42 protein-coding genes (1 of these 42 cut by a window edge) are annotated in these 57,671 nt (G+C 63.4%); 21 read left to right on the top strand and 21 right to left on the bottom strand.

Annotated elements, in window-relative coordinates; genetic code table 11:
• Nucleotides 1-615, top strand: the 3' portion of a protein-coding gene (locus COLINT_RS00220; RefSeq protein WP_006722252.1) for a coiled-coil domain-containing protein. Its footprint begins 792 nt before the window's first position; only the last 615 of its 1,407 coding nucleotides appear in the window; its start codon lies off the left edge, out of view; its stop codon occupies nt 613-615.
• Between the two features lie 517 nt (nt 616-1,132).
• On the opposite strand, the gene queA is transcribed toward COLINT_RS00220, so the two are convergent.
• The 3 genes from queA to COLINT_RS00205 form a co-directional block, all read right to left on the bottom strand.
• Nucleotides 1,133-2,359 carry a tRNA preQ1(34) S-adenosylmethionine ribosyltransferase-isomerase QueA gene (gene queA / locus COLINT_RS00215; protein WP_039910176.1) on the bottom strand — a complete coding sequence of 409 codons (1,227 nt, stop codon included), beginning with the start codon at nt 2,357-2,359 and terminating at the stop codon, nt 1,133-1,135.
• Between the two features lie 61 nt (nt 2,360-2,420).
• Nucleotides 2,421-3,017, bottom strand: a complete 597-nt coding sequence (locus COLINT_RS00210; protein WP_006722248.1) for an epoxyqueuosine reductase QueH — start codon at nt 3,015-3,017, stop codon at nt 2,421-2,423.
• On the bottom strand, nt 3,014-3,814 hold the full coding sequence (locus COLINT_RS00205; protein ID WP_006722247.1) for a DUF3267 domain-containing protein: 801 nt from the start codon (nt 3,812-3,814) through the stop codon (nt 3,014-3,016). The genes COLINT_RS00210 and COLINT_RS00205 overlap by 4 nt, the downstream gene beginning before the upstream one ends.
• Nucleotides 3,815-3,965: 151 nt before the next feature.
• Between COLINT_RS00205 and COLINT_RS00200 the strand changes: the two genes are divergently transcribed.
• From COLINT_RS00200 to COLINT_RS00190, 3 genes are all read left to right on the top strand, one after another.
• Nucleotides 3,966-6,122 carry a class I tRNA ligase family protein gene (locus tag COLINT_RS00200; protein ID WP_006722246.1) on the top strand — a complete coding sequence of 719 codons (2,157 nt, stop codon included), beginning with the start codon at nt 3,966-3,968 and terminating at the stop codon, nt 6,120-6,122.
• A 191-nt stretch (nt 6,123-6,313) separates the two neighbouring features.
• Nucleotides 6,314-6,850, top strand: a complete 537-nt coding sequence (locus COLINT_RS00195) for a GNAT family N-acetyltransferase (RefSeq protein ID WP_006722245.1) — start codon at nt 6,314-6,316, stop codon at nt 6,848-6,850.
• A 3-nt stretch (nt 6,851-6,853) separates the two neighbouring features.
• On the top strand, nt 6,854-7,771 hold the full coding sequence (locus COLINT_RS00190; protein ID WP_006722244.1) for a methyltransferase domain-containing protein: 918 nt from the start codon (nt 6,854-6,856) through the stop codon (nt 7,769-7,771).
• Here the strand turns inward: COLINT_RS00190 and COLINT_RS00185 are convergent.
• The 5 genes from COLINT_RS00185 to COLINT_RS00165 all read right to left on the bottom strand — a co-directional run bounded on the left by COLINT_RS00185 (nt 7,683) and on the right by COLINT_RS00165 (nt 14,514).
• Nucleotides 7,683-9,482 (bottom strand): ABC1 kinase family protein, encoded by a 1,800-nt coding sequence (locus tag COLINT_RS00185; protein WP_006722243.1) that lies wholly within the window; start codon nt 9,480-9,482, stop codon nt 7,683-7,685. The two genes, COLINT_RS00190 and COLINT_RS00185, sit on opposite strands and share 89 nt — an antisense overlap.
• A 6-nt stretch (nt 9,483-9,488) precedes the next feature.
• Nucleotides 9,489-9,971 (bottom strand): hypothetical protein, encoded by a 483-nt coding sequence (locus COLINT_RS00180; protein ID WP_006722242.1) that lies wholly within the window; start codon nt 9,969-9,971, stop codon nt 9,489-9,491.
• 145 nt (nt 9,972-10,116) lie between these two features.
• On the bottom strand, nt 10,117-11,769 hold the full coding sequence (locus tag COLINT_RS00175; RefSeq protein ID WP_006722241.1) for a C69 family dipeptidase: 1,653 nt from the start codon (nt 11,767-11,769) through the stop codon (nt 10,117-10,119).
• A gap of 196 nt (nt 11,770-11,965) precedes the next feature.
• On the bottom strand, nt 11,966-12,838 hold the full coding sequence (gene folD, locus COLINT_RS00170; RefSeq protein ID WP_006722240.1) for a bifunctional methylenetetrahydrofolate dehydrogenase/methenyltetrahydrofolate cyclohydrolase FolD: 873 nt from the start codon (nt 12,836-12,838) through the stop codon (nt 11,966-11,968).
• A gap of 8 nt (nt 12,839-12,846) precedes the next feature.
• Nucleotides 12,847-14,514, bottom strand: a complete 1,668-nt coding sequence (locus COLINT_RS00165) for a formate--tetrahydrofolate ligase (RefSeq protein WP_006722239.1) — start codon at nt 14,512-14,514, stop codon at nt 12,847-12,849.
• A gap of 384 nt (nt 14,515-14,898) precedes the next feature.
• On the opposite strand from COLINT_RS00165, the gene COLINT_RS00160 reads away from it, so the two are divergent.
• Genes COLINT_RS00160 through COLINT_RS00135 form a run of 6 tightly spaced genes read left to right on the top strand, consistent with a single transcriptional unit; the run spans nt 14,899 to nt 23,306 of the window.
• The gene (locus COLINT_RS00160; RefSeq protein ID WP_233418291.1) at nt 14,899-15,525 is read left to right on the top strand and encodes a DUF1819 family protein; all 627 of its coding nucleotides are present in this window, start codon (nt 14,899-14,901) and stop codon (nt 15,523-15,525) included.
• 12 nt (nt 15,526-15,537) lie between these two features.
• The gene (locus COLINT_RS00155; RefSeq protein WP_006722237.1) at nt 15,538-16,140 is read left to right on the top strand and encodes a DUF1788 domain-containing protein; all 603 of its coding nucleotides are present in this window, start codon (nt 15,538-15,540) and stop codon (nt 16,138-16,140) included.
• 54 nt (nt 16,141-16,194) lie between these two features.
• Nucleotides 16,195-19,749 carry a BREX system P-loop protein BrxC gene (gene brxC / locus COLINT_RS00150; RefSeq protein WP_006722236.1) on the top strand — a complete coding sequence of 1,185 codons (3,555 nt, stop codon included), beginning with the start codon at nt 16,195-16,197 and terminating at the stop codon, nt 19,747-19,749.
• 10 nt (nt 19,750-19,759) lie between these two features.
• Nucleotides 19,760-22,315 (top strand): BREX-1 system adenine-specific DNA-methyltransferase PglX, encoded by a 2,556-nt coding sequence (pglX, locus tag COLINT_RS00145; protein ID WP_006722235.1) that lies wholly within the window; start codon nt 19,760-19,762, stop codon nt 22,313-22,315.
• Between the two features lie 20 nt (nt 22,316-22,335).
• On the top strand, nt 22,336-22,857 hold the full coding sequence (locus tag COLINT_RS00140; protein ID WP_006722234.1) for a hypothetical protein: 522 nt from the start codon (nt 22,336-22,338) through the stop codon (nt 22,855-22,857).
• A 29-nt stretch (nt 22,858-22,886) separates the two neighbouring features.
• Entirely contained in the window at nt 22,887-23,306 is a 420-nt protein-coding gene (locus COLINT_RS00135; protein ID WP_006722233.1) for a hypothetical protein, read from the top strand.
• 336 nt (nt 23,307-23,642) lie between these two features.
• On the opposite strand, the gene COLINT_RS00130 is transcribed toward COLINT_RS00135, so the two are convergent.
• Entirely contained in the window at nt 23,643-24,407 is a 765-nt protein-coding gene (locus COLINT_RS00130) for a DUF3800 domain-containing protein (RefSeq protein WP_156780278.1), read from the bottom strand.
• Nucleotides 24,408-24,516: 109 nt separating this feature from the next.
• Here COLINT_RS00130 and COLINT_RS00125 point away from each other — a divergent pair, with 109 nt between their 5' ends.
• From COLINT_RS00125 to brxL, 3 genes are read left to right on the top strand one after another with little or no spacing between them, the layout of a single operon-like run.
• On the top strand, nt 24,517-25,491 hold the full coding sequence (locus COLINT_RS00125; RefSeq protein ID WP_006722230.1) for a BREX-1 system adenine-specific DNA-methyltransferase PglX: 975 nt from the start codon (nt 24,517-24,519) through the stop codon (nt 25,489-25,491).
• Nucleotides 25,492-25,535: 44 nt separating this feature from the next.
• Complete coding sequence (pglZ, locus tag COLINT_RS00120; RefSeq protein WP_006722229.1) at nt 25,536-28,130, top strand: BREX-1 system phosphatase PglZ type A; 2,595 nt, start codon at nt 25,536-25,538, stop codon at nt 28,128-28,130.
• A 3-nt stretch (nt 28,131-28,133) separates the two neighbouring features.
• Nucleotides 28,134-30,317: a protease Lon-related BREX system protein BrxL gene (gene brxL / locus COLINT_RS00115; RefSeq protein WP_006722228.1), complete on the top strand. Its 2,184-nt coding sequence runs from the start codon at nt 28,134-28,136 to the stop codon at nt 30,315-30,317.
• A gap of 3 nt (nt 30,318-30,320) precedes the next feature.
• On the opposite strand, the gene ruvB is transcribed toward brxL, so the two are convergent.
• The 6 genes from ruvB to dnaE all read right to left on the bottom strand — a co-directional run bounded on the left by ruvB (nt 30,321) and on the right by dnaE (nt 39,049).
• Nucleotides 30,321-31,388, bottom strand: coding sequence for a Holliday junction branch migration DNA helicase RuvB (gene ruvB / locus COLINT_RS00110; RefSeq protein WP_006722227.1), 1,068 nt, complete (start codon nt 31,386-31,388; stop codon nt 30,321-30,323).
• The gene (gene ruvA / locus COLINT_RS00105; protein WP_006722226.1) at nt 31,388-32,011 is read right to left on the bottom strand and encodes a Holliday junction branch migration protein RuvA; all 624 of its coding nucleotides are present in this window, start codon (nt 32,009-32,011) and stop codon (nt 31,388-31,390) included. The genes ruvB and ruvA overlap by 1 nt, the downstream gene beginning before the upstream one ends.
• Nucleotides 32,008-32,532 (bottom strand): crossover junction endodeoxyribonuclease RuvC, encoded by a 525-nt coding sequence (gene ruvC, locus COLINT_RS00100; protein ID WP_006722225.1) that lies wholly within the window; start codon nt 32,530-32,532, stop codon nt 32,008-32,010. Before ruvC ends, ruvA begins: the two co-directional genes overlap by 4 nt.
• A 68-nt stretch (nt 32,533-32,600) precedes the next feature.
• Nucleotides 32,601-34,598 carry a hypothetical protein gene (locus tag COLINT_RS00095; protein ID WP_006722224.1) on the bottom strand — a complete coding sequence of 666 codons (1,998 nt, stop codon included), beginning with the start codon at nt 34,596-34,598 and terminating at the stop codon, nt 32,601-32,603.
• A 159-nt stretch (nt 34,599-34,757) separates the two neighbouring features.
• Nucleotides 34,758-35,123 (bottom strand): desulfoferrodoxin family protein, encoded by a 366-nt coding sequence (locus tag COLINT_RS00090; protein ID WP_006722223.1) that lies wholly within the window; start codon nt 35,121-35,123, stop codon nt 34,758-34,760.
• Nucleotides 35,124-35,245: 122 nt separating this feature from the next.
• Nucleotides 35,246-39,049 (bottom strand): DNA polymerase III subunit alpha, encoded by a 3,804-nt coding sequence (gene dnaE, locus COLINT_RS00085; RefSeq protein ID WP_039910174.1) that lies wholly within the window; start codon nt 39,047-39,049, stop codon nt 35,246-35,248.
• A gap of 489 nt (nt 39,050-39,538) precedes the next feature.
• Between dnaE and COLINT_RS00080 the strand changes: the two genes are divergently transcribed.
• Genes COLINT_RS00080 through COLINT_RS00070 form a run of 3 tightly spaced genes read left to right on the top strand, consistent with a single transcriptional unit; the run spans nt 39,539 to nt 41,133 of the window.
• Nucleotides 39,539-39,754 (top strand): hypothetical protein, encoded by a 216-nt coding sequence (locus COLINT_RS00080; RefSeq protein ID WP_006722219.1) that lies wholly within the window; start codon nt 39,539-39,541, stop codon nt 39,752-39,754.
• A 4-nt stretch (nt 39,755-39,758) separates the two neighbouring features.
• Entirely contained in the window at nt 39,759-40,886 is a 1,128-nt protein-coding gene (locus tag COLINT_RS00075; protein WP_006722218.1) for a hypothetical protein, read from the top strand.
• Nucleotides 40,887-40,890: 4 nt separating this feature from the next.
• Entirely contained in the window at nt 40,891-41,133 is a 243-nt protein-coding gene (locus COLINT_RS00070; protein ID WP_006722217.1) for a DUF1413 domain-containing protein, read from the top strand.
• A gap of 341 nt (nt 41,134-41,474) precedes the next feature.
• On the opposite strand, the gene COLINT_RS00065 is transcribed toward COLINT_RS00070, so the two are convergent.
• From COLINT_RS00065 to COLINT_RS00050, 4 genes are all read right to left on the bottom strand, one after another.
• On the bottom strand, nt 41,475-45,014 hold the full coding sequence (locus COLINT_RS00065) for a UvrD-helicase domain-containing protein (protein ID WP_006722216.1): 3,540 nt from the start codon (nt 45,012-45,014) through the stop codon (nt 41,475-41,477).
• A 3-nt stretch (nt 45,015-45,017) separates the two neighbouring features.
• Complete coding sequence (locus COLINT_RS00060; protein ID WP_233418290.1) at nt 45,018-48,020, bottom strand: PD-(D/E)XK nuclease family protein; 3,003 nt, start codon at nt 48,018-48,020, stop codon at nt 45,018-45,020.
• A 188-nt stretch (nt 48,021-48,208) separates the two neighbouring features.
• Complete coding sequence (locus COLINT_RS00055; RefSeq protein WP_039910428.1) at nt 48,209-48,505, bottom strand: YerC/YecD family TrpR-related protein; 297 nt, start codon at nt 48,503-48,505, stop codon at nt 48,209-48,211.
• A 177-nt stretch (nt 48,506-48,682) separates the two neighbouring features.
• Nucleotides 48,683-49,744 carry an FAD:protein FMN transferase gene (locus COLINT_RS00050; RefSeq protein ID WP_006722213.1) on the bottom strand — a complete coding sequence of 354 codons (1,062 nt, stop codon included), beginning with the start codon at nt 49,742-49,744 and terminating at the stop codon, nt 48,683-48,685.
• A gap of 160 nt (nt 49,745-49,904) precedes the next feature.
• On the opposite strand from COLINT_RS00050, the gene COLINT_RS00045 reads away from it, so the two are divergent.
• Nucleotides 49,905-50,270 (top strand): phage holin family protein, encoded by a 366-nt coding sequence (locus tag COLINT_RS00045; RefSeq protein WP_006722211.1) that lies wholly within the window; start codon nt 49,905-49,907, stop codon nt 50,268-50,270.
• An 11-nt stretch (nt 50,271-50,281) separates the two neighbouring features.
• Here the strand turns inward: COLINT_RS00045 and COLINT_RS00040 are convergent, their stop codons facing one another.
• A complete protein-coding gene (locus COLINT_RS00040; RefSeq protein ID WP_006722210.1) occupies nt 50,282-50,722 on the bottom strand; it encodes an RrF2 family transcriptional regulator in 441 nt (146 codons plus the stop codon).
• A gap of 221 nt (nt 50,723-50,943) precedes the next feature.
• On the opposite strand from COLINT_RS00040, the gene cysK reads away from it, so the two are divergent.
• Complete coding sequence (cysK, locus tag COLINT_RS00035; RefSeq protein ID WP_006722209.1) at nt 50,944-51,879, top strand: cysteine synthase A; 936 nt, start codon at nt 50,944-50,946, stop codon at nt 51,877-51,879.
• 39 nt (nt 51,880-51,918) lie between these two features.
• Complete coding sequence (gene mnmA, locus COLINT_RS00030; RefSeq protein ID WP_006722208.1) at nt 51,919-53,148, top strand: tRNA 2-thiouridine(34) synthase MnmA; 1,230 nt, start codon at nt 51,919-51,921, stop codon at nt 53,146-53,148.
• Between the two features lie 23 nt (nt 53,149-53,171).
• Here mnmA and COLINT_RS00025 read toward each other — a convergent pair whose 3' ends face one another.
• Nucleotides 53,172-53,855, bottom strand: coding sequence for a YoaK family protein (locus tag COLINT_RS00025; protein ID WP_039910172.1), 684 nt, complete (start codon nt 53,853-53,855; stop codon nt 53,172-53,174).
• A 492-nt stretch (nt 53,856-54,347) separates the two neighbouring features.
• On the opposite strand from COLINT_RS00025, the gene mgtA reads away from it, so the two are divergent.
• Entirely contained in the window at nt 54,348-57,236 is a 2,889-nt protein-coding gene (gene mgtA, locus COLINT_RS00020) for a magnesium-translocating P-type ATPase (RefSeq protein ID WP_006722205.1), read from the top strand.
• A 108-nt stretch (nt 57,237-57,344) separates the two neighbouring features.
• The coding region (locus COLINT_RS00015) for an HAD family hydrolase (protein ID WP_006722204.1) at nt 57,345-57,671 on the top strand (327 nt) is incomplete at its 3' end.

The raw sequence follows: 57,671 nt of genomic DNA, 5'->3' as shown, positions 1-57,671 counted from the left end.
GAACTCCAGCGCAACCCCTCCGCCAACTCCGCAGAGTACTCGGTCAGGACGCGCGAGCTCGAGTTCGAGATCTCCGACGCAGCCGCCGCGCTTCGCAGCGCTCGGGAGGACCTGCCGCAGACCGACCGGGAGACGCAACGCGCCATCGATGAGGCGATCGCCGCCGTCGCAGCGGCCGAGAAACCCATCGCAGCCGCAAAGACCGCTTTCGATGAGGCGGCGGCCGCATCCGACAAGGCCCGTGACGCATACAGCGATGCAAAAGAGGCCGCTGAGGCGCGGCAAAAGGAGCTGCGGAAGCGCATTGGGGACGAGGAGAAGTCCCTCAAGTCACAGGATCGCTCTATAACGGACAAGCTCGACGAGGCGTCGGCGGCGCAGGCCGTCATAGATGAAGCCGAGGATGTCATCGCCCATCCGGAGGTGACCGAGGCGATCGCCCATGCCCTCGAGGCCGACCGCGCCGAGCACGGCGACCGCGTGGCGGAGGTCGAGGAACTTGCGAACACCGAACGCGATGTGCGCGAGCAAACGCGCGCCTCGCGCATTCGGTTCATCGCCGCGATCACAGGCATCGCCCTGCTGGCCATCCTGGCGATCTGGATGCTCCTGTAGCCTGGGGTTTGCGTGATTGATTCTGGGCCGCCTACCTGCGTAGACGACCCGATGTTGGACACACTATTTGTCCTATAACCCTAACCCGCCCTATAGCCCTCCTATAACCTTAGCCCCCCACGCACGACAAAGGCGGCGACACCGCTTCTCGCGATGCCGCCGCCTCTCTTACATCCTACGGTGGACTCGCCCACTTTCTTTTACCGAAGGAATGGGGCTATCCAATTCATCGAGCCCGCCGACGCGTTTCCTCTTCGATCGTCCTACCAACCAACCGGTGGAACTAAGAACGGCACGTGCGCTCGCTTTTGCATCTACCCGATCTCGGTATCGCAGGCGGCGGGCCCGAAAGCTGCTATATCTTCAAAACCCATCGGACACACCTCCCGTCTCGGTCGCGGTAACGTTGCGACTCTTTTGGTACATCCTGTTTATGCCCCGGGGACCAGTGGTATTGCACATCGAATGCCAATACCCAGTGAACGGTACGTTATCGCCGGCGAACGGCATTGAGGTTTTACTCGATGAGCATCGCGTCGCCGAAGCTGAAGAACCGGTACTTCTCTCGCACGGCCTCCTCGTATGCGTCGATGATCTGATCGCGCGTGGCGAGGGCGGAAACGAGCATCATGAGCGTGGAGCGCGGCACATGGAAGTTCGTGATGAGCGCGTCCACCACGTGGAAGGTCGACCCCGGCATGAGATACAAGTTGGTGGTGGCGTCTTCGCGCACGGTGATATCGCCCTCCCCGCGCACATCCGCACCATCCTCGCGCCCCTCGAAGCCGCGCGCCGTAACCGCTGGATCGCTCGCGGGTGCCGCGGCGTCCCACGCGCTCTCGAGGGAGCGCACGGCGGTGGTGCCCACGGCGATCACGCGATGACCGGCCGCCTTGGTGGCGTGCACGGCTTCCACAACCTCGGCAGGAACGTGATATCGCTCGGTGTGCATGACATGCTCGGTGGGATCGTCCTCCTCCACCAGGCGGAAGGTGTCGATACCCACCTCGAGCTCGACCGTCGCCCAACCGCAGCCCTTGTCCTTGATGCGCTGGATGAGCTCCGGGGTAAAGTGCAGGCCGGCAGTCGGGGCAGCGGCGGAATGCTCCTCGCTCATGGCATACACGGTCTGGTACTTCTCCGGGTCCCCCTCATAGCCGGTGATATAAGGCGGCAGCGGAACATGGCCAGCGGCGTGAATGGCCTCGTCAAGCGTGCGCGGCACGCCGCCCTCGTTCTCGCCCACGGGCTCGAAGCGCACAAGACGGCCGCCCTTCGAGTCGTCGATGAAATCGAGGATCTCGGCGGTGAGCACCACGGGCGCGCCCTCCGGCGCGAGCAGGCCGCCGGCGCGATACTCGACAACGTTGCCCGGCTTGAGGCGCTTGCCGGGGTTTACCAGGCACTCCCACACATGCCCGAGGGGATCGACGTCCTCGCGGCGACGAAGCAGCAACGTCTCGGCCACACCGCCCGTCGGCTTCTTGCCGATGAGGCGCGCGGGCATGACGCGCGTCTGATTGGCGACCAGCAGATCACCGGACTCGAGGTAGTCGACGATATCGTAAAAATGACGATGCTCGACGGAGCCGCCATGCTCGAGCGCAACGGCATCCGCAGCACGGACGGGACCGCCCGGAAGCTCGCGGTTCACCACCAAGAGGCGGCAGGAATCACGCGGCTCGGCGGGAGCTTGAGCGATCAGCTCATCGGGCAGGTTGTAATCAAAATCATCGGTGCGCATGGCGCCACCTTTCACTTGAGAGTTCGACAGCCGTCCATGATAGCGCAGGCGCGGTGAGGCATCAGTCCTTGAGGGCGGCCCGGCGGGCCTTCTCCGCCTTGCGTTCATCGCGCATGCGCGCACGGTCGAGCGCGGCCTCGGCGGCCGAAAAACGGCAACCGCAGTAATTCTGGCGGTACATACCCAGTTCGCGCGAGCGCACGGTCGCCTGCGGGTACCACGGCCGGAAATCTCGGATAACCGGGGTCAGTCCATGCGCCGACGCGAGTTTTTCCAACACGTCATTGCACGTGTCGAACAACTGGTATGGAGAGACCGCGAGCGTCGTGGCGATGTGCGAGAACCCCTCCCGCTCGGCGACCCGACAGGCCTCGGCGAGGCGCAAGGCGTAGCACGCGCGGCAGCGGCGCTCTCGATCCGCGCCGAGCCGCGCCACCGACGCATCCCAGCGGTCGCGGTCATCCGCCGCCTCGATCAGGCGAATACCGTTATCGGAACTCCAGCGACGGAGCTCCTCAAGACGCTTGCCATGCTCTGACACGGGCTGGATATTCGGATTGGTCCAGCATATCGTGGGCTCAAAGCCCTCCTCCACGAGCAAGCGCACCGGCTCAAGCGAACAGGGGGCGCAGCATGCATGCAACAGTAACGGGGTCATAGGCGCTTTCCTCCCTCGACGACGCTGAAACCGGATGTCCCCCGATCGGATTTCGCCGGACGGGGCAAAGCCGGCGAACCAAGCCCGTGGGAACCGTCCGCATCCGCCGCCCGAGGCGTCGCGCGGGCATCGGACGGAGAAACACGGCGCGGCTGAAGGCGGCAGGGGGCGCCATAGAAGGAGACGCCCCACGCGGTGTCCTCGCAATAGGCAATGGTCGGGTCGGAACGAATGGCGCGTACATACCCCCAATCCCCGGTGCACCCCGAGAGATGGGCAGTCGCGACGACGATGGTCCACAACGGCCACCTAAAACCGATGCCGAGAACGACGACCAGCAGCGGCACGATGACGGAAGGCGCCAACGCTATGACAAGGTAGGCGTCACGCGGGTACACAACCCCTTCGGCGCTCGCGTAGATCATGCCCATCTTGAGATTCGAGCCGAACGTGATCTGAGCCCCAGGCGGCGCGTAATGCCTGAAAAACAACGCGTGCACGAGTTCGTGGATGACAAACGTTGCGGGAATGGCAGCGACAAGGGAGATCCACCAGCGGATATCGACGCCACGTCCGGTGCCCTCGACGCCCATGAGACGGTCGCCCAACGAGCCCAGGACGGCACCAAGCTCGAAAGGAGTCACCGGGGCGTCGAAGAACTCGCGCAACGCCACCATGGAAAGCGCCCACAGGATCGCAGCGAGAACCCCGGCCACCAGCACCGTGGCCGACAAGGAGCGCATGCGAGCCAGGAAGCCCTCGTCCTCGAAAACATGTATGTCGGCTATTTTCCTCATGCGACCAAGTGTAGCGTCTCATGCGGACACCTGTGCGATAATGTGGGATTACTTCGGACAATGATCGAGATGACGCGACGCCGCGCCCGAATGCGGCGCCGCGTCGCCTCGCACCATCTTATTCACCATGAAACTCGGAAGAAGGACGCACATGACCGCACACCTCACTCCCGCCGACCGCCCCTCCTGGCCGCGTCGCGCCGTCGTCACCGCCGGCATGCCCTACGGCAACAAGGGTCTGCACTTCGGCCACGTGGGAGGCGTCTTCGTCCCGGCGGACTTCTACGCTCGCTTCCTGCGCGACCGTTTGGGCCGCGAGAACGTGATCTTCGTCTCCGGTACCGACTGCTACGGCTCCCCCATCATGGAGGGCTTCCGCAAGCGCCGTGAGGCAGACGGCTACACCAAGCACATCTCCGATTACGTGCGCGAGAACCACGACAGCCAGGAAGCTGACCTGGCCAGCTTCGGCGTGTCCTGCGACCTGTATGCCGGCAGCGCGCTGGAGCCCGCCGTGCACATCCACGAGCGCATGACCGCCGAAATCGTCGAGCGCCTGCACGAGCAGGGCAAGCTCACCAAGATGAGCACCAAGCAGTTCTTTGACCCGGCCGCCGGGCAGTTCCTGAACGGCCGCCAGGTCCTCGGCCGCTGCCCCATCCAGGGCTGCAAGTCCGAGAAGGCCTACGCCGACGAGTGCGACCTCGGCCACCAGTTCGAGCCCGAGGAGCTCATCGCCCCCAAGAGCGCGCTCACCGGCGAGACGCCCGAGCTCGTGCCGGTGGACAACCTGTACTTCGACCTACCCTCCTACACCGAGTACATGCGGGAGCACACCGAGCGCCTGGCCGCCGATCCCACCGTGCGCTCCGTGGTGTCAAAGACCATGCAGGAGTGGCTCGACGCCCCGCGCCTGTTCATCCAGGTGAAGTTCCGCGATGAATTCGAGGCCGTCCGCGGCGAGCTGCCCGCGCACGAGGTCATCGAGGCCGAGGGCAACAAGGGCTCCTTCACGGTGGTCTTCCCCACCTGGCGCGAGCGCGACGAGGCCCACGAGGTCCTCAACCGAGCCGGCGTGCGCTTCCGCTCCGGCAAGGCGCTCGTGCCGTTCCGTATCTCGGGCAACGTCGAGTGGGGCGTGCCCCTGCCCGAGGTCGAGGGTTGCCGTGACCTCACGGCCTGGGTCTGGCCCGAGAGCCTGTGGGCGCCCATCAGCTTCACCCGCGCCGTCCTCGCGCGCGACGCCGCCAAGCTCGAGGCCACGGGCACGCCTGCCGCCGAGCTCGCCGAGTGCGCCGTCGCCGACGCCCAGCTCGTGGACGATGCCCCGGCCATGATCATGGACGAGCCCACCTACACGCACGCCAGCCTCGACTGGCACGACTGGTGGGCCAGCGAGGATGCCCGCGCCTACCAATTCATCGGCCAGGACAACATCTACTTCTACTGCATCGCGCAATCCGGCATGTGGGAGGCGCTGAGGTGGAACATGCAACAGTCCTGCGTGGCCGCCAACTACCACATCCTGTACATGGGCAAGAAGGCGAGCTCCAGCTCCCAGACTCCCCCGCCGCTGGCGCATGAGATGCTCGAGCACTACACCCCCGAACAGCTGCGCGCGCACTGGCTGTCGCTCGGCCTGGGCGAGAAGCCCGTCAGCTTCTCCCCGAAGGCCTTCGACCTGCGCGAGACCGGCAAGGACAGCCAAGGCAACCCCGTCCTCGCCCGCGATGACAAGCGCGTGATCGACCCCGCCCTCAAGGAGGGCGCGCTGCTCACCGGTGTTTTCAACCGCCTGGCCCGCTCGGCCTTCTACGGCGTGGCCGTCAAGGAGGGCGACGAGGCCGCCTACCGCACCGGGCGCATCCCCGCGGGCGAGCCTTCCGAAGCCGCGCGCAACGCAGCCGAACAGGCAGCGATCGCGTTCGAGCAGGCCATGCACGCCTTCGAGCTGCACCACGCCCTCGGCGTGTGCGATGAGTTCCTGCGCGCCGCCAACAAGCGCTGGAGCGACGCCTCCAAGGCCGCGAAGAACAGCGGGGACGACACCGCCATGAACCAGGCGCTCGTCGACGCGTTCCACGGGCTGCGCGTGGCGACCGTCCTCATGCACGGCATCGTGCCCACGGGCTGCGAGCTGATCTGCGAGCACTTCGCCATCGACCCCGTCGCCTTCTTCTCCTGGGACAACATCTTCAAGACGAATGACGAGCTCACGGCCGAGTTGGGCGAGCAGCCCGGCACGCACGCCATCAAGGCGCTGCCGCCGCGCTTCGATTTCTTCGCGAAGCACCCGTCGCAGTTCTAACGGACCGCCCGCCAGGTCCCGGGGCGGGGCGAAGGTTTTTGCTCGGTCAAGTCCTGCTCACGACGAAAGCTCACTGGGCTTTCTGTTCGTGCGGAATCTACAAAAACCTTCGCCCCGCCCCGGGACCTGGCTGCGCAGAAGAATGGTCGGGAGATTCGCTCAGGACGAATTTGACTGGAAGGAACTCGTGCATGAGAGTCGCGATTCGCAAAACCGTTGCCGCCGACGTTGAAGCGGCTGAAAAGTGCCTCGTGGACGGCAAGGCGGCGCTTGCGGCGCTGGACATCCCCCAGTGGCTGGGCGACTACCCCAATCATCTCGATATCGAGGCCGACATGACCGAAGATGCCTCATATGTGGCGGTCGGCGAGGACGGCACCGTGCTCGCCGTGATGGCGCTTTCCTTCTCGGGTGAGGAGACCTACGACCAAATCGACGGGGCCTGGCTGACCGAATCGGATTCGCGCGAACCCCGCTATGCCGTCATCCATCGCTGCGCCATCAGCGCCGCCGCCGCCCGCCGCGGCATCATGACGCTCATGTTCGAGGAGGGCGAGCGCATCGCGCGCGAACACGGATCTCAGAGCATCCGCGTCGACACCCACGAGCGCAACATCCCCGTGCAGGGACTCGTAAGTAAGCTCGGCTACACCCACTGCGGCACCATCACGCTTCCCTATCCCGGCGAAGTCGATCCTTTGCGCATCGCATTCGAGAAGGTCCTCTAACCTATGGCGCGCCCGGGCGTTCAAAAGCACCTCGACATCGCCGAGCTCCTTCGCTGCCCTTTATGCGGAGCAGAAATGCATGCGCGGCAATCCTCAGTCGCCTGTAAAAGCGGCCACGATTTCGCCATCTCGGCGAAGGGCTTTTTGAACCTCATCCCGCATCAGAAACCCCTCAAGGGCTACGACGAAACGTTCTTCGCGAGCCGCCAGCGCATCATGGAGCATGGTTACTATCGCGAAGTGCATCAGGCCGTCGCCGCCTCTCTAAACGAGCTCGCAAGCACGGCGACCGTCATCGATGCCGGGTGCGGCGAAGGATCATACGCCAAGGACGTGGCTCGCGCGCTCCCCCACTCGACCGTCTTGGGCCTCGACATCGCAAAGGACGCGATTCGCGTCGCTGCGCGAGGTGGCGGTCCGGTGCGCTGGCTCGTCGCCGACCTTGCGAACATCCCGCTCTCCGATTCCACGGTCGACGCGATCCTCAACGTGTTCACACCCGCCAACTACGACGAATTCAAACGCGTCCTCAAACCGGGCGGCATGCTCGTCAAGGTCATTCCCGCCCCGCAGCATATGCACGAGCTGCGCGAGCTTGCAGGTGAGCAGCTGTCCGATGCCGATTTCGTCGACCACGGCGTTTCCGAGCACCTGATGCGCCACATGAACGTCGTGGGTCGGGCCCGCGTGACCCAGATGTCTCCCGTTCAGGCGGAAGACGCACTCGACCTGGTGCGCATGAGCCCCGTGGCCTTCAGCATCGAGGAACACGCCCTCGATCTCGACTCTCTGACGCACATCACCGTCGACGCCGAAATCATCTGCGCTCAGTTCACTTTCCGCCGTGACTGTTGCGCCAAATCTCTCGTCCCAGGCCAAGAGCCAGGAACAAGGCGCTCGCATAACCCAAAAAGCCGATAACGGGAATGCCGAAGATGACCGGCTCGATCTTGGCGTAGTACACGACGGATGAGCCGATGAAAAGGCCCGCGATGACGATCGCCATCGACAAGCGGTCCACGATGCCGCCGACATGTCGGAGCACCTGCTCGCTGCCGAGCACCTGCATGTTCATCTTGAGCTGACCGCGCGTGAGCATCCTGGAAGCCAAGCCGAGCTGCTCGGCCATCTCCAGATGACCCTTGAGGGCGCGGTACGACGCGTGCGTCAGTTCATCGGCGGCCTCGCGGGCACGGCGATACGAGCTTTTCTCATGCTTGATATGCTCGGTGATGATCTCAATCATGTTGACGTCGGGCATATACTCGGCGAGCAGGCCCTCGAGCGTCACCATGCCGCGGGCGAACATCGTCACCACGCTGGGCAATTCGACATCGTTCTTGCGCGCCAGGCTGATGAGGGAGGTCAGGAACTCGCCGATGTCGAGGTCCTTCAAATCTAGGCCGGCAAAATCGGCGATGATGAAGTCGAGGTCGCTGAGGAACGTGGAGTGGTCGAGCTCGGCGGAATCGCCCCTCGTCACGGCGAAGCGCATGAGTGAGTCCTTGAGCTTGGGAACATCGCCCGTCGCGACCGCGTAAATCATATCCTTGACGATACCGCGGTCATGGCTGGACATACGCCCCACCATACCCATATCAATGAAATAAACGATGCCGTCTCTCACGATGATGTTCCCCGCATGCGGGTCGGCATGGAAAAAGCCATCCTGAAGCACCTGGGTCGCATAGTCGTCGACAATGGACGACCCAACCTTCTCAAGATCGTACCCCGCCTCGACCAGACGCTCGGGATCGGCGATGGAGATGCCGTCGACGTAGTCCATGACAACGATGTGCTCGGTGCAATACGCCAAATATGAGCGCGGGCAGGAAATCGCCCCGTCATCCTCGTGCAACCGATGGAACTCGTCAAGGTTGCGAGCCTCCATGAGGAAGTTCGTCTCCTCGCGAAACGACTGCCACAGCTCCTCGACAACGCCCTTGAGATCGATGAACTGGTCGGTTTTCACAAAATGGGACGCCTGGGCCACGATGGAGCGCATGATGTCGATGTCTTGCGCCATGACCTGCTGGGCGCCGGGGCGCTGCACTTTGATGGCCACATCCCCGCCCGTAAGCAGCGTGGCTCGATGCACTTGCGCGAGCGACGCGCTTCCCAGAGGCTTGCGGTCGATATGCGAGAATATCTCGCCGAGTGGCCTGCCGTATTCGGCGACGAGGCAATCGTTCACCACGGCGAACGGAACGGGCTCCACGTTCGAGCGAAGACGACGCAGCTCATTGCAGTACTCCTGCGGCAGGATCTCGGAGCGATTGGCGAGGATCTGCCCCATCTTGACGAACATGGGACCCAAATCCTCGAGCATACGCCGCAGTCGACGCGGCGTAAGATTATGCCATGCCTCGTACTTGCGCACGATCGACAGGATCTCAGCGATGCGCTGGCGACGGCCGCGCGAGGTGAGCTTGACCTCCTCGGAGGGAGCCATGGCCTCCGGCTCCTCCGGGAAGACGTCGACGGCGCGCGGCATACGCCATGATGAGCGGAGCGCCTCCTCAACCCCTTCGAGGTTGACCGTGTCCTCGGGGCTCAGCGGTTTGCGGGCGGCATTCGCCCCATCGTGCGCGCTCGGTGTCGCAGCGCGCTTGTCCTCTGCGTCGATGATCATGAGCGGTTACTCGACCGCCTGACCGTCCTCGACGGGCTCGGCGTCCACAGGGGCGGCGGGCTCGGCGTCGACGACCACAGTCTCTTCGACCTCGACGGTCACCGTGCCGTCATCGACCGAATCGACCAGGTCGCGCACATGAGCCATGAACGCGACGCGCTCGGACTTGGTCAGCAAACGCACACGGGCGAGAATGAGCTCGTCGAGGATGCGCTCGGCGGCAGTGGCCCCACGCTCGCTCAGACGCTCGGTCACCTCGGAGAACGTGCCGCCGGCATCCATGAAGATATCGGACATGGAGCGCGTGAAATCGGACGAACGGCTGTCGTGACGTGCCTGCTCCCCGCGGTCGTTAAGATCGCGCAGGACCTCCTCGCCGCGCGCGTTCAGCCCATCAAGGAGCTCCTTGCCCTTCTCCGCGGTCACCGCCGCGGCACCGAAGCCGACGTTGACCATACCGTTGACGAGCTCTTCGAATTTCGTGGCCATGGAAGCCTCCTAGACATTCACCGCGCGCCCGTTGCGCGCGCTCCCGTAGAAACACTTGTACCCATCACCGCTCCTGAAAAGCCGACGGCGGCGAACGGTTTTGCAACCTCGCCGCCGTCGCGATGAATATCGGGTTAGCTGGAGCTTAGCGCTCGTTGTCGGACATCGCGAAGCCGTTCTTCATCGCGCAGCTCGTGATGTAGAGCACCTGCCCGAGCAGCTTGTCCGTTGCGACCTTGAGATCGGCGCACAGCGCATCGTTGGCCTTTGCAAGCAGGGCGGGAATCTGCTCGTCGGCAAGATCGGCAGCGGCCTTATCCGTCTCACGCAGCATCTTGTGACCGAGAGAGCCGATCTTCTCCTGGTAGGACTCGATCTTCGCGGAAGTCTCGTTGAATCGGGCGTCGGCAAGGGCGGCGATGACGCGATTTGCCCAGTAGAAGCTCTCGGTCGTCACGCGCTCGGTGGTGTCGGACAGGTACGCGGGCATCTCGTCGACGTTCGCGTACAGCGCGACCAGGGAGTTGAACGCATTCGAACCAAAGGCCATCCACTGGATGCACTGAAGCGGCTCGGGAACATACGGGCGGATCTGCAGAACGGCGAGCTGGCTGTTGCGGTTGATACCGATGGGACGATACGCGTTACGCGTGGCATGCGTGCCCTTGTTGCCGTAGCAATCGTATTCGGTTCCCTGGTAGTGGGAGGACAGGACATACTTCACATCCTCGATGGTCACCTTGCGCTCAGGCACACGGCTCCAGGGGATGTCGTCCGATTCGGGCGTGAACGCGGCATCCGGGCCGTCCCAGCCGTCGTGCGGGTTCAGGCAACGCTGCATATACCAAGCGCGCGGAGTGTTATAGACATGGTCGGAATCGGAATGAGAGCCAAAGGCCTCACGCGGGTTGAAAATCTCACCCGAGCGCATGCCCTCACGGACATCCGCAATCAAATCCATGAGGTCGGCGAGATACTCCTCGTACGCATCGGCCTCCTCGCCCTCAAGATCGTCGAGATCATCCGTGAAGTACTCCTCGTCCAGGATGTCCTCGGGCTCGAGGCGATTCGTATTGGTGAGGTTGAGGTGGTTCTCCGCCATCCACTCGCGCAGATCGGGGCTGGCCATGTGCTCGACCTGCTCGCCCTCGGCGTCCAACAGATCGAAGTAGTCGATGCCAAGCTGGTTGGGCATGGTCACATAGGCGTCGTCGGGAACGCGCTTGGCAATCCAGTGATGGCCGCCGATCGTCTCGAGCCACCAGATCTCATCGGCATCGGAAAATGCGATGCCGTTCATCTCGTAGGTTCCGTATTGCTCGAGAAGCGCACCCAGGCGCTGAACGCCCTCGCGGGCGGAGTGGATATAAGGCAGGACGACGGTAACGAAGTCCTCCTCGGAGAGGCCGCCGGGCACCTCGGGCGTATAGTCGGGATCGCCGGGCTCACCATGGGCGGGAACATACTCGACGAGCGGGTCGGCACCGAGCACTCGCTCATTTGACGTGATGGTCTCAGTGGCGCTCATGCCGACGTTCGCCTCATTGAAACCGGCGGCGGCCCAAACACCATGACCCTGAATGACATCGGGAACGCTGGAGTAGCGCATGGGGTTGTCCGGAAGCTCGAAGCTCAGGTGAGAGAGCACGCTCGTATAGGTGCGCGGCTGGTCCTCGGGATGGATTACCATCATCTTCTGAGGCTCGAACTTGCCGTTGGGCGAATCCTCATTGCGGGCGACGATGGTCGACCCGTCGTAGCTCGCGTGCTTACCGACCAAGATCGTGGTGCATGCCATGAATCCTCCTTGGGGTCTGTGCGGTCATTGGCCACAGTGTACCCTCGGCAACGCAAGGCTACGCCGATGAACTGACGAGCGGCACGGCAAAGCCCCCACCATGAACGGTGCCGGGACATCGAACACGGTGGGGGCTCAACAAAGAAAACGGGGGCGTGCCACGGGCACGCTGCAGAGAAAAGCGCGAGAGCAGACGCTACGCGAGCTTGGCAGCTTCGGGGTGCTGAAGCTCGGCCGCCAGGCACACGTTGCTCATCAGCATGGCGCGCGTCATGGGGCCCACGCCGCCCGGCACCGGCGTGATGGAACCCGCAACGAGCTCGGCAGATGCAAAGTCAACATCGCCGCAGAGCTTACCGGCCTCGTCACGGTCCATGCCGACGTCGATGACAGCGGCACCCGGTTTGATCCAGGGGCCCTTGACCATCTTTGGAATGCCACACGCGACCACGAGGATATCGGCGCTCTGGCAGATCCGAGCGAGCTCGCACGGGTCGGTATGGGAATGCGCGACAGAAATCGTGGCATTGCGCGCAAGCAACATGAGCGACATGGGCTTGCCCACGATGGACGAACGCCCCATGATCACCGCGTTCTTGCCTGCCGGGTCGATACCATAAGCGTCGAGCATCTCCATGATGCCGGCGGGCGTGCAAGGGCGAAGCCCCGGAAGGCCTCGGACGAGCTTGCCCAGATTCTCCGGATGAAAGCCGTCGACGTCCTTCTTGGGATCGATCGCGGCGACAACCTGCTCGGCATCGAGATGAGCCGGCAAGGGCATCTGCACCAGGATGCCCGCGATGGAGGGATCGGCGTTCAGCCGCTCGATGAGCGACATGAGCTCACTTTGCGTCGTATCCTCGGAGAGCTTGAAATCCTGGGACGGGATGCCGCACTCCTGGCAGTCACGCAACTTGGCGCGAACATACGTGGCGGAGCCCTGGTCGTCGCCGACCAGCACAACCGCCAGACCACACGGGATATCCCGCGCCATCAGTCGCGCAGCGCGCTCGGCAGCGCGACCGCGAACCTCGGCAGCGAGTTTCTTGCCGTCGATAATCGTAGCCATACCGATCCTTAGAACAGACCGGTAATGACGCCGTTGTCGTCGACGTCGATGTTCTCGGCCGCGGGAACCTTGGGAAGGCCCGGCATCGTGAGCACGTTGCCCGTGAGAGCGACGACAAAGTGGGCGCCAGCGCTCACCTTGAGCTCGCGCACGGTGATGCGGAAATTCTCGGGGGCGCCAAGCGCGCTCGCCTGATCGGAGAAGGAGTACTGGGTCTTGGCGACGCACACCGGCAGGTTACCGAAGCCGTTTGCGCGCAGCTCAGCGAGCTGGCGCTTGGCCGCAGGCGCGAAGTCGACGCCGTCGGCATGATAGACCTTGGTGGCAATCGCCTCGAGGGCGTCTGCTACATCCGTACCGTCCTCATAGGCGAACTTAAACTCGTGAGGCTCCTCGATAAGGCGCATGACCTCGTCGGCCAGCTCGAGTGCGCCCTCGCCACCCTTGGCCCAGACCTCGGAGAGACGAACGTTCACACCAACCTTCTCGCACTCGGATGCAATGAGGTCGAGTTCGGCCTCGGTGTCGGTCGGGAATCGGTTGATCGCGACGACGCAGGGCAGACCGAAGACGCTCTGGATGTTCTCGACATGACGGAGCAGGTTGGGCATACCGGCCTTGAGGGCCTCGAGATTCTCGGTGTTGAGATCGGCCTTGGCCACACCGCCGTTGTACTTGAGGGCGCGGGCGGTAGCGACCACCACGACGGCGCTCGGGCGAATCCCGGTCATGCGGCACTTGATGTCGAGGAACTTCTCGGCTCCGAGGTCCGCGCCGAAGCCTGCCTCGGTAATGGCAACATCGCCGAAGCGCATGGCCATCCTCGTGGCCATGACGGAGTTGCAGCCATGCGCGATGTTGGCGAACGGACCGCCGTGCACGAACGCCGGCGTGTGTTCGAGCGTCTGCACGAGATTGGGCTTGAGCGCGTCCTTCAGCAGAGCCGCCATGGCGCCCTGGGCCTTGAGCTGGCTGGCGCGAACGGGCTCGCCGTCGTAGGTGTAGCCGACCACGATCTCCCCGAGGCGCTGCTTGAGGTCGGAGATGGAGGTCGACAGGCACAGGATCGCCATGACCTCAGACGCGACGGTGATGTCGAATCCATCCTCGCGTGGGACGCCCTGGGCCTTGCCGCCGATGCCGTCGATGACATGGCGGAGCTGACGGTCGTTCATGTCGACGACGCGCTTCCAAGTGATGCGCTTGACGTCGATGCCGAGCGCGTTGCCCTGCTGGATGTGGTTATCCAGCATGGCAGCGAGCAGGTTGTTGGCAGCACCGATGGCATGGAAGTCGCCGGTGAAATGAAGGTTGATATCCTCCATGGGGATGACCTGGGCGTATCCGCCGCCGGCGGCACCGCCCTTGACACCGAAGACCGGGCCGAGCGAGGGCTCGCGCAGCGCGACAGCGCTCTTGACGCCGCGGCGACGCAGAGCGTCGGCCAGACCGATGGTCGTCGTGGTCTTGCCCTCGCCCGCGGGCGTTGGGTTGATGGCAGTGACGAGGACGAGCTTGGCCTCGTGGTCGCTCGGCTCGTTGAGCAGCGAGTAATCCACCTTGGCCTTGTCGAAGCCATAGGGAATCAGGTGTTTGGCGTCCACGCCGGCGGTCTCGGCCACCTGCTGGATCGGCCACGGCTCGACGGAGTGGGCGATTTCGATATCAGTCGGCATGGCGGGTCCCTTCGTGTTGAGGTGTAACCAATCAAGGATAGCACGTGCGCAGAAAGCCCCGACGCACCCCGCGAACGGTCAATCAATTGTCCGCATGGGAACATCCGGGGTGCGAGTCGATAATTTGTCCGGACGGACCGCTACCCTCTTGCCGTGAGCAGCAGGGCCGGAACGGATGCCGTTTGGGCTACACTGATACCCATGTATGTCGACGATCCACGATTGGGGTGCGCAGCGTGACCATCATCATGCGAACGTTTGATACCTCGTTTCTGAGAACCCCCCCCCCCGGCCACGCCTAACTAGCGCTGCGGCGGGCGGCACGCCTCCCGCAGGCAGGACCCTTCGCGCCCGCGGTGCGGCATGCACGAGCGGGGGCCGTCCATGAGCGCCCCCACCACCTATCGCGGCTCCATCACGCGCGAGCAGTGGCTCGTCGACGAGACCCGCACGGTCGCCCGCCTGCGCCTCGAGGATCGTGCCTTCCTCGACACCCGCGCCCTTGCCGCGCACATCCTCGAAAACAATCTATTCCAATACCCCACCGAGCGTGAGGTCGGCTCCATCGCGCGCGCCTGCGCGCGCAGGCTCGACGCGCTCTCGAGCGACCCGGATCGGCGCGACCGTCTGACCGGCCTCATCGCGCACGGCACCACCGAGCAGCTCAGGCAGGCTAACCTCTACGCCCTCATGCGCGACAACCGCCTGGTTTGGGACTTCATGACGTGCGTCGTGGAAAGTAAATTCTCCCTACTCGACATGCACCTGGGCAAAACCGAGATCGCCACGTTCCTCGAGGGCCTGCGCGCCCAAGACGAGCGCGTGGCCACCTGGAGCCCCGCCACCCTCAACAAGATCCGCCAGGTGCTCGCCCAATGCCTCGAACAATGCGGGATGTACGAGCGCAAGACGGAGCAGCTAAGCACGCTCTTGCTCGACTACGACCTGGAAAACCTCATACGCGAGAACGGCGACGCCGGCATCCTGCCCGCGTTCGGCCTCGCGCTATAGGGGGGGGTACACATGAACGCAATCGACTCCCCCACCCTCACCCAAAGCTTCGAGGTCATCCGGTCCAAACTCCGCGACCCCGAATTCCTCGCCTGCCACGGACTGGGCAACGAGGTCCCCTTCCACGTCTTCCCCTACGACGCCGGCTCCGAGCTGGAAGTCCGAGCCCTCCTGCGCGACCTTTTGAGCGAGGATCCCGCAGGCCTCGCGCCCGGCCGCATCACCCACATCGACCTGTGGGAGCTCATCTGCGACCTGTGCGAGCAACGAGGACTCATGGAAAAGCTCCCCGCCTTCGAGCGCAAGCGCGGATCGGACGCCCTGCTCGTACGCCTGCAGACCATCGCCTCGCCGGCAAAGCTCGTAGAGCACATGCGCGAGCGCTTCGCGGCGGCACACGGCGACCCCCAACCCGGTCGCGACGTGCTGCTCATCTCGGGTGTGGGACGCGCCTACCCCATCACGCGGGCGCACCAGATCCTCGAGTGCGCGCAGCCCATCTTCTCCCACATCCCCGTCGTCCTGTTCTACCCGGGCGTATACGACGGGCAGACGCTCAGGCTCTTCGGCTCGATAAACGACGGCAACTATTACCGAGCATTCAACATTTTGTAACCCACCCTCATTCCGTACATCGCACCATCAGAAACGCTCCAGAAAGGACTCCCCATGCGCATCCAGGACATGTTCGAACGCGACATCGACCGCAACATCAACGGCGTCATCAAGATCGAGCAGAACGACGAGGAGGTCATCGAGCAGGAGCTCGCCGAATACGTCGTGACCAACGAGCTGCGCGGGCACTTCTCAACGTTCTTCGACGCCTACGAGCGCGCGCTCGACGCCCCCACCGACAAGATCGGTGTATGGATCTCGGGCTTCTTTGGTTCCGGTAAATCGCACTTCCTCAAGATGCTCTCGTACCTGCTCTCGGGGCAGACGGCAAACGGGCACCCGGCCATCGACATCATTGCGCCGCGCTTCGAAGACCCCATGATCGAGGCGAAGGCAAAGCGTGCCGTGGACGTCCCCACCGAGACTATCCTGTTCAACATCGACTCCAAGGGCCCGTCTAACAAGGACAAGACCGCCATCCTGCGCATCTTCGCCCGCGTGTTCTTCGAGCACCTCGGGTTCTACGGCGAGGACCTCAAGCTTGCGCGCCTGGAGCGCGACATCGACCAGAAGGGCAAGACCGAGGCGTTCCGCGCAGCGTACCGCCAGATCACGGGCACCGAATGGCTCGACGAGCGCGATGCCTATGACCTCAACAGCGACGCCGTCATCGACGCGCTCGAGCAGGCGGGGGCCAAGAGCCGCGAGGCAGCGGAGCGCTGGTTCGACAACACCGAGGAGTTCGAGTTCACCATCGATTGGCTCGTGCGCCAGATCAATCAATACGTGACCGAGCGCGCCGAGCAGGAGGGCGGCGAGTTTCGTCTGCTGTTCATGGTCGACGAGGTGGGCCAGTACATCGGCACCGACACGAGCCTCATGCTCAACCTCCAGACCATCGTGGAGGACCTGGGCGCGCAGTGCGCCGGCCGCGTGTGGGTGGTCGTGACGAGCCAGGAGGCCATCGACGAAATCACCACCGTGGCGGGGCAGGACTTCTCCAAGATCCAGGGGCGGTTCAACACCCGCCTGTCGCTTTCGAGCACCGGCGCGGGCGAGGTCATCCGCCGGCGCATCCTCTCCAAGAACGAGCACGCGCATGACTTGCTCACCGTGGAGTACGGCAAGAACGCCACCGTGCTCAAGAACCTGTTCACCTTCAAGGGAGCGCGCAACGACCTTGGCGGCTATGACGGCGCGAAGAGCTTCGCGGACGCGTTCCCATTCGTGGGCTACCAGTTCAAGCTCATGCAGGACGTCATCAACGGCCTGCGCAACCAGGGCAGCTCGGGCAAGCACCTGAGCGCCGAGCGTTCGATGCTCTCGGGCTTCCAGGAAGTCGCCCAGGCGCTCGAGGACCGCGACGAGCACGCCCTGGCCCCCCTGTGGATGTTCTACAACACCGTGCAATCCTTTCTCGAGGGCTACCATCGCCGTGTGATCGACCGCGCCGCGGCCGCCGCGCGCGACGGCGCGGGCCTTGAGGAATACGACGTCGCCGTGCTCAAGCTGCTGTTCCTCATCAAATGGGTGAGCCAGGAGATGCCGGGCAACGTGGACAACATCGCCACCCTCATGGCCGACGACCTGCGCGCCAACCGCGCCGAGGTGCGCGAGCAGGTGCAGGCCGCGCTCGAGCGCCTGGAGCGCGAGAACTACATCACGCGCAACGGCGAGTGCTACCTGTTCCTCACCGATGACGAGCAGGAGATCGCCCGCCAGATCGCGCGCACCCAGGTGGATGCGGCCAAGCTCACCAGGAAGGCGGCCGAGATCGTGTTCGGCCAGATCTTCGAGACGCCCAAGATCACCGTGGGCAAGAACAACTTCCCCGTGGCGGAGTGGCTGGACGAGACCCGCGTGAACAACGCGGGCGGCCTCACCCTGCGCGTGCTCGCCCGCATGGACGGCAGCGACGCCCCCAGCCGCGACGAGCTCATCTTGCGCTCGAGCCGCGGTGAGGCGATCGTGCTGCTCTCCAGCGAGATCGATTTTTACAGCTGCCTTATGGAGGCGGCGCGCATCCAGCAGTTCGCGAGCGCGACCATCATCGCCAACCTGCCCGCCAACCAGCAGGACGTGATCCGCGCCAAGCAGCAGGAGCGCACCGCACTCGAGACCAAGGCGCAGGCGCTCATGGAAGAGGCGGTGCGCCGCGGCGAGTTCTACGCCGGCGGGTCCCAGGTCACCATCACGGGTACCAACTCCGCCAAGAAGCTCATCGAGCAATGCACGGCAAAGCTGGTGGACGCCGTCTACACCAAGCTCGGCTACATCGACCGCAATTACGACGACGATGCCCAAATCAGGCAGGTCCTGAACGGGGCCGCGCCTGCGCTCGAGGGCATCGAGCCCAACAAGCGCGCCATCGACGACGTGCGCACGTTCCTTGGCGCCCAGGCCATGCGCGCGGTGAGCGTGTCCATGGACGACCTGCAGAAGCGCTACCAGGCGGCCCCTTATGGATGGCGCGAGCGCGACATCGCCGCCGTGGTCGCCGAGCTCATCGCCGCCGGCGAGGCACGTGTGAGCTACGCCGGGCAGGTCGTGGACGCGCGTGACGCCAAGATGATCGACTACCTTCGCAAGCTGAGTATGACGCAGCGCGCCGTGGTGGAGATGCGCGTGCGCGCCTCGGCAGGAGACATGACCCGCGCCCGCCGCGCGATCGAGACGCTCTGCCGCGTTCACGACCTCCCCACCGAGGAGGAGCCGCTAGCCACGGCGTGCCGCAACGCCCTGCAAGAACGCCAGGACGGACTGAACGAGCTCATCACCGGAGCGTACAGCCGCAACCGCAACTACCCGGGCTTTGGCACGGTGGCAGACGCCGCCGCCCTCATCAAGGACCTGCTCGCCATCCGCGGCGACTCCGGCGATTTGCTGCGCGCCATCGCCAAGGCGGAAAACGACCTGTGCGACGCAGGCGAGGACCTGGAGGACGTCGACGGGTTCTTCCCCGACATGCAGCGCATCTACGACAACGCCTCCAACCTGCTCAAGCGCCTCGATCAAGACCGCAGTTACCTTGCCGCCCACGAGGGGGCGACCAAGGCGATCGAGAACATCGAGCGCATTTTGGGCAGCGAGAGGCCCTATAGCCAGATCACCGACCTCGTCCCCGCCATGCAGACGATCGAAAACGCTCACGCAAAACTGCTCGAGGGCAAGCGCGAGGAAGTTAAGGCGCAGATCGAGGACATCTTCGCCAGCGTGAGGCAGCATGGCGAGGAACTCGGTGTCACCTTGAGCAGCGTGGGCGAGCGAGAACGCGCCCGCACCGGCGCGGTGCGCGACGCCGCCACGCTCACCCAGCTCGACGCCGTGAGCGCACAGCTCACAGGCGATCAGGCGCGCCTGTTTGGGGACCTCGACCGCGAACACGAGCGCATCCACCGCCCCGCGCCGGCAAGCACCGGGCAGGTCGTCACCACCAGCCACGCCCCCATCGCGCCCGAGCGCCCGCGCAAAGTGCGCGAGCTCCAACGCTCAACCGCGTTTTTGCCCAAGACCTTACACAGCGAGGCCGAAATCGACGCCTATCTCGCCGACGCCCGCAAGCGCCTGGTGAGCGAGCTTTCCCATAACGACGCCATCAAGTTGAACTAGGAGACGCATCATGGACACCAAGGCACTTGAGAAGTTCTGCCCCTGGGCGCGCGTCGAGCTCATCGACGCCGTGCGTCTGCGCTGCGTGCGCTACGCACTGGACGACGCCGGCCGCGCCGCCCACCCCGCCGATGCGGACGTGGTCGCCGGCACCGTGTTGGCCCCTTCCGAGAAAGCGCAGCGCGCCGCGCTGTTCGAGCGCATCGAGCGCCTGAACGAGGAGCGCGGCGGCAAGGGCTACGCCGCGTTTTGCGAGCAGCAGGCGTACAGCTGGTTCAACCGCTTCGCCGCCATCCGCTTCATGGAGCTGCACGGGTACCTGAGCAACAACGTGCGCATGCTCTCCGCGGGCAGCGGGGCGTTTGAACCCGAATGCCTGCGCATGGCAAGCGAGCTCGACCTGCCCGGACTCGAGCTCGCGGAGGTGCTCGACCTCATCACCGCAGGCGACGACGAGGTGCTCTTCCGCCGCATCCTCGTGGCGCAGATGAACGAGCTCGCCGACTGCCTGCCCACCGTGTTCGGCCACGTGGACGACGCCGACGCCCTCACCCTGCCCGACAACCTCCTCGCCCACGGCGAGCATGACGTGCTGTTCCATCTGGTTGCGGATATCCCCGAGGAGACCTGGGGCGACGTCGAGGCCCTGGGCTGGATGTACCAGTTTTACAATTCCGAGCTCAAGGACGCGTTTTTCAAATCCAAGCGAAAGGCCGCGGCGGAGGACCTGGCGCCCGCCACGCAGCTGTTCACGCCCGACTGGATCGTGCGCTACATGGTGGAGAACTCGCTCGGGCGCCTGTGGATGCTGAACAACCCCGGCAGCCGCCTGCGCGAGGACATGGCGTACTTCATCGAGCCTGATGCCCAGCACGAGGATTTCATCCGCATCGAGGGGCCCGAGGACATCACCTTCTGCGACCCGGCGTGCGGAAGCGGCCACATCCTGGTCTACGCCTTTTCCCTGCTGTTCAAAATGTACGCCGAGCGCGGCTATCGCGAACGCGACGTCCCGCGGCTCATCCTCACGAAGAACCTCTCCGGCATGGAGATCGACGAGCGCGCCGCCCAGATCGCGAGCCTCGTGCTCGCCATGTGCGCCCGCGAGCACGACCGCCGGTTCTTCACGCGCGGCGTGACGGCGGACATCCAAGTGTTGAGCAACATCGAGATTGATGTCGATGCCCTCGATCCCGCCAGCGCCCTGCGTCAACGCCCACAGCTCATCGAAGCGCTTGCTCATCTGAGCGAGATCGGCAGCCTGCTCAGCCCCTCCCCCGAAGACCTGGGCGCCCTCAAGAGCGAACTCATGCGCAACCTCTCCGGAGACCTCTTCGTCTCCCACACCCAAACCAACATCGAGCGCGCTGCGAATTGCTGTGAAACGCTCTCTCGCACCTTCGATGTGGTGGTGGCCAACCCGCCCTACATGGGAAGCGGAAACTTCAATCCGTTTATGAGCAAGTGGTCGAAAGAGAATTACTCGTCAGAGAAAAGCGATCTTTGCTACATGTTTATAGAGCGAATCAAAAACCAAAGGAAGCACCTTGGATATGCTGGAATAGCCGCGAGCAATAGCTGGATGTTTTTATCCTCCTCAGAACAATCGAGACGAAAGGTCCTCGAAGAATGCAACATCATTACTCTGGTTCAACTCGCGCAAGGAGGTTTTAAAGGCATCGCCGCACAAGTGTTTGCTTTCATTCTTGCAAATCGATGTGACGCGCCCCGCAGGGGCACATATATTCGATTGTGTGATTTTAGAAGCCCAGCTCTTCAGGCGGAGAAAACAATCTGCGCGATCAATGACCCCTCATGCAAATGGTCCTACAAAACCGATTCATCCGTATTCTTCGATCTTCCAGGAACGCCTATCGCCTACTGGGCAACCTCTGCATTGCATGATGCATTTCAATGTAATTCCCCAATTGGATCCTGGTTAATAACCCGTCAAGGTATGTCGACCGCCGACAACGATCGTTTCCTACGTGAATGGTGGGAGCCTTCCTACTGCACAATCGCCTTTGGCATCAGGTGCAGCTCTGAAGCGCAGGAATGCGGGCTCCGATGGTTCCCCTATCAAAAAGGAGGCGACTATCGAAAGTGGTTTGGAAACAATGACCTGGTAGTTGACTGGAAGAATGATGGTGAGGCGATCAAGAACAATGCAGATCCGCGAACAGGGAGAATTCGGTCACACAACTATAACGGCAATTATTCATTTAAAGAAGGAATAACCTGGTCAGATGTCTCATCGGGCAATATCCATCTGCGGCTATCTGAGTATGGTTCACTTTTTGATGGTCGAGGTGCAAAGGGGTTTGCAAAATCTCATCAAGAGAACCTTTACGCCCTCGCCCTCCTCAACTCCAATATCGCGCTCAAATTTCTTGAGTTTTTAGCGCCCACCCTCACATATCAAGTAGGGGATGTCGCAAAAATCCCCGATCCACATTTAAACATCGAGCGTTCCTCGGCAATTGCGAATGCAAACGTCAATTTGGCGAAGGCCGACTGGAACACCCAAGAAACCTCTTGGGACTTCAAACGCAACCCGCTTATATAGCAACAATAGAAGGAAATGTCATGTGCAAACAACTATTCAAACCATCTTGGAGTGACTGCAAAGAGGCTCGGAGGGTCATTTTTGATCGTTCCTCAACGCTCGCCATTACCTTGGAGCCAATTGGCGAACAAGTAAATGACATGTTGACTATTGAGAATGCAACCCTCAGCTTGGACTTGATACACGGGATTGAACCCCATTCCGTCCGTATGCTCACCACAGGCATATCAAAACGAAATGACAGCCGTTTCAAGCTATCCTTCCTCGCGTCAACGCACATCCTCACCAAACCAGAATTGCACTCGATACACAATTCCAAAAATCTCATTGAGTTGCTCGGGTGCGCCCATCTTTCGTATGACGTCATATTCCCAAACCGCCGAGTAAAGGAACATTTCGAATACCACAGCGAATGGCCGCTGACCGGACGACTCGATTGGTACTTTATCGAAAAAGCAGGTCCAAAGTTTCATGGGCCGAACCGTGAAGCAAGGGGATTGAGGAATGAAACCAATCCCCTCAACAACGATTCGAATATCTGATGTAAAACGAAGCGAATGTAGGAGCCAATATGCAACAACCTGTCTTTTTCCCTCAGCGCATTAGAACGGAAAATGCAAATTGGGACGAAACACGAGAAGTCCTCACGGTGATAATCGACATCGTCAGCAACGATGAAACTGCGCTCAATCACCTATCTGGTTGCACGTTAACGATTGCTCCCATCATTGACGGTGCGCCTGAGATCTCCGCGCGGCAAAGCGGCCGAACATCCGTAGAAGGAAATAAAGCACGGCTTGTTTTCCATATAGATGAGAACACTGTTAGGGGAAAGAGTTTTATTGCTCTCCAAAGGCGCAAGCCGTTTTGGGTACTTTTGGACTGCAACCTCACACTTGCTTGCAACGCATTAGACAAGTACTCAGAGATTTGGACATACGAAAAACCATTAATCGATGACGCCGTCCTTGACTGGAAATTTCTTGGATAACGCGTCGAATGGAAATATCCGCCTGATATCACAATGAAGTCGGCAACTATGCATTACCCTCAACCGGAAAAATACGCCGAGCGCATCGCCAAAACATCGACGATGCCGTTTGATAGAGGGGTTCCGACCCCCTGTTGCATCAAAACATGCCCCGATGAACCGAGCGTACAACATCTCACCCCGGCGCGTGGGCGAGACTTTGCTACCGCTTGCGTCGTACAGACGCGTTGGGGAACCAATCAACCTGAACACAAAAATGCCGGGGGGCATCCCCCGGCCCTTGGCGAATCTCCCAATTGGGATACTCAAGTGGATTATACCGCAGCCTCCTGCAGGCTACTGGAGGCGCTTCTTCCGGAGCTTCTTGAGGAAGTTCTTCTTAAAGTTGCCGAAAGCGCCAAAGAACGCCACATCAGTCTTAGTCTCCAAATGCCGCTCGAACTTCAAGTTGGTCAGCTCGATTCCGCAAACGTAGTCTGCAACCTGGGAAAGACGATAACGGCTTGCAGCGGCATCCTTATAGACAATCGCCTCGCGGGAGATGCACGATGTAATCGCCCGATGAACCGCTTTGGTCACAACGCTTTGCCCGCCGTCGTAGTAAATCTTGACGGAATCAAACTGCTGCAAATAGGAGAGATGATCGAACAAGAAAACCTTGAGGTCTTTCTCTATGACATCCGCGAGGGACTCAGATCCGAAAGCCTCCTTCTTGTCATAAATGAAGACCCTGTACTTCACCGGAAGGTGCTCGACAAAAATCCTAAAAGTATGCAGGTGCTTTTTGCGCACCTCGACGTGCTTCCATCGGTATTCATCATTTCCGTTAATCAGCGGATTGAAATGGAACGGCGTTCGGTCAAGATTACTATTCTTAACCGAAGCTTCATGCAGCCCTATATCGTGCCCAATATCGAATTTCTGCTCATGAAACACAAGCCCCACGAGATAGAAATCGGAGACAATTCCAACGTCTCCCGACTCGTCTATGAAAATAGACAGCTCTTTCATATACCCCTCCCCGCCGTAGCTTGTCGAGATATAAAAAATGCCGGGGGAAACCCCCCGGCTCTTGGAGGACCTCCTATTCGGAGGATCCATTTACTTTATACCACGAACCGGAACGTCTATTCAATTCTACCCAAAGTAGAACACATGTTCTACACTATTGATACGAACATGTGTTCTTCATATAGAAAGGCGGCTTAACATGGCAACCCTCATCAGCGACAAGTACGAGGCGCACAAAGCCGAGGTCAACGCGCGATTCGACCAACTCCGGGCAAACGAGGAGGAGCTCAACCGCATCTTCGCCGAGATCTACGACATGGAGGGCGAGGTGCCCATCGAGGTCGAGGACAAGTACGTCTCGGTTGCGCGCATCTTCGACACCGCCGAGGAGATTCCCGAGTCGTTTAAGGGCAACCGCTACGTGCGCACCAAGCGCGACGAGATCATCTCGCTCATCTCCTACGCCGCGGGCTGCATGTTCGGCCGTTACTCGCTCGATGTCGAAGGTCTGGTGCTGGCCGACGCGGGCGACACGGTGGAGGACTACCTCGCCAAGATGCCCGACCCGGCACATGTGACTTTCATGCCCGACGCCGACAACGTGCTGCCCATCACCGACGACGAGTACTTCAAGGACGACATCGTGGCGCGCCTGGTGGACTTCATCCGCACCGTCTACGGCTCCGAGACGCTCAACGATAACCTCGCCTTCATCGCCGACGCCCTCTCCCCCGCCGCCAAGGCGGCCCCGCTCGAGGTGATCCGAGCGTACTTCCTCAAGGAGTTCTACGCCGACCACTGCTCCACCTACAAGAAGCGCCCCATCTACTGGCTGCTCGATGCCGGCAAGAAGAACAGCTTCAAAGCGCTCTTCTACATGCACCGCTACCGACCCGACCTCATGGCCTGCATCCGCACGGACTATGTGCACCCGCAGCAGGAGCGCCTGCGCGGGCGCATCGCCGACGCCGAGGAGGAACTCGCCCATTGCGAGCCGCGCCGCAAGGCCGCGCTCAACAAGAAGCTCAAGCAGCTGCGCGACCAGGAAACTGAGCTCATCGCGTATGAGGAGAAGATCCACCGCTTCGCCGACCAAATGATCGCCATCGACCTGGACGACGGCGTGAAGACCAACTACGCCACCTTCCAAGACGTACTCGCGAAGGTCAAGTAGCCATGTTCTTTGGCCGGTTCCCCGACGATATGAATGAGTGAGACATGAAGCTATCCGATATTCAGCAGGAGCTGCGCAGGCTCTTCGACGAGCAAGATGCCGCAGCGGGCGCCGTCGTGGTGTGGCACGACCCGGACGGCGCGTTCGCCGAATCCCTCGACGCGCTCGATCTGCCGGGCGTCGACGTGATGCGCGAGGAGGAGCACGGGCTGTTCTCGCTCAAGCGCACGCTGAACGGCGACCTCGCGGGACAGCGCATCCTGCTCTACCGACCGCGCCCGCGCCGCCTGGAGGGCGATTGGCTCGCCGACATCGAGGCCCGGTCCGCGAGCTTCGCCGCCGACTACACCTCCATGCAGCTGCGCGAGCTCAACGCGGCCGATACGCGCGAGATGCGTGAGATGCTCGCCACCCACAAGGCGCAACTCGCCAAGAAGACCGTGCTACGCAAACTCACGCGGTTGAGCCCCTCGTACGAACAGCCGCAGCAGCTCGCCTGCGGCCTCATGGCCATCGCCCTGGACGCGCCATCACTGGACGCGCAGGCCATCGTGCGCGCGCACCTCGTCGCGGCGTTGGCCGCAGATGGCGCCGAGGCGCTCGCCCGGGTTGAGCGCATGGGCTGTACCAACGAGTTCCAGGCGGCAATCTCCGCATGGATTGGCTATACGGGCGACGCGAGCGACTTCATCGCGCTCGGACGGCACGTGCTCCTGTGTGCGCTCGCCGGCGCCTTACCCAACGACGCCGCCTCGGCGCTGCCCGCAGACGTGACCTCGGGCACCACCGCGCTCTGTCAGGATATCGTGCGTGGCTGGTGTCAGAGCGCCGAGCGGGACTCCCTGTTCGAACTCGCGCAGCTCGTGGAGGAGGTCACACCCGTCGAGCAGATGCTTGCCCAGGTGCCGCTCGAAACCCTGGGCGATATCGATGTATTCCCCTGCATCGATGCACTCATTTTGCGCCGCCTGTTCCATGACGTCGCGGCGTCACCCGAAAGCGCACCCGCTGCGCTTTCACTCGCCCAAGCACGCCACAGCACGGCCTGGTATCGGGAATTCTCCCTTTGCTATGACGGGCTTGAAGCAGCCGCACGCATGCAGCGATTCCGCAATGAGCACCCGGTCGGCATCGACGCTCTTTCCGCAGAGAGCGTCTGGGGACTCTACACCGACGAGCTATACCGCCTCGACACGTGGTACCGCCAGATGCATCTCGCACTCGGGCGTGTCCTCATCAGTGCGCCATACGGGCTCGATGAGGACTTCCGCGCATGTAGTGATCAGATCGAGAACCTCTACAAGAACTGGTTTTTCGCCGGCGTTTCGCGCCGGTGGGAAGATGCCGCCGAGAACGAGCTAACTCGCAACGGATATGTTGACGGCATCCCCCGACAGCTCGACTTCTTTATGAGCTCCGTCGAGCCAATCGTTCGCACGGGCAAACGCGCCTGCGTCGTCGTCTCCGATGCCTTGCGCTACGAAGTCGCCGCGGAGCTGGCGGAAACTCTCGAGCAAAACACCAAGGGAACATGCGAGCTCGCCTCCATGCAGGCCATATTCCCCAGCATAACCTCGTGCGGCATGGCGTCCCTGCTGCCCTGCGGGAACCTCACCATGGACGCGGGCGAGCCCGGGCGGCTGCGCGTGCTGCTCGACGGCTCGGAGGTGGCTACGACCGCCGCGCGCCAAGAGCAACTGCGCCGCAGCGACCCGCACGCCGTCGCCATCACCTACGACTCACTCGTCAACGAGCTGAGCACGAGCCAACGCAAGGACCTCGTCAAGGACGCGCAAGTCGTCTACATCTACCACAACGCCATCGATGCGATGGGCGACAAAGCGCCCACCGAGCGCAAGGTGTTCTCCGCCTGCGGCGATGCAATCGAGGAGATCTTCGGCCTGGTGCAGCTCATCTGTCGCGAGCGAATCGCAAGCCAAGTCGTCGTCACCGCCGACCACGGCTTTCTCTATACCGACGAGCCGCTCGGCGTCTCGGAGCACACCGTCGCGGCCGAGATCGACGGAGACCCGCTCGTCATCGGGCGCCGCTACGCCATCGCCGGCGACGGCACGCGCTCCGACGTGCTCATGCCCATCGCGCTGCCGTACGCGGAAGGTGGGCTCAAGGGCTTCGCCCCGCGGCGCTGCACGCGCATCTCCCGGGCGGGGGCGGGTGAGAACTACGTGCACGGGGGCATCTCCCTGCAGGAGCTCTGCATCCCCGTGCTCACGTTCACCAACAGGCGCGCGGGCAGCAAGGGATATGTGGAAAGCGAGCAAGCAACGCTCTCGCTCATCACCACCGTCGACACGATCTCGAACAGCATCTTCAAGCTGGACCTGTTGCAGGACAAGCCCGTGGGCGGGAAGGTCCTCCCCGCCTCGTACGACGTGTTCGTGGGGAGCGCATCGCACGAGCCCGTGACGGACGTCGCGCACGTCGCGGCCGACCGCACGCAGGACTCGGCAGACGAGCGCATCATCCCCATCACGCTCAATATCACTCCGGGCGTCGCCGTGAGCGAGCAGGAGCCGTATTTCCTCTACGCGCGCAACTGCGATACCCGCGCCGTGGACGCTTTGCGCGAGCTGCGCATGCGCATCGCCTTTGCCCCTTCGTTTGATTTTGGATGGTAACCCATGGATTCGAATCTCGACGCCTGCGGCGTGCCCGCGTATGAAAAGGATGACCTCGACCGCAAGATCATCGAGCACTTCCCCGGCAAGATTGTGCGCAAGGACCTCACCTCCCTCATGAAGCGCGGGGCGGGCATCCCCACCTACGTGCTGGAGTACCTGCTCGGCATGTACTGCGCCACCGATGACGAGGCGGCGATCGCCGACGGCATGGCGCGCATCCGAAAAATCCTCGCCGAGAACTACGTGCGCCCCGAGGAGAGCGAGAAGATCAAGAGCCGCATCCGCGAGCTAGGGCAGTACACCGTGATCGATAAGGTGGGCGCCCGCCTGGACGAATACCGCGACCTGTACGTCGCGCAATTCACCAACCTCAACATCGAGCCGTTCGTCATGCCCGACGAATACGTCCGTCAGCACACCAAAATCCTCACGGGTGGCATATGGTGCATCATGCGCATCCAATACCTGCGGCCCGAGGACATCGCGGAAGACCCGCTTGCCGATATCTTCGGCGATGACCCCGCCGAACAGCGCGGGCGGGCGCGCAAAGGGCGAACCTCGGGCAAGGGCAAGCGCGGGCCCGAGGACTCCCCTTTCAAAATCGCAAGCCTCACCCCCATCCAGATGCCCAGCCTCGACCTGTCCGAGCTTGTGAGCCATCGAGAGGACTTCACGACCGACGAGTGGATCGCACTGCTGCTGCGGTCGGCCGGCTACGAGCCCTCCGCCCTGACGCCGCGCGAGCGCCTGCACTTCCTCACGCGCATGGTGCCGCTCGTTGAGCTCAACTACAACCTGTGCGAGTTAGGGCCCCGCGGGACGGGCAAGTCACACATCTACACCGAGGTCTCGCCCTATTCCTATCTGTTATCGGGCGGGCAGACCACCACAGCCAAGCTCTTCGCCAACAACGCGGCGCGGGCGGGGCAGCGTATTGGTCTCGTGGGACATTGGGATTGCATCGCGTTCGACGAAGTCGCGGGCATGAACTTCCGCGATCAAAACGCCATCCAAATCATGAAGGGCTACATGGCGAACGGTACCTTCGGCCGCGGCACCGAATCGTTTAACGCCGAGGCGTCCATGGTGTTCGAGGGCAACATCAACGACTCCGTGTCAAACATGCTCAAGACCACACACCTGTTCGACCCGTTCCCGCCCGAGTTCAACAACGACAGCGCGTTCTTCGACCGCATCCACTGCTACCTACCCGGCTGGGAGGTGCCCAAGATGCGCTCGGACCTCATCTGCGAGCGCTACAGCCTCATCACCGATTGCCTGGGCGAATTCCTCCACGCCATGCGCAGGCGCGACTTCACGCACCACATCGACCGATACTTCCGCCTGAACAGCGACTTCAACCGTCGCGATGAAATCGGCGTGCGAAAGACTTTCAGTGGACTCGCCAAGCTCATCTTCCCCGACGGAAAGATGAGTCGCGAAGACGTGCGCATGCTGCTGGAATACGCCATCGAGGGGCGCAGACGCGTTAAGGAACAGCTCAAGACCATGGCGGGCATCGAATTCATCGATGTGAAGCTGGGATATACGGATATGGAAAACCCTGTGGAGATGCACCTGGTCAGCGTATTGGAACAAACCGACGACTCGCTCATTCCCGATACCACGCCGCAAGCTGGCCACGTCTTTGGCGTGGGCCGCTCGGTTGCCGACGAGATGGCTGTATACAAGCTCGAAAACAAGGCCGTGAACGGCAACGCCGCATTTAGGATGGAGGGCGCTGGATCGAACCGTGAGGTACGCGACGCATTGAATGCCGCGTTCGAGCAATTCAAGAACTGCGCCCCGCGACTGGCGGCTGGCATGCACGTAACAAGCAAAGACTACCTGCTCTTTTGCAACGACCTGCAGGCGAAGGGACCATCTGCGGAGATTTCGCTCGCGGAGTTCATCGGTCTGTGCTCCGCCGCATCGGGGCGCCCCGTGATAGCGGGACTGGTGATTCCCGGCATCCTGCGCCTCTCTGGGTCACTGGAGCCTGTGGGCAACTTAGCGGATGTCTTGCGCGTTGCGAAGAACGCGGGCGCGAAGCGCATCCTGCTTCCGATGAGCTCCATCGCGGACCTGCAGAACGTGGCACCCGAGCTGATCGGCGCCGTGAGTCCTGAGTTCTACGAGACCGGCGATGCCGTGGCTGCGGCGCGGCGGGCCCTTGGGCTGTAGGGCCTACCGCGCCGCCGGCTCCATTCCAAGATGCTCAAAGGCCGCGGGCGTTGCCATGCGGCCCTGGGGCGTGCGGACGATGAGGCCGCATTGCAGCAGATAGGGCTCGTAGACGTCCTCGAGCGTGTTGGCGTCCTCACCCGTTGCGCTCGCCAGGGTGGACAGGCCGACGGCGCGGCCGCGGAACGTCTTACACAGCGTCTCGAGGATGCGGATGTCCATCCAATCCAAGCCGAGCTCATCGATTTCGAAGAAACGCATCGCCTCTTGAGCGATACCGAGTTCGATGGACCCCTCACCGCGAACCTGGGCGTAATCACGCACGCGCTTGAGTAGGCGATTCGCAAGGCGAGGCGTACCGCGGGAACGCGAGGCGATCTCCTTTGCGGACTCTCGGTCGATCGACACACCGAGGATGCTCGAAGAGCGGCAGACGATATCGGCCAGGTCCTCGATGCCGTAGTAATCCAAGCGATACGAGATGCCGAAACGATCGCGCAGCGGACCCGTGAGCATGCCGGAGCGCGTGGTTGCGCCCACAAGTGTGAAACGAGGGATATCCAGGCGAATCGATCGGGCAGCGGGCCCCTTGCCGATCACGATATCGAGAGAGAAGTCCTCCATCGCCGGGTACAGGATCTCCTCGACCTGACGGTTGAGGCGATGAATCTCATCGATGAACAGGACGTCGCCCGGCTGCAGGTTGGTGAGGATCGCCGCGAGATCGCCCGTGCGTGCGATGGCGGGGCCCGAGGTGGTCTTGATCTGAGCGCCCATCTCGTTTGCAACGACCGCGGCCAGCGTGGTCTTACCCAAGCCCGGGGGCCCGGAGAAGATCACATGATCGAGGCTCTCCCCTCGGCTCTGCGCGGCCTCGATGAGGATGCGCAGGCTTTGCTTGATGTGCTCCTGACCGCAATAGTCCTCAAGGCGCTGCGGGCGCAGGCCGCGCTCGACGTCGAGATCGTCGGAGGTGAGCTCCCCCGTCACGAACCGCTCCGTCTCGCCTCCCGCCGCATGGCGGGACGGCGCATCGCCCCACAGGTCAGTCGACTCGTCTACTTCCCACATCACGATTCCATTCCCAGCCGCCTGAGCGCCAGAGCCAAGAGCTCCTCGACGCGCATATCCTTGCCATCATACCCATCGAGTGCCAGCGTGACCTCCGCGGCGGTGAAGCCCATGGAGAGCAGGGCCGCCGTGGCATCCTCAATCGCCGAAGGAGCCGCGGCCGCGGCGGGGGCAAACGGCAGCGGCACGGTGGGGGCAGCCGAACCGGCGAGCGAACGGTCCTTCTCGAAAACGCCCTTGAGTTCGAGGATCAGGCGCTGTGCGGTCTTTTTGCCCACGCCCGGCACGGTCGCCATTCCCTTGTCGTCCTCCATCATCACCAGCGTATACAGCTCGGGCACCGTAAATGAGGACAGAATCGCGAGGGCGAGCTTGGCACCCACGCCACTTACCGAGACCAGCTTGTCGAACATCGTGCGCTCGTCCTTTGTGGCGAACCCGAACAGGGTGCACGAATCCTCACGCACAACCATGCGTGTGTACAGGCGAGTGGGCGAGCCGACCTGCGCGAGGCTCGAGGCGGTGGTTGCAGAGATGCCGAGTTCGAAGCCTATGCCGTTCACATCGATGACGGCCGATCCCGCGGTCGCCTCAATGAGCGTGCCATTCAATATCGAGATCATGCGTAGGGGTTTCCCTTCTCTTGCGTGTAAGTACCACCGCTCAATTCCCGCGTCCGATGCAGGTGCGCATGGCACACCGCGCACGCCAGCGCGTCCGCGGCATGGTCGGGCTTTGGGTCGTGATCGAGATGGAGCAACGTGCGAACCATATAGGTGACCTGCGTCTTATCGGCGGCGCCCGTGCCAACAACGGCCTGCTTGATCTGCATGGGGGTGTACTCCCCCACCTCGACCCCGCACAGGGAGCACGCGACGAGAGCAGCGCCGCGGGCATGGGCGGTGGGTATGGCGGAACGGACATTCGCGCCGAAATAGATGCCCTCCACAGCCGCCTCCTGCGGGCGATAGCGATCGACCACGGCGGTGAGCTCGTCGGCGATGCGCCGCAAGCGCGCCGCCAAGTCAGAGCCGGACGAGGTCTCGATGCAACCGTATGCCCGGCAACGCACCTCGCCGCGACGTTCCTCGACGATGCCCCACCCGGTGTTAGCCAAACCCGGGTCGATCCCCAATATGACCAATCCGTCTCCTTGATATCTCGAACGTTTGTTCTACTATACCATGCATGCGGACAGGAGGAGAAGCGATTTTAGTTCAGGGAGAAGAAGCCCGCGCGTCCGGAAGCACCAGCGTCTCCATCTTGCGACCCGAGCCCGAACGCCTCGGGTCCGAGCCCCTCGGAGGCCATCCGCCCCAGCGCTTCCCGGACGGACTGCTCGGCATCCTTGAGCTGCTCGCCCATGCGCTCGAGCCCTTCCTCGCCCATGAGCTCGCGGCGTTGTTCCGGCGTGATGCCGAGCAAGTCGGCCAGCATGTCCATGATCTCGCCCCGGGCACGTTCGGCGCGAGCGGCACCGCGCTTCTCGAGACGATGGAATTCCGCATCGGCCAAATCCGCCGCACGAAGCCGCTCCTGCCCATGCCTGCCCATGTCCGACCAGCCGAGCATCGACGGCCAGGCACGCTCCACAAATGAGCGGGACGACACGATCGGGCACGATGGCAGAAGGCGCCGCGACGTCTCTCCCGATCGGACGATCATCAGGATGAGGGCCGCCGACTCCGGATCGCTTGCGAACAGTGGCAGATCGTCCAGAACGGCATTGCGGTCGACATGCGCCTCGAGCGCACCGTCGATCTGAGAGGGATCGAGCGCGAGCAGCAAGGAAAGCGCTCGAACGGCGATATCGCCGTCGGCGCCGAGCTGACACACCGCATCCCGCAGGACGGCGGCCATATCGCCGGCGACGGCGTTGAGACCGAGCAGTTCCTCCGGAAGGACCGCTGAAATGCGATTCCGCGCGCGAGCGAGCCACTCCAACGACGTCAGGTACACATCGCCGAAAGGCGCGAGCGTCGCCACATTCGCACGCGCGCCGACCCGCGGGCGCAACGCGTAATCGGTCTTGGTGAGGGCGCTGAGTGGCATTGCATGCTCGATTTGGGCGACGTCCTCCATCATCAGAGCGTCGACGCGCGCCTGTGCGGTTGGGACGGAGATGCCGGGGTTGCCGGGCTCATCGCTATCCAACAACGGGCGAATATCGGGGGCGACGCGCTCGACCATGCGAATGTGAAGACGCGAGGCCACCTCCCGCGCGAGGCGGGAGCGCAAGGCATGGAGCTCCTGAGAGGTGCCATCGGATGCCCCATCATGCTCGACATGCAGCGCGATGACGGACCGAGACCCCAGGGCATCGACGGCCAAACATGCGAGCAGGCTGCTCGCCAGCCCACCGTCCAAGGCGACGAGCACGCGCCCGGCGCCCTGCGCTGCGACCGAATCCCGCAGATGCAGGCGCAGGCCGTTCCACATCCAGGTGCCGCGATCGAAGTGCGGGATCTTGCGATCCTCAACCGCCTCGCAGGGCACCCCGCGCACCACATCCTGCACCAGCAGGGACTCCTCGAAACACGGTGCAAGGGCCACGACACGTCCCCCGTCGTCCAGCACATAGGAACCACCCGTATAGACTGCATCGTCATAACCGCCGACAGGCGCCATGCATGCCATCCAAATCCCGGCACGCGCGACCCGCTCCGTCATCTGACCCGTAGGAAGCGCGGCGGCCGCCGCAGAATCGCAATCCGTCACATCCAAACCGTTGACGGGGAAATGCAGCAGCAGGTCGCAACCACCGGGAAGGGACGCAAGATCGCGCTGGGCGTCGAACGTCACCGCGATGCGTGTGCCCGCAATGTCGAACACCGGCGGTGACCACGGTGAGACGGGAACGCCCTCCTGATGCCGGATCATGGTCAGACGCAGCGGCACCACACGTCCGCGGCGCAGCAAAAACGCCTCGAACAGCTGGCCGACCTCCAAGGAGAGCACGGCGGGGACGATGCACGCCACACCGGCCGCATCGCAGATCGCCGCGAGCCGATCGAGGGCCCTCAGCAGGTCATGTTCGTAGTTCGGATAGTCAACCAGTGCCCCCGGCGTGACACCGCACATCAGGGGCGCGGGTACGCACAAAAGGTCGGCCCCGGCATCTTGTGCCAGGTACACCTGCTGCTCGACTCGAGAGCAGATGCCGTCGAAATCTCCAAGGCGGGCGCCGATCTGGGCCAGGGCGATTCTCATCGGTGGGGTCAACCTTTCTTGCTCACATTGCACCATGCGACAGCCGTCACGTCGGGAGATGATGCAAATAACGGGTGGCGAGGAGCCGTTACGCCCCTCGCCACCCGCGTAGATACGTTCGCACCACAAGGCACGGGCCACACGGCCCTTGGCGGAATCTTAGAACTCCGCCTTCCACAGGCCATGGAGGTTGCAGTAGGCGTAGACGATGCCGGTCTTGACGCCGCCCGCGAAGAACGTGGTCGGGGCCTGGCCGGGTTTGAGGTAATGGATCTCCAGGCGGCCGGCGGCCTCGAGGGCGATCCACTCGATGTAGTGGGCGTCCTCCATAGGATGCTCGACCTCGCCCACGGTAACGTTCAGGACGTGGCCCTCGCGCTGGAGCTCGACGACGGGAACGTGCTTCTCGACGGCGGCGTCGACGGAGTTGGCGGCAACCTCGGTGTAGCCGGCCGGGGCGAACATGTCGGCGTCGACAGCGGCGAGGAACTTGCCCGTCTCGTCATTCTTGAAAAACGTAGCCATATGTATCAATCCTTTCAGACTTCGCTGCAGATGCAACTATTTCCTAGTATGCCCGAATGGACGCGCATCTTACACGAGACGCGCGTCCACGGTACACATTCCCCGACTTCGGGCCGGCGAGGCTAGATCACCGTCACGCGACCCTTATTGCCCACAATGCCCTTGACCTCGGCGATCAATGGAATCGAGCGGGCGTTGACGCGTGTGGGGATCTCGGCACGCATGGTCTGGCCGTCCGCCTGCTCGATGAACAGCTCCACGCGGTCGCCACCGGGGTTGGTGTTCAGGACCGTCGCCAAGCGCGCCATGTTGGACTGCGAGAAGCGCGAGCTCGGGACCATGATCTCGAAGACCTTGGGACGATTGCTCTCCTCGCTCAGCACGAGCGGCTCGATTTCCTGGGCGATGATCTGGTCGCCGCGGTCGGAGCGTTCGAGCTTGCCCTTGACGCGGATGAAGGCATCGGAGAGCTGCGCGCCCGTCTCGGGGTCGACCTCGCCGTACAGGTAGCCCTCGCACTGCTTGTATGTCTTGGGGAACACGACGACCGTCGCCTCGCCCTCCATGTCCTCGAGTTGCACGATGGCCATGGGGTCGCCGTTCTTGGTGACGCGCTTGCCGACGCCCGAGACCATGCCGGCCCACCAATAGGGCTTGCCCTCGGGAATCTCCTGGTTCACCGCGTTACCGGTGGGACCCATGGTCTCGAAGCCGGTGTCGATCTGGGACAGTGTGAACTCACGGGCCTTGGCGAGTGCGTACTCATACGGGCGCAGGGGGTGATCGGAGACGTAGATGCCCAGCACCTCCTTCTCGAAGGAGAGCTTCATGTGTCGATCCCACTCCTGCCCGTCGGGCTCGGGGACGATGACCTCGAAACCGGAGCCCTCGACATCGCCGAACACGTCGAACAGCGAGGTCTGGCCGGCGGCGCGGTCCTTTTGGCGCTTCACGGCGGCATCGATGATGTTCTCGGGATTGTCGCGGTCGACGAAGTGCATGAGCTGACGACGCGGATAACCCGTCGAGTCGAAGGCCCCGCCCTTGATGAGTGCCTCGATGACGCGACGGTTGGCCTGGCTCGAATCCACGCGTTCGACGAAGTCGTGCAGGTTCTTGAAGGGGCCGCCCTTCTCGCGCTCCTCGATGATCGCCTGGGTAACGCCCTCGCCCACGCCGCGGATGCCGGCCAGGCCGAAGCGCACGCCCTCCGGGGTCGCCGTGAACTCGGTGCCGGACTCGTTGATATCCGGAGGCAGGACGGCGATACCGTCGTGACGGCAAGCGGAGACGTAGTGCACGATCTTGTCGGTCTTGCCCGTGTAGGAGGTAAGCACGGCCGCCATGTACTCGTTGGGATAATGGGCCTTGAGCCAGGCGGTCTGCATGACCAGGATCGCATAGCCGGCGGAGTGGGACTTGTTGAACGCGTAGGATGCGAACTCGAGAACGTCGTCCCAGATCTTCTGGGCGACCGAGCGCTTGTACCCGTTCTTCTCCGCTCCGTTCATCCAGTGGTCGTAGATCGTCTCATCCTCGCCGTCAGACCACTTGAAGACCTGGTCGGTGAGCATCTTGATCTTCTTCTTGGCCACGGGCTTGCGGATGCGCGAATCCGACTCGCCCTTGGAGAAGCCGCACATCTCGACCGAGATGAGCATAACCTGCTCCTGGTAGACCATGGTGCCGTAGGTCTCGCCCAGGATGCCGTCGAGGCGCGGATCGTAGGAGACCGCGGGCTCCTTGCCGTTCATGCGGTTGATGTAGCTCGTGACCATGCCGGCGCCCAAGGGTCCCGGGCGGTAGAGAGCGATCAGAGCGACGACGTGCTTGTACTCGGTGGGCTTCATGTTCTTGATCGTGGCCGTCATGCCGGCGGACTCGACCTGGAACACGCCGGCGGTACGGCCGGAGCTCATGAGCTCGAAGATCTTGGGGTCGTCGAAGGGGATGGCGTCGACGTCGATATCGATGCCGAAGCTCTTCTTGATGTTGGCCTTGGCCTTGGAAATGACCGTGAGGGTGCGCAGGCCCAGGAAGTCCATCTTGAGCAGGCCCATGTCGGCGACCGTGTGGCCTTCGTACTGGGTGATCTCGACGCCGCCCTTGGTATCGAGCTTGGTGGGCACGTGCTCGTTGACCGCATCGCGGCAGATGAGCACGGCGCAGGCGTGCACGCCCTCGCCGCGCGTGAGGCCCTCGATGGACAGCGCCGTGTCGATGATGCGGCGGGCGTCCTCGTCCTTTTGATACGCCTCGACGAAATCGGGGCTGTACAGGTCCTCCTTGCCCGGCTGCTTCTCGAGCACCTGCTTGAGCTTCACGCCCGGGTCGGCGGAGACCATCTTGGACAGGCGCTGGCCCATGTAGACGGGATAGTCCAGCACACGGGCAGCATCGTTGATGGCCTGCTTGGCCTTGATGGTGGAGTAGGTGATGACGTGGGTGACCTTCTCGGGGCCATAGAGCTGTCGAACATGCTCGATGACCTCGAGGCGCCGCTCATCGTCGAAGTCCATATCGATATCGGGCATCTCGGTACGTTCGGGAGAGAGGAACCTCTCGAACATGAGGCCGTTCGATAGCGGGTCGAAGGTGGTGATGTCCATGGCGTAGGCGACCAAGGCGCCCGCAGCCGAGCCACGGCCCGGGCCGACGCCGATGCCGTTTTGCTTGGCCCAGCGGACGTACTCGGCGACGATGAGGAAGTACGCGGCGAAGCCCTTGTCGCAGATGACCTTGTACTCGAACTCGAAACGCTCGCGGATGTCGACGCCGCCGATCTCACGCCCGTCCCAATCATCGCCGTAGCGCTTGGCGAGGCCTTCCTCGCACTCGCGACGGAACTGGCTCTCATGGGTCTCGCCCGGGTCGAGCAGAGGATAGTTCGGCAGGATGATGCTGTCCCAGTCGAGCTCGACGTTGCACTTCTCGGCGATCTCGACGGTGTTGTCGCAGGCCTCGGGGCAATACGGGAACAGAGCCCGCATCTCCTCCTCGGTCTTCATGTAGAACTCCGAACCCTCCATGCGGATGCGGTTCGGGTCGTCGATCTTGGAGTTCGTGCCGATACACATGACGACGTCCTGGACCGGCGCGTCCTCGCGCGTGAGGTAGTGGAAATCGTTGGTTGCGATGACCTTGACGCCCACCTGCTCGGCGATTTGGATGAGGGTACGGGAAAGCTCCTCGTCGGTGATGCCGGAGTCGGTCGTGATGCCGTGCTCCTGGATCTCGATGTAGAAATTGCCCGGCTCGAACGTGTCGCGGAAGGTCTCAGCCCACTCGATGGCGGTCGCCATCTCACCGCGGTCGATGCACTTGGGGATGATGCCGGCGATGCACGCGGAGCTGGCGATGAGGCCCTCGCGATGACGGCGCAGGTTGTCCAGCGTCACGCGCGGCTTGTAGTAAAAGCCCTGCACGGCGGCCTCGGAGACCGTCTGCATGAGGTTGACGTAGCCCTTCTCGTTCTGGGCGAAGAGCACCATGTGGTAGAGCTCGGGCTTGCGGTCGCGCGCAAGGGTCTCGTCGGGGGTGAAATACACCTCGCAACCGAAGATGGGCTTGATGACCAGCGGCGGCTTGAGCTCGTCGATATTGCCCTTCTCGTCCCACATCGCGAGGTCCTTCATGTGCTGCTCGTAACCGCGCGGATCGGACTCTTGATCGGGGCACTCGAGCTCGTCGCGACGGCCCTTCTCCAAGAAGGACTTGTCGTGGCTCCAGACCTTGTACTCGGGCGTGCCGTGGTTCACGGCGTCGCAGGCGAGGCCGAGCTCGGGGACACCGTACATGTAGCCGTGGTCGGTAATGGCCACGGCGGGCATGCCCAGCTCGACGGCGCGCGACACCATGTCCTTGATGCGCGTCGCGCCGTCCAGCATGGAATAGACGGTGTGGTTGTGCAGGTGAACGAATGCCATGTGCTGGATCTCCAATGTGATGTGCTAAGAATACGCAACCCCGCTCCGCCCAAAACCTCAATTTAGGGACTGTCCCTAAATTGAGGCTTGAGATGCACGTCGGAACGGGGTCCTTTCGAACGGTATCGATTCTAACCGAGTGCGCGGACAGAACGCATGTGCGCACATGCCTCACGCAAAGGTTCACAGCGTGTTCGATTCACCTTCGCCGATAAGCCCCCATATCTCGCGCAGACCTCTGCATCGAATTTCGCGATGCGACGCAATTGCGCAATTATGACCTTCATGGGCACTGGCACCGTCCCCCCCTTGCCGCATACTTTCAGACCAACACGGCCACACCCATTGTTGCCGCAAGCATCACTCGGGCATCAAAACGCGAGCCCGAATGAGCGGCACACGCCCCAGGCCCGCATGAATGGCCGTTGACAATCCCCCCCCCCGAGGTACTTTGACCCCATGTAGCCATCCACGTGCAAAGGAGCGTCCATGAAAGAATACGCGCCCATCAAATGCCCAGTCTGCGGCGAGATGTATGACTGGAAATATGTCGGCTCCGACAAGCAAGGCTTCAGTGCTGGAAAGGCAGCGGTTGGCGCCGTCGCCTTTGGCCCACTCGGCCTCGCCGCTGGAGCCTTAGGAAAGAAGAAGTCCACCTACTATTGCGGCAAGTGCGGTTTCTCGCGCTCCTACGATGTGAGGTAAGAAGATGAAAGTCGCCATCGATCTCCCCCTCCGCGAATTGCTTCAGGCGGCGCTGGACTATTTCGCAACCACGCCGGCACTCGATGTTGTTTCGCTCCGGTACACCTCTCGCGATGGAGATGATCATGAAAAATACCTGAGAGATGCTTCGAGCTTTCAAATGGGGGGCGTCCTTGATACCTGGCTCCCAGATGGCTTGACTACGAAATTGGAAGTCCAAATCACAACGAACCTCATTCCCACAACGCTGCCGGACGACGTCGTTGAAATCATTGCACTGAACTCTTCCCTGTATCCCTCCACCATACGAAACGTGATTTTGAGCGACAGAGAGCTTGCCCACGGTGGAAAAAGCGGATGCTTTGGCTCACGCATCCTATCATTCGAGCTAAGGAACGGCAGCGATGAGGGGACCACCGTCTTCACCTTCGATGACTGCCGTTACAACGAGTCGTACATCTGGCCCCTCAACTTCAGGGGTGCCGGAATCACGGCGATCTCCCAATCCATCGGCAAACAGGTTGAATACTCCTATGAACCAGAACCCGCCATCAAGGATTATCTTGATTCCCTGCGCCAAGCCGGCCGCAAAGTGACTTGCCCCACATGCGGAGAACCTTTTATTGGCGAAATACCCTGCATGACTCCACTGTGCGTACGGACGCGCAAACAGGAGGCCGAGGACTACGATCGCCATAGAAGCGAGGTCCAAAAATGGATAATCAACGAGACTAGGGAGGGCCGCATCAATTCCGCTGCTGAACTCGAGGAGTGCAAGGAGAAGCTGAAGGCCGAACACCCGGATGCAGCGGGACTCATCGCCGGCGCCTTCAGAAGCGCGATCAAGCAGGTGATAGCAACCTACTGGGAAGCCAACCCCGATCTCAAGGCAATTGTGGATGAGAAAGCCGAGAAGTATGCCAATGAGGCAAACGCATACGACCGAGAAGCAAAACGTCTTGCGGACGAGCTCGATTCACTCCCTGGCTTCAAGTTGTTCGGTAATGGAGCGCTAAAAGCACAAAAGGACGAGCTCGAAAAAGGCATCGAGAAAGCAACTGAAGACGCAAAGAGGCACAGGGAGAAGCGCGACAAAGTCCTCGATCAACTCAAACGACTCCCCAAGCGGTGACAAAATGGGATCTGCAAATTTCGATGAAATGTTCAACGAGGCACAAAAAGCGATTGATCAGCTTGAGCCTAGAACAGTCTTCGAAGTGAAGTCCCTGTTCAAGGGAACCGCATGGAGCAACCTGGAACGTGGAGAGAAAATCAGCTTTGGCGTGTTCTTCTCCAAGAAATACCAGAGTGGGGCGCTTCCCCCTATCGAAAAGATTGAGCGCGGCAAAAACAACCACACCCGATATCGCAGACTCTGATTATTCCAGTCCCCCTCATCGCAGGGTGATTTAGATTCAGCCCAAGGTCGACACCATGCGAACTTGGGCTGAATTTTTCATCTCCCAGCTGCCTGGAAGCGATGGGCGCTCTCATCGCACGGCGCAAGATTACCTTTGGCAGCAAAGAATTACCTATGGTGACCAGAGACCGCCTATGGCAGCTGGGGATTTGTCTATGACTTTCTTCCCCCTGAAGCCGCCAAAGGGAAGATAACCATAGACAATCTTGGGCTCAATTGGCGACTGCCCCGATGTGGGGGCGCCCCTACATCGGGGCAGTCGCCACATCGGGATTTCCTGCGTCGGGCCCTCAATTGAAGTTATAGCTCGTACGTGACGACCTGGGGCTGCGTCGGGTCGGACGGGTCGGGCACCTCGACACGGACGAACTTGAGCGTCACTTGCTCGTACCCGGCCTTGTGCAAGACATCGGCGTAGACGCTCGCTTGAAGGGCGTGCTTCTCCTGCAGCTGCTCGGGCGTCTCGAGCGAGCTCCCACCGGTCTTGTAGTCGATCAGCAGAGCACGACCGGGACGGGCGGCATCGGTGCACAGCAAGTCGATGGCACCCTCGGCATAAGGACCGAAGCGCTCCACAAGTCCATCCATGCCGAGGGAGTAGAACGGCACCTCGGCACGACGGCACGGCCAGGCAAGGGCCTCGGCGCGCACGTCGCTGGAAAGCCAGCGCGCAACCGCCTCATCGAAACGCTCGCGTTGGGCGGCCGTGCAGCCCCAGTAGCGGCATAGGGCGTCGGCACGCTCGACGGGCAAATCGGCACGGTCGAGCTCGATCAGCCACTGGCAAGCGGCATGGAAGGCGCTGCCGAGCGCCGTCGGGTCTCCCTCGTGCGACGGAACGGCCCGCTCATCGCGCGGCGCCTCGACTCCACCCGACACCGCGGCCTCCCCCGACGCCCCCTCAATAGGGGCCTCCGTAGGCTCGGGATGGTCCTCGGCTTCCTCGTGCAGCTCCGCCGAGACCGACGAGTAGCTGTAGGAATCGCGTGGGGCACGTTCGGCGGGCACGACGCGCATGTACACGTTCGCGGGCTCCACGAGCGTGAAGGAGTCCATCGGCTCGGACACGGGGACATCCGCAACCGGGTCCTCCGCGTCGGCGAGCGCGGCATTCGCCTCATATACGACGCCACCATACGAGAAGTCCCTAAGGGCGATCAGCTCGAAATCGCCCGCTTGTGCGTTGTCGAACACGAGGCGATCGCACGCGAGGGAGGCGCCGGCGTCGGGCAGGATGCGCTCGAGCACGGCGGGCGTGAGGTCCAGCTCGGGCTTGAGCGCGAGGGCCGACCCCTTGCCGCGGCCGACAGGGGCGTCCATCGCGAGCAAGCAAACCTCGCGGGCGCGTGTCATGGCGACGTACAGGAGGCGAGCGCGCTCCTCGAGCGCGAGGCGGTCCTCCTCGTCGCGCATGGACAACCATGCCTCGGCGGCCGACCCGGTCGCGCACACGTCATCGACCAGGCTCGCGTCGAGCCAGGGACCCGTGGCGCCCGAGCCGCTCAGGTACCTCTTGAACTGCTTCTCAACCTCGGCGCCCTCTATCAGCGACCCGAGCGAATCGCGGCAGTCCGGGAAACGGCCCGGCAGCGCGACGAGGTCGAGCGTGCCGTCGTCGCGGCGCACCGACTGCATGCGCGCGGAATTGGAGCGGATGCCGAAGCACTCGGACACCGCGACCACGGGGAACTCGAGGCCCTTGGACGCATGCACCGTCATGATGCGGACCGCATTGCCGCCTTCCTCGTTGAGGGCTCCCGGCGCCTGCTTGCCCGTCAGGAAGCGATCGTAGGCAAGCGCCACCTGACGCGGTGCATTGCCCAGTTCCGCCTCGGCCTCCGCGACCGCGTCGATGGCCTTGAGGACGTTCGCTGCCTGCGCGCGACCCTCCGCCCCGCGCTCGGCGAGACGGACCATCCAGCCGGACTCGTTGACCACGTCGCGCACGATCGAAGCGAGCGGATCCTTCCCCAGGCGCGAAAGGGCACGGCGCAGGACCGTGCGGGCACGAGCGAGCAGCGGAAGGTCGCCGAAGCCCGGGGCGTCGTCGTCAAACAGGATGCCGAGCTCGATATTGCGACGGCGGGTCTCGCCGGTCTGCGCGTCCCACGCCGTTGCCAGCGCGAGGAATTCCTGGACGCCCAACGCGAACAGCGGAGAGGCGAGCACGGGGGCCAAGCCCTGTGCGGTGTCGGCGAGGTTGCCGAGCATATGCACGAGCGCGCGGATGGTCTTGGCCTCCTCCGTGGAGGCGAACACCGAACCGCCGCTGATCACGCAGTCGAGGCCCTGTGCGCGAATGGCATCCGCATAGACGCCCGCGCGGGTCATGCCGCCCAACAACAGGACCATGTCGCCTGCGGGTTGACCGGCATCGGCGAGGGCGCGAAACCGCTTGGCGATGGCCTCGGCCTTGGCCGCCGTGCGCTCCTCGGTGGTGCCGCCCGCGACAAGCAGGGCCTGACGACGCGAGGCGCCCGCGACCCGCAGGCCGTCGGCGCGCCCGTCGTGCGGGAGCAGGTTGAGGAAGCTGGGCATGATGCCGCCCTGTCCGTCGTCGAAGACGCGTGCGACATACTCGAGCACCTCGGCGTGGCTGCGGAAGTTCTTGACGAGCTTGACCACGGACCCCTCGGAACCCGCAGCGGCCCCCTGCTCGATGCGGCGCTGGGCGCGGCGGAACACCTCGACCTCGGCGCCGCGAAAGCGGTAGATGGACTGCTGGGCGTCGCCCACGGTGCACAGCGCGCGACCGCCCTCGCCCGTCAGGAAGTTGATGAGGTCGACCTGTTGCTGATCGGTGTCTTGGAACTCGTCGATCATGACCATCGCGAATTTGCCCGCATACGCATCGCGGATACGGGGGTGATCGCGCAGCGCCTCATAGGTGAGGCGGAGCAGGTCGTTGTTGTCGAGCGCCGAGCGCTCCGCCTTGAGCGCGGCATACTCGTCGCCGACGGCGCGGGCAAGGGCGAGCAACTCGTCGAGGGCGGAGCCTCCGAGAGCCAGATAGGCGTTGATGAAGGCGTCGGCGGCCTCTGCCTTGAGCAAAGCCACCTGCTCCTTGGGAAACGCCTTGCTCGGGCGGGGCATGCCGCAGGCGAGCATGCACGCCGCGAGGTCCCCGCGCGTCTGCGGACCGCATCCATAGGCCTCGAGGGCATCCAACGCGATGCGCGCGGTCTCGGCTGCCTTGGCACTCGCGCCGAGACATTGGCGATAGGCGTCCATGAGGCCCGAGAAATCCACCGAACCGCGGATGAGGTGCATGTCGTCGAAGCCGTGACGCGAGGCACTTGCGCGCTCGAGCAGGGTGCGTACCAGGCGCTTGGCGCTCGTGCCCGCCTCAAAGCCGCTCGGGTCCAACTCACCGGACAGCGCGTACCACTCCTGCAGCTCGCGCAAGCCGCCGCGCTCCCGCGCAATCACGGCATCGACTGCCCGGTCCATAAGCGGACCGGAGACGGACTCGTCCAAAACGCTGAATTCGGGGTCGAGGCCGAGCTCGAGCGCATGAGCGCGCAGGATGCGCGAGCACATACCGTGGATCGTCGAGATCCACGCGTCGTCGACCTGCAGGGCGATGTCGCCCATGCCCTCCTCGATGAGGGCCCCGCGGACGCGCTCGCGAATCTCGGCGGCGGCGTCTTTGGTGAACGTGATGGCCAGCACCCGGTCGAGATTACGGATGAAGGGGCCGGACTCGGGCGAGAGCGCCCATAAGATCCTGCGCGTCAGGGTGAAGGTCTTGCCGGAACCGGCGCCCGCCGAGACGAAAAGCGGTCGATCGAGAGTCGTCACGATATCGCGCTGCTGCGGCATGAGGGTGGAAAGGTCCATTGGTTATGCGTCCCTCCACTCAAATCCAAGATCATGGTTGAATGCGCACCGCGCGCCCGGCTTCTCCGCCGCCGAGACGTCGCCCGCCTCGAGGGCGTCCAACTTGCGCGCGATGGTCTGCTCGACTCGTTCGAGCAACTCGTCGAAGCCCATGGTGCCTCCGTGCTCGGCGTCGGGGAAGCCCGCCCGCAAGCCCGGCACGCGCCCGTCACCAGACTCGACCTCGACGAACTCCTCCGAAACGGCGCCACGCATGGCGGGAGCGCCGCCCTTGGTCGAGAAATAGAGGGCGCCGCGGGCATCGAGCGCGAGCTCGGAATGGCGCAACGCCTGGGCATAGATGAGCGACTGCGTGTGCTCGGGCAGCCAGTCGGGGTCATCGGCGGGGACGACGCCGTCACGCTTGGCGACCGTTGGGTCCGCCAGCTTGAAGGCGTTGACATCCATGCGGTGCTTATAGTCGATGACCATCGCGCGGCCCTCCACGTCGACGTCCACGCGGTCGATGCGCCCACCGAGCGGACGGCCGGCGTACTCGACCCCAAGGCCGTTGAAGGAGTACTCGAGGTATGCGGGCGCGAAGGGCGCCAACGCCCCCGCCTCGTAACGGACCACCGCCTCGAGCTGCGGCAAGATCTCGTCCACCTGCACATGCTCGAGAGCCGAGTGCGCGACGAGCGCAGCGGAGCTCGAGGTCTTGTTGCGCGCGTGCTCCGCACGGACACAATCGAACACATCCCGGAGCTTTTCCAGACACACCTCGAGATTCTCAGGCGTGACACGGGGGACACCCTCCTCGGTAAGCTCGGCGTGCAGGCGATACATGACGTCGTGGACGAAATTGCCCTTCTCCATATTGCCGAATCCCGCATCAAGCGACTGCGGACGAACTCGTGAGGACATAAACCAGCACAGAGGGCAGGTCACGTACCCCTCGATCTGGGAGGCGGACAGCTGACGCGGCACAAGGCGCGATGGGTCGTTTGGATCACGCTGGTAGAGCACCAGGTGGCGGATGGCGTCCTCGCCCAGCTCCTGCGGGGGAAGGCACGCCACACGCCGACGCTTCAGGCCCATGCCGGCGGCGGTGTCGAGATCGGCCGCGATGTCGCCCTCGCCCACCGAGGTCACGGTCACGACACGCCCCGCCGCGCGGACGGCGGCGGTGAGCTCCGTCCACATCGCTGCGGGATAGCGGTCCTTGGCCTGACGGTCGTGCGTCACACGGGCCAGGACCGCGCGGCTGCGAGCGGCCGCCAGCGCGCGGTCGAACAGGTCGCGCAGACGGGCGGCGGGCTCGAGCTCCATAGACGCGGCTCCGAGTTTGGCGGCGAGGGTCGCAAGCGCGCCCTCCTCATGCGAAAGCGGGAAGTTGTCGACATCCACGTCGGCGACGAAGACGGCGTCCACGGAACCGGCGGGCAGCAAGGCCGCTTCGGCGAGCGTCATGAACCGCACGCAGGGCATATCCGCATCGCCCTCGTAGCCCGTGTGCGCAAAGTCGGTCGACTCCGTGCGACGGCGAGCGGAGACGGTCAGGCCATCCAACACCGTGACGGCGGCGGATTGGCAAACGTCCAGCTCGTGAGCGACATCGGTCAAGGTCTCGATGGCCTTGGCGGCCATGGACACCTCGACTCCGGCGCGGACTGACCCGTCCCTCCAGCCGAATGCGCTGGGGGGCAGGGCGCCGGCGACGGCACATATGGCCTTGAGGGCCGAGACTGGACGCTCCTGCCACAAATAAGAGACGACGCTCGCGCACACGGCGGGCACCTGCGCATAGGGTTTTGACTGGTCGGAGCGCTGACGCTTGGTCGTCGTTTGGCTCTGATAGCTCTGCAACGTGCGCAGGACCGCCTCGGGCGTCAGGGATCGGTTGGATCGGATCTTCTTGTCGAACATCCGGGCGGAATTGGAATCCATGCCGGAAAGCGGCGAGTAAAGCCAATCGGCGAGCTCCGGCGCAGGCCACCACGTCGCCGCGCGCTCGGGGTCCTCCCCCGCATCCTTCATGCGGGCAACCACATCGGACAGGGCAGCGAACTGACGGCCGACTGCGGTCTGGCCGAACCGGGCGGCCAACGTGCATTCCGAGCTGATTCCGCGAGCCGCCAGGCGGGGCGAGACCTCTTCGAACACCTCGGAGGGGCGGGCTGCGGCCACCACCACGTCACGCCCATCCCCCACGAGATCGGCAAGGGCGCTCGCGTAGGCGGCGCCGCGGGCATGCGGGCCTGCGACCTCGAGGAACTCGGGGTCCCCCTGGAAGCGCGACGCGGGGTGGCCGTCATCGAGCCCGACCGTCTCGATGGAGGCGTCAAGCTCCGATGCGAGCGAACGCTGGTCGGGGTTGAGGAGCAGGGCGACCTCGCCCGCACCGGCGACGGCCCTCAAAAGGCGCATCACGTGACCGGGCAGACGGGGAACATCGCGCACGGCGACGAAGCGCGCGCACGCGGGGGCGCCATCCCCGACAAGGCCCGCCAAGACGGACGCAGCCTCCGAAGCCTCGACGAGGCCACGCGCGGCGAGCATGTCGGCGTAAGCGCGCACCAGGCAAAACACCACCCGCTCCGATTCGCCGTCGGGCTCGGCCTCCCTCCTCCCCAGCACGGCGGGGGCGGCGATCTCGGGCAGCAGGGCCTCGGCGATCTGGGAAATGAGGCGCGCCGTTCCCGGGTTATCGCGCAGCGGGGCGATCTGGCCGGCATCTCGCCGGTCCATGAGGGCCGAGACGAGCATGCGGCGCTCGAGCGGAGACACCACGCGACGGCCATCGCCGAAGAGCTCCCACAGCCCCTCGATCCAAGCCTCGGGCGTTGTCACGTCGACGCCCGTGCCGACGCGCGCGTCTGCCAAGGCGCGACGGCACACGTCGCGCTCGGCGAACGAGGGCACCAACAGCGTGGCACGGCCGCACGCGCGTGCGGCATCCTCGAGCAGCGATATCTCGGCACCCGTGAGTGCCGTCACGGATTGCGTCGTATAGACTTTCAGCCCCATGCTCCCCATCCTCGGTAGAAGTTGCATAGCCCTATCCTACACGCCCGCGCGGACACCATCGCGCTCCGAAGGACACGCTCCCGCGCAATCGCGCCAAAGTGCGGGCGCCCTCCCGACACGCAAGAGAAACCGCCCCCCGCAACCTTATGGCCGCGAGGGGCGGAATCTTCTGACCGTGCTGGCCCGCGCTACTGATCGCCGAACTTGACAAGCACCTTGCGGTAGCCGCCGTACTCGCCGTTGAGCGACTTGGAGACGCGACTCACCGTGGTTGAGGAGGCGCCGGTACGGGCCTGGACCTCGACATAGGGCTCGCCCTCATCCAAGTACCGGGCGACCTGCAGGCGCTGGGCGAAATCGCAGATCTCACGCGGGGTGCACAGATCGGTCAGGAACGCGCGAATCTCATCGGGGCCCTCGACGAGTTGAAACGCCTCGACGAGCTGGTCCACATCGGGACGCTCGAACATCTTCTCGATATTCAACGGAACCACCAACCTTGCCGCATTGGGCACATAACCGCCCTGGCGATGCGCCGAGGGCATCCATAACGTAAAAATGGCAGCGCGCACGCCACCTTGGCACAGTTTATCACAGTAGCGCGCTAAAGCACTCCATGCGGGCGGACGGGGGCGCACCGTCGGTGAAGGGTGCGCCGGATCCTACCAGCGCGGGAGCGTGGGCACCAAAGAGAGCCTGTCGGCAATGCCCGACGTCCAACGCACCTCGTCCGCATCGCTGATGAACACGCCCTCGACGCCGTCGATCCCCTCGACGAACGCCGGGCCCTCGTCCATGCCCAACATAAGCGCCGCAGTCGAATAGCCGTCGCAGTCGATCGACGCGGACGCGATGATGGTCGCACTCGCCACGTCGGTGCGCGCGGGCATGCCGTCCATGGGATTCAAGATATGGTGGTACGTCCGCCCTCCCCGCGTGAAGCGTCGCTCATGCAGGCCGCTCGTCACGACCGACCCGTCCGAGACATCGACGATGGCGCGGTAATGAGCCGGGTCGCGCGGGTTGACGATGCCGATCTTCCAAGGGGCGCCGTCGTGCACGGGCGGGCGGGCCGCGTCATCTCGAGGCCTTCCGCCTCGCACGAGCACATTGCCGCCCAGGTTGATGACGAAACGCTCGACGCCGTGATCCAGGAGAATGCCAGCCAGGTCATCGGCGATATAGCCCTTTGCCACGCCCCCGAGATCGAGCACCGTCTCGGGGTCGTCTATCGACAACGTCGGCGCGGCAGCGGTACCGCCGAGGTGGATGTGGGAGCACCCCAGGTGCGGCAGCGCGCGTGACAGGGACAACGGACTGGGGACCACACCCTCGTGGAAATCCCACAGACGCGTCACCGTCCCCATCGTGACGTCGAAGGTCCCGCGGCTGCGTTCGCAATACCCCAAAGATCGGCGGATGAGGTCGGCCGTCTCGGGCGCGATGCCGACTTCCGCGGGCGCGCAGGAATGGGCACGACAGATGTCGGACTCGGGCCTCGTGCGCGACAGACGGTGCTCGAAATACAGGCAGCGGTCCCTGCACGCGGCGAGGGCGGTGTCGAGCCGCCGGCTCACCGCCGGGTCCGAGACGGATTGCCCATCGGACGCATAGGCGTGGAAATGAACCTCGGTGTTAAAGATGAAAAACGAGATGACGCGAGAGGCATCGTCCCCGCGCTCCGCGACGGCCTCCCGGGCGTCGCCGTATTCATAGCGTTGCATGTCGCTCCTCACGCCTGATGGCCCATGCGTGGTATGGGTAGAATGAACGAGGTGGCCGAGCCGGCGCAGGCGCCGATTTGCCCATCATACCCCCGCCCGGCGCGCCGAGTCGACGAGCGATCCCCGTCTCGCAGCACCGAACCTACCCGAAAGGCCTCCCATGCGCTTTTTCCTCAATTGGCTCCTGACGTCCATCGCCATCGCCGTCGCCGCGTTCATCGTCCCCGGCATCCAGCCCTTCGGGACCGCGGACCCCTGGCTCAGCTTCGCCTTCGTGGGTCTGTTCCTCGGGCTCGTCAACTCCCTGGTGAAGCCGCTCATCACGGTCATCTCCCTGCCGCTCACCTGCCTCACCGTGGGCCTGTTCCAACTCGTGGTGAACAGCTTCATGCTCGAACTCGCCAGCTGGCTGTCCGTGAACCTTCTTGGTTCCGGCATCTCCATCAGCGGCTTTGGCGCCGCCCTGTTCGGCAGCATCGTCGTGAGCATCGTATGCACGATGCTCGGGGTCGCCACCAACGACTAGGGGCTCAGAGCCTAGGATATGCAGGGGCCCGACGGCTCCTCGAACGATTCGTCGCGCACCAGGTCCGCCAACGTCACTCCGTTCAGGTAATTCTCGATCAGGGAATCGAGCTCGCGCCACACACGGACGGTCCGGCAGTGTTCCGCGCGGTCGCAGCCGTCATGGCCGTGCTCCAAACAGGCAACCGGGCACAGCGAGCCCTCCGTCAGACGCAAAACCTCACCGATGGTGAAATCCTCGGGTTCACGCGTGAGACAATAACCGCCCCCCTTGCCGCGCAGCCCGGACAGCAACCCATGGCGCACCAACGTCGTGAGGATGTTCTCGAGGTATTTCTCGGAGATCCCCTGGCGGGCGGCGATCTTCCTGAGAGGCGTGCGCCCGTCGGATCGATGCTCCGCGAGGTCGATCATCACGCGCAACGCATAGCGTCCTTTTGTCGACACCAGCATGATATCCGCACCTCCGTCTCGTCTGTTCCACTGGCCAAAGCATAGCAGACAACCCCCTGCGGCATATGGGTTATTTCTCGTAAACGGATGAAAGGGAGCTGCTGAATTTTAACTCGACCCCACCAGCCGACATAATTCCTATGTTTTTGGTATGATTTTGTGTGCGCAAACAAACCGACAGCGACGGCTTACAATTACCGACACCGTGCAAAGGAGTAGATATGACCCGCATCCACACCTCCCTCGACGAGCTCGTGGGCAACACGCCCCTGCTTGAACTCGTCCGATTCGAGCGCCAACTCGACCTCAAGGCGCGCGTGCTCGTGAAGCTCGAGCGTCAAAACCCCGCCGGCTCGGTCAAAGACCGCGTCGCCCTCAACATGCTGAACGAGGCGGAGGCCGCCGGTGTCATCGCGCCGGACGCCGGCTACACCATCATCGAGCCGACGAGCGGAAACACCGGCGTCGGTCTGGCAGCCCTGGCGGCGGCGCGCGGATACCGACTCGTGATAACCATGCCGGATACGATGAGCGCCGAACGGAGGGCCCTTCTCGCCGCCTATGGCGCCGAACTCGTACTCACCCCGGGCACCGAGGGCATGAAGGGCGCGATCGCCCGAGCCGAGGAGCTCGCGGCGAGCACCCCCAAGAGCTGGGTCGCCGGCCAGTTCACCAATCCATCGAACCCCGCGGCCCATATGGCGACCACCGGCCCCGAGATCTGGCGCGACACCGAAGGAGACGTCGACATCTTCGTGGCGGGCGTCGGGACGGGCGGCACCATCACCGGAGTGGGGCGCTATCTCAAGCAGATGAATGAGGGCATCCGTGTGGTCGCCGTCGAGCCCGCCGGCTCGCCCGTGCTCTCAGGCGGATCGGCCGCGCCCCACGCCATCCAGGGAATCGGCGCGGGCTTTGTGCCCGAGGTGCTCGACACCGACGTGTACGATGAGGTCATCCCCGTGAAGGACGAGGATGCACTCGCCTGCGGCCGCGCCCTCGCACGGCAGGCGGGCGTTTTGGCCGGCATCTCATCGGGAGCCGCCACCTGGGCAGCCCTCGAGCTGGCGAAGCGCCCCGAAAACGCCGGAAAAACCATCGTTGCCCTGCTCCCCGATACCGGTGAGCGCTACCTCTCCACCGCCCTCTTCACCTAGTCGCACGCACCACGCCAAGCACTTACGCAAAGGAGACCCATGACCCGCAAGCGCGTACTCGTCGCCATGAGCGGCGGCGTCGATTCGAGCGTCACCGCCTACCTGCTCACCCAGCAGGGGTACGACTGCCTTGGCGCCACCATGTTGCTGCACGGCGATGCCGCGCCCGGCGCCTGCGGCAGCGGGTCGGACGCCGACGACGCCGCCGCGATCTGTGCACGCCTGGGCTTCCCCCACGAGGTCATCGACATGCGCGAGACCTTCGAGCGCCATGTGGTGGAGAAATTCGTCCGGACCTATGAGACAGGACGCACCCCCAATCCCTGTATCGATTGCAACCGCCACCTCAAGTTCGACGCGCTGCTCTCCTACGCCCGTGAACACGATTGCGATTTCATAGCCACGGGCCATTACGGGCGCATCGGCACGCTCGCCGAGGGCGGAGGCGGCTCGGTTCGGCGCGGCGAAGAGCAGGAGTTCGTGGCCAGAATCACCGCGCGGACGGGCGCATCAAACGCCGTCCACACCCTCAGCTGCGCGCTCGACCCCTCAAAAGACCAGAGCTACGTGCTGTATTCGCTTACGCAGGAACGCCTTGCGCGCACCCTGTTGCCCCTCGGCGGACTGTTCAAGGAGCGCGACGTGCGCCGAATCGCCCGCGAGCAGGGCTTTGAGAATGCAGGCAAGCGAGACAGCCAGGGCATCTGCTTCGTCCCGGACAACGACTTCGCCACCTACATCGAAAAGCGCAACGGAGCGCCGTTGCCGGAGGGCGATATCGTGAACACGAGCGGTCACGTGCTGGGACGCCATCACGGGGCGATTCGCTACACCGTGGGCCAGCGCAAAGGGCTGGGCGTGGCCTGCGCACATCCCGTCTACGTGACGGGCATCGACGCCGTGGCGAACACGGTCACTCTGGGAGAGGTAGCCGACCTCATGGCGAGCGGCCTCGTGGCCGATGACTGGATTTGGAGCGCGCCGGCAAACGTCATGGAAGAGCTATTGGACGAGGCAGGCGAGACGGGCCTGCCCGTGAGCGCCAAGATCCGCTACCGTCACCCCGCACAGCCCGCGCGTCTGCGCAGGGCGACGTGCGGCACGACCGGATCGTCGGCGGGAGCAAACGCGATCGCCGAGAACGCGGCGAACGCCTTCGAGCTCATCTTCGACTCGCCCGAACGCGGCATCGCCCCCGGCCAGGCAGTCGTGGCATATGCCGGCGATATCGTCTTGGGCGGCGGCACCGTGGTGAGGGCGATCAAGTAGCCCGTACACCGGGCGAACGACCGCTACTTCCCCGCTGCCTCGCACTCCCCCGCAGCCTCGCGGTCGGAAAACATCATGAAGAACGCCGCGAGCAACAGTAGCGAGCAGATGCCGATGGCCGAGAGCCCGAATCGCTCGAGACTCCAGTTGCCGAGCACGGCACCGCATACGAACACGGCGATCACGCCGAAGTACAAAAGCCCGTTGACCAGGAAGCCGCGCTCATGCGTGATGATGTAGTCGTCGACGTTTTGCAGAGCGCTGCGCAAGTTGCCGATGCACATGGTGGTGGCGATGCCGCGCCCGCGGATCTTGCGAAAACTCTCGACCTGCATGCCGCAAGCGAGCGAGGTGAGGCCGTTGGCGAGCATGTTGTGCTCAGGGGGCAGCAGGCCGACACCGAGCAAGATGAGAGCCTCGACCAAGACGGTGAGCTGGCGCCAATGCAAGACGCTGACAAACCGTTCATGCACCAAGTCGCTCATCATGATGCCGACGGAAAAGCACAGGACCGGCAAGAGGAAATGCATGGCGAGGGGGATGTTGCCCTCGGAGATGTGCACGCCCACGAGCAAGATGTTGCCCGTCTGCGCGTTGGCGAACACGCCGCCGCGACCGACGTAGGAATACACGTCCATGAAGCCACCGACCAACGCCAGAATGACGCCGAGCTCGATCGACTCGGATACTTGCTTCGCGCGCTCCATGCGCCCTTCCCCCTCACATCGGCCAATGGAAATCTTGTACAGCATATGCCATGCCGAACCTCAATTTTGAGACCGTCTCCCCAAATTGAGGCACTTAACGCCTTCTTTACAAACCTACCCAATTTGTGGATTAGACTGAGATCGCGCTTGACAGCTCCAACGGGCGGTCTACACTAGCGTGCGAATCTCGAAGAAGGCCCCGGCCGCGACCGAAAAGGAGGTGCGTCATGGACCATCCTGCCAGTAGCTGTGCCCAGCAGGCTAGCAAACCCCGATTGCGCCATGACGGCGCCCGCGGACCGCTTTCACACCTTCTGACTGGACGATAAGTCCCCAGGCATAACGGACGCACGGACGCCATCCGCCATCGCGACGCAACTGAATCGATGTCCTCGCGGCGATCGCCGCGATCGACCCATGCCTGCATGGGCGCATCTCCCCCTATTCGACCACACACCCGGCAACGTCGGGGCAACGTCAAGGAGGTGCCTCATGACCTGGATGAAGCACATAGACCGTATCAAGACCACCGGAATCGGAACAGGCCTTCACATGGCCGGAAGCCGCGTGCGCGGCGGTATCCACCGCGTCATCGGCAGCGTGAGCTCGCATGTTCGCCACAACGTGAGCTCGGCTGCAGCGGCGAAGCGGACCTTGGGGCTCGACCCCGAGATCGCGCACATCGGATGCCTGGATGCCGCTGAGGTCATGGACCTGCTCGGCACCGGCGAGCACGGCCTCACCGAGCAGCAGGCCCATCGCATCCGCTCGGTGCACGGTGCCAACATCATCGCCCCCGAGCATCACGACCCGCTCTCCGCCCGCCTCTCCCGTGCGTTCCTCACGCCGTTCACCCTCATCCTGCTCGCACTCGCCGCAATCTCGCTGTACACCAACGTCTACCTCGCCGCACCCGGAGAGGCCGACCCCTCCACCGCCATCATCATCGGCGTCATGGTCCTCATCTCCGGAGGCATCTCGTTTTGGCAGGACACCCGCGGAGCCGCCGCGGCTGACGCCCTGAAGGGCCTCGTCTCCATCACCTGCCGCTGCGTGCGTGAGGGCACCGGAGCTGCAGAGATCCCGCTGGCGGACGTGGTCCCCGGCGACCTGATCGAGCTCGCCGCGGGCGACATCATCCCCGCCGACCTGCGCATCGTCTCGGCCAAGAACCTGTTCCTCACCCAGGCCGCCCTCACCGGCGAATCCGACCCCGTCGAGAAGACCCCCGCCGCCATCGAGGACCCCGTCGGACGGGCGCTGCTCATCGACGATTGCGAGAACTTCGCCTTCGCGGGCACCACCGTGCAGAGCGGTTCGGGCACGGGTGTCGTCGTGACCACCGGTGCGCGCACCTACCTGGGCGGCATCGCAAGCGCGCTCGACTCCCGCCCGACCGCCACGAGCTTCGACGCCGGCGTGGCGTCGGTCTCCCGCGTGCTCGTGGGGTTCATGCTCATCATGTGCCCCATCGTGTTCGTTCTGTGCGGCCTCACCAAGGGCGATTGGCTCGACGCGCTGCTGTTCTCCATCTCCGTCGCCGTGGGCATCACACCGCAGATGCTTCCGGTCATCGTGACGACCTGCCTCGCGCGCGGCGCAGAGGCCATGCGCGCGAAGGACGTCGTGGTCAAGGAGATCTCCTCCATCCAGAACCTGGGCGCCATGGACGTCCTGTGCTGCGATAAGACCGGGACCCTCACGCGCGACAAGATCGTGCTCGAGCGCCATCTCGACGTGCTGGGCGCGCCCAGCGACCGCGTGCTCCGTCACGCATATCTCAACAGCGTCTTCCAGACCGGTCTGCGCAACCTCATGGACGAGGCCATCATCGAGCGCGCCGAGGCCCTTGCCGCCGGCGGCCGCAGCATGGACGCCCGAGCGGGCGAGGGCGGCGTGCGGACCTCCCCCGAGGCCGCAACGATCGCCGGTGCGCGCGACCATTGGCGCCTGGTGGACGAGATTCCCTTCGACTTCGACCGTCGCCGCATGAGCGTGGTGGTCGAAGACGCCGCTGGCAAGCGCCAACTCATCACCAAGGGAGCCGTCGAGGAGATGATCGACGTATGCAGCACGGTCGAGGTCGGGACCGAGGTCCTGCCGCTCACCGACGAACGGGCCGATCAGATTCTCGACCGCGTCCGCGGCCTCAACGAGCGCGGCATGCGCGTGGTCGGCGTGGCCCAGCGAAACGACGTGCCGGCCCGCGACCTCACCGCCGACGACGAGCATGGCATGACGCTCATCGGTTATCTCGCCTTCCTCGATCCGCCCAAGGCAAGCGCCAAGGCGGCTGTGAAGGAGCTCGGCGATTTGGGTGTGGCAGTGAAGGTGCTCACCGGCGACAACGCCGCCGTTGCCGCGACCGTCTGCGAGCAGGTCGGCATCGACGCCCGCAATATGCTCACCGGAGCCGACGTCGACCTGCTCAGCGACGACGAGCTCGCCGAGCGCGCCGAGCACACGGGGCTCTTTGCCAAGCTCTCCCCGCTGCAGAAGGCCCGCATCGTCGAAGTCCTGCGCACGCACGGCAAGCACACCGTGGGCTTCATGGGCGACGGCATCAACGACGCAGCCGCCATGCGCGCCAGCGACTGCGGCATCTCCGTCGACACCGCCGTCGACGTCGCCAAGGAGAGCGCCGACATCATCTTGCTCAAGAAGGATCTCACCGTACTCGCCCACGGCATCGTCGAGGGGCGCCGCACCTACGGCAACACCATCAAGTACATCAAGACCACCGCGAGCTCCAACTTCGGCAATGTGCTCTCCGTGCTCGTCGCCGCCGCGTTCCTGCCGTTTTTGCCCATGAGCGCGCTGCAGCTGCTCCTGCTCGGCATGGCTTACACGGTAAGCTGCGCCGCCCTGCCCTGGGACCGCGTCGACGAGTCGTTCCTCGCCCGCCCGCGCACCTGGGACGCACGCGGCATCGTGAGCTTCATGCTCAAAATCGGCCCCGTAAGCTCCATCTTCGACATCCTGACCTTCGCGGCGATGTTCTGGGTCGTGTGCCCGCTCGTGGTGGGCGCACCCTGGGACGCCCTCACCGATCCCGCTCAGCGCGCCCTATTCGCGCTCGTCTTCCAGACCGGCTGGTTCGTCGAGTCCATGTGGACGCAGACCCTCGTGATCCACCTGCTGCGCACCGAGCGCCTGCCCTTTGTGCAGAGCAAGCCCGCCGCATCGCTCACCGTCCTCACGGTTTTGGGTGTGGGCCTGGTAACCGCCATGCCCTACATTCCGGGTGTGAACGCAGCTCTCGACCTGGTGCCGCTGCCGGGTGCGTTCTTCGGCGTCCTCGCCGCGATGATGATCGGTTACCTGCTGCTCACGAGCATCGCCAAAGCGCTCTACGTCCGCGCCCACGGCGAGCTGCTGTAGGAAGACTCCCTTGCGGAAACGCTCAGAAACCGCGCATTCGCGCCAAACGTGGACCGCACCCCGTCCTGATACCATGCTGCCCAGACAATTTCCCGAAAGGACCCACATATGCAGGCAGTCATCTTCGACATGGACGGCACCCTTATCGACACGGAGCGCGTGAGCCAAGCCGCATGGCGGCGAGCCGCGCAGGATTTCCGTATCGAAATCCCCGAGCATATCTTGCACGCGTTCGTGGGATGCAGCATCCCCAACGCCATGAATATGATCGACGACGAATTCGGCGATCCCGCATTCACCGAGCGCCTCTTCAATCGCCGCCACGAGATCTTCGACGCAACCTGGGAAGACGAGCTCGAACTCAAGCCCGGGGCCGCCGAGGCGGTCGCCGCGGTGCGCGAGCGAGGGCTCGCCGCGGCGCTCGCCACCTCGAGC

The sequence above is a fragment of the Collinsella intestinalis DSM 13280 genome (genome assembly GCF_000156175.1).
Lineage (GTDB): Bacteria > Actinomycetota > Coriobacteriia > Coriobacteriales > Coriobacteriaceae > Collinsella > Collinsella intestinalis.
The sequence above is the reverse complement of the archived record's forward strand: the minus strand, read 5'-3'. Positions and strand labels throughout refer to the sequence as shown.

Excerpts from the sequence above, each read along its gene's own strand:
- queA (WP_039910176.1), bottom strand. The coding sequence starts at position 2,359 with ATGCGCACCGATGATTTTGATTACAACCTGCCCGATGAGCTGATCGCT.
- cysK (WP_006722209.1), top strand. The coding sequence starts at position 50,944 with ATGACCCGCATCCACACCTCCCTCGACGAGCTCGTGGGCAACACGCCC.
- COLINT_RS00070 (WP_006722217.1), top strand. The coding sequence starts at position 40,891 with ATGGGATCTGCAAATTTCGATGAAATGTTCAACGAGGCACAAAAAGCG.
- pglX (WP_006722235.1), top strand. The coding sequence starts at position 19,760 with ATGGACACCAAGGCACTTGAGAAGTTCTGCCCCTGGGCGCGCGTCGAG.
- COLINT_RS00155 (WP_006722237.1), top strand. The coding sequence starts at position 15,538 with ATGAACGCAATCGACTCCCCCACCCTCACCCAAAGCTTCGAGGTCATC.
- COLINT_RS00090 (WP_006722223.1), bottom strand. The coding sequence starts at position 35,123 with ATGGCTACGTTTTTCAAGAATGACGAGACGGGCAAGTTCCTCGCCGCT.
- COLINT_RS00200 (WP_006722246.1), top strand. The coding sequence starts at position 3,966 with ATGACCGCACACCTCACTCCCGCCGACCGCCCCTCCTGGCCGCGTCGC.
- COLINT_RS00065 (WP_006722216.1), bottom strand. The coding sequence starts at position 45,014 with ATGGACCTTTCCACCCTCATGCCGCAGCAGCGCGATATCGTGACGACT.
- COLINT_RS00210 (WP_006722248.1), bottom strand. The coding sequence starts at position 3,017 with ATGACCCCGTTACTGTTGCATGCATGCTGCGCCCCCTGTTCGCTTGAG.
- COLINT_RS00180 (WP_006722242.1), bottom strand. The coding sequence starts at position 9,971 with ATGGCCACGAAATTCGAAGAGCTCGTCAACGGTATGGTCAACGTCGGC.
- COLINT_RS00140 (WP_006722234.1), top strand. The coding sequence starts at position 22,336 with ATGTGCAAACAACTATTCAAACCATCTTGGAGTGACTGCAAAGAGGCT.
- brxL (WP_006722228.1), top strand. The coding sequence starts at position 28,134 with ATGGATTCGAATCTCGACGCCTGCGGCGTGCCCGCGTATGAAAAGGAT.
- COLINT_RS00165 (WP_006722239.1), bottom strand. The coding sequence starts at position 14,514 with ATGCCGACTGATATCGAAATCGCCCACTCCGTCGAGCCGTGGCCGATC.
- COLINT_RS00050 (WP_006722213.1), bottom strand. The coding sequence starts at position 49,744 with ATGCAACGCTATGAATACGGCGACGCCCGGGAGGCCGTCGCGGAGCGC.
- COLINT_RS00045 (WP_006722211.1), top strand. The coding sequence starts at position 49,905 with ATGCGCTTTTTCCTCAATTGGCTCCTGACGTCCATCGCCATCGCCGTC.
- COLINT_RS00190 (WP_006722244.1), top strand. The coding sequence starts at position 6,854 with ATGGCGCGCCCGGGCGTTCAAAAGCACCTCGACATCGCCGAGCTCCTT.
- mgtA (WP_006722205.1), top strand. The coding sequence starts at position 54,348 with ATGACCTGGATGAAGCACATAGACCGTATCAAGACCACCGGAATCGGA.
- COLINT_RS00095 (WP_006722224.1), bottom strand. The coding sequence starts at position 34,598 with ATGAGAATCGCCCTGGCCCAGATCGGCGCCCGCCTTGGAGATTTCGAC.
- ruvA (WP_006722226.1), bottom strand. The coding sequence starts at position 32,011 with ATGATCTCGATATTGAATGGCACGCTCATTGAGGCGACCGCGGGATCG.
- COLINT_RS00075 (WP_006722218.1), top strand. The coding sequence starts at position 39,759 with ATGAAAGTCGCCATCGATCTCCCCCTCCGCGAATTGCTTCAGGCGGCG.
- COLINT_RS00135 (WP_006722233.1), top strand. The coding sequence starts at position 22,887 with ATGCAACAACCTGTCTTTTTCCCTCAGCGCATTAGAACGGAAAATGCA.
- COLINT_RS00175 (WP_006722241.1), bottom strand. The coding sequence starts at position 11,769 with ATGGCATGCACCACGATCTTGGTCGGTAAGCACGCGAGCTACGACGGG.
- COLINT_RS00205 (WP_006722247.1), bottom strand. The coding sequence starts at position 3,814 with ATGAGGAAAATAGCCGACATACATGTTTTCGAGGACGAGGGCTTCCTG.
- COLINT_RS00025 (WP_039910172.1), bottom strand. The coding sequence starts at position 53,855 with ATGGAGCGCGCGAAGCAAGTATCCGAGTCGATCGAGCTCGGCGTCATT.
- COLINT_RS00040 (WP_006722210.1), bottom strand. The coding sequence starts at position 50,722 with ATGCTGGTGTCGACAAAAGGACGCTATGCGTTGCGCGTGATGATCGAC.
- folD (WP_006722240.1), bottom strand. The coding sequence starts at position 12,838 with ATGGCTACGATTATCGACGGCAAGAAACTCGCTGCCGAGGTTCGCGGT.
- COLINT_RS00080 (WP_006722219.1), top strand. The coding sequence starts at position 39,539 with ATGAAAGAATACGCGCCCATCAAATGCCCAGTCTGCGGCGAGATGTAT.
- COLINT_RS00160 (WP_233418291.1), top strand. The coding sequence starts at position 14,899 with ATGAGCGCCCCCACCACCTATCGCGGCTCCATCACGCGCGAGCAGTGG.
- dnaE (WP_039910174.1), bottom strand. The coding sequence starts at position 39,049 with ATGGCATTCGTTCACCTGCACAACCACACCGTCTATTCCATGCTGGAC.
- ruvB (WP_006722227.1), bottom strand. The coding sequence starts at position 31,388 with ATGTGGGAAGTAGACGAGTCGACTGACCTGTGGGGCGATGCGCCGTCC.
- pglZ (WP_006722229.1), top strand. The coding sequence starts at position 25,536 with ATGAAGCTATCCGATATTCAGCAGGAGCTGCGCAGGCTCTTCGACGAG.
- brxC (WP_006722236.1), top strand. The coding sequence starts at position 16,195 with ATGCGCATCCAGGACATGTTCGAACGCGACATCGACCGCAACATCAAC.
- mnmA (WP_006722208.1), top strand. The coding sequence starts at position 51,919 with ATGACCCGCAAGCGCGTACTCGTCGCCATGAGCGGCGGCGTCGATTCG.
- COLINT_RS00125 (WP_006722230.1), top strand. The coding sequence starts at position 24,517 with ATGGCAACCCTCATCAGCGACAAGTACGAGGCGCACAAAGCCGAGGTC.
- COLINT_RS00185 (WP_006722243.1), bottom strand. The coding sequence starts at position 9,482 with ATGATCATCGACGCAGAGGACAAGCGCGCTGCGACACCGAGCGCGCAC.
- COLINT_RS00130 (WP_156780278.1), bottom strand. The coding sequence starts at position 24,407 with ATGGATCCTCCGAATAGGAGGTCCTCCAAGAGCCGGGGGGTTTCCCCC.
- COLINT_RS00060 (WP_233418290.1), bottom strand. The coding sequence starts at position 48,020 with ATGGGGCTGAAAGTCTATACGACGCAATCCGTGACGGCACTCACGGGT.
- COLINT_RS00195 (WP_006722245.1), top strand. The coding sequence starts at position 6,314 with ATGAGAGTCGCGATTCGCAAAACCGTTGCCGCCGACGTTGAAGCGGCT.